Annotated in this window: 57 protein-coding genes (1 of these 57 running past the window's edge); 29 read left to right on the forward strand and 28 right to left on the reverse strand. The window is 40.9% G+C overall.

Going from position 1 to position 57,671, the window contains the following annotated elements; translation table 11 throughout:
• The first annotated feature begins 520 nt into the window (after positions 1 to 520).
• The 21 genes from flgB (at position 521) to N477_RS07745 (ending at position 22,648) form a co-directional block, all read left to right on the forward strand.
• A complete protein-coding gene (gene flgB / locus N477_RS07645) occupies positions 521 to 934 on the forward strand; it encodes a flagellar basal body rod protein FlgB (protein ID WP_063363463.1) in 414 nt (137 codons plus the stop codon).
• Positions 935 to 936: 2 nt separating this feature from the next.
• A complete protein-coding gene (flgC, locus tag N477_RS07650; protein WP_063363462.1) occupies positions 937 to 1,368 on the forward strand; it encodes a flagellar basal body rod protein FlgC in 432 nt (143 codons plus the stop codon).
• A gap of 15 nt (positions 1,369 to 1,383) precedes the next feature.
• Positions 1,384 to 2,061, forward strand: coding sequence for a flagellar hook assembly protein FlgD (locus tag N477_RS07655; RefSeq protein ID WP_063363461.1), 678 nt, complete (start codon positions 1,384 to 1,386; stop codon positions 2,059 to 2,061).
• Positions 2,062 to 2,099: 38 nt separating this feature from the next.
• Positions 2,100 to 3,452, forward strand: coding sequence for a flagellar hook protein FlgE (flgE, locus tag N477_RS07660; RefSeq protein ID WP_063363460.1), 1,353 nt, complete (start codon positions 2,100 to 2,102; stop codon positions 3,450 to 3,452).
• A 112-nt stretch (positions 3,453 to 3,564) separates the two neighbouring features.
• Entirely contained in the window at positions 3,565 to 4,329 is a 765-nt protein-coding gene (locus N477_RS07665) for a flagellar basal body rod protein FlgF (RefSeq protein WP_063363459.1), read from the forward strand.
• An 18-nt stretch (positions 4,330 to 4,347) separates the two neighbouring features.
• A complete protein-coding gene (gene flgG, locus N477_RS07670; protein ID WP_023401742.1) occupies positions 4,348 to 5,136 on the forward strand; it encodes a flagellar basal-body rod protein FlgG in 789 nt (262 codons plus the stop codon).
• Between the two features lie 17 nt (positions 5,137 to 5,153).
• The gene (gene flgH / locus N477_RS07675; RefSeq protein ID WP_063363458.1) at positions 5,154 to 5,834 is read left to right on the forward strand and encodes a flagellar basal body L-ring protein FlgH; all 681 of its coding nucleotides are present in this window, start codon (positions 5,154 to 5,156) and stop codon (positions 5,832 to 5,834) included.
• A gap of 11 nt (positions 5,835 to 5,845) precedes the next feature.
• Positions 5,846 to 6,940: a flagellar basal body P-ring protein FlgI gene (locus N477_RS07680; protein ID WP_063363457.1), complete on the forward strand. Its 1,095-nt coding sequence runs from the start codon at positions 5,846 to 5,848 to the stop codon at positions 6,938 to 6,940.
• A 104-nt stretch (positions 6,941 to 7,044) separates the two neighbouring features.
• Positions 7,045 to 8,037 carry a flagellar assembly peptidoglycan hydrolase FlgJ gene (flgJ, locus tag N477_RS07685; RefSeq protein WP_063363456.1) on the forward strand — a complete coding sequence of 331 codons (993 nt, stop codon included), beginning with the start codon at positions 7,045 to 7,047 and terminating at the stop codon, positions 8,035 to 8,037.
• Between the two features lies 1 nt (position 8,038).
• Positions 8,039 to 10,066, forward strand: coding sequence for a flagellar hook-associated protein FlgK (gene flgK, locus N477_RS07690; protein WP_063363455.1), 2,028 nt, complete (start codon positions 8,039 to 8,041; stop codon positions 10,064 to 10,066).
• A 2-nt stretch (positions 10,067 to 10,068) separates the two neighbouring features.
• Positions 10,069 to 11,313: a flagellar hook-associated protein FlgL gene (gene flgL / locus N477_RS07695; RefSeq protein WP_063363454.1), complete on the forward strand. Its 1,245-nt coding sequence runs from the start codon at positions 10,069 to 10,071 to the stop codon at positions 11,311 to 11,313.
• A 334-nt stretch (positions 11,314 to 11,647) separates the two neighbouring features.
• On the forward strand, positions 11,648 to 12,610 hold the full coding sequence (locus tag N477_RS07700) for a flagellin (protein ID WP_063363453.1): 963 nt from the start codon (positions 11,648 to 11,650) through the stop codon (positions 12,608 to 12,610).
• Positions 12,611 to 13,076: 466 nt separating this feature from the next.
• Complete coding sequence (locus N477_RS07705) at positions 13,077 to 14,042, forward strand: flagellin (RefSeq protein ID WP_063363452.1); 966 nt, start codon at positions 13,077 to 13,079, stop codon at positions 14,040 to 14,042.
• Between the two features lie 160 nt (positions 14,043 to 14,202).
• Positions 14,203 to 15,165, forward strand: coding sequence for a flagellin (locus N477_RS07710; RefSeq protein WP_063363451.1), 963 nt, complete (start codon positions 14,203 to 14,205; stop codon positions 15,163 to 15,165).
• An 84-nt stretch (positions 15,166 to 15,249) separates the two neighbouring features.
• Positions 15,250 to 15,660, forward strand: a complete 411-nt coding sequence (locus tag N477_RS07715) for a flagellar protein FlaG (protein ID WP_063363450.1) — start codon at positions 15,250 to 15,252, stop codon at positions 15,658 to 15,660.
• Between the two features lie 21 nt (positions 15,661 to 15,681).
• On the forward strand, positions 15,682 to 17,103 hold the full coding sequence (fliD, locus tag N477_RS07720; protein ID WP_063363449.1) for a flagellar filament capping protein FliD: 1,422 nt from the start codon (positions 15,682 to 15,684) through the stop codon (positions 17,101 to 17,103).
• Between the two features lie 17 nt (positions 17,104 to 17,120).
• Positions 17,121 to 17,549: a flagellar export chaperone FliS gene (fliS, locus tag N477_RS07725; RefSeq protein ID WP_063363448.1), complete on the forward strand. Its 429-nt coding sequence runs from the start codon at positions 17,121 to 17,123 to the stop codon at positions 17,547 to 17,549.
• On the forward strand, positions 17,539 to 17,835 hold the full coding sequence (locus N477_RS07730; protein WP_063363447.1) for a hypothetical protein: 297 nt from the start codon (positions 17,539 to 17,541) through the stop codon (positions 17,833 to 17,835). The genes fliS and N477_RS07730 overlap by 11 nt, the downstream gene beginning before the upstream one ends.
• Before the next feature lie 22 nt (positions 17,836 to 17,857).
• The gene (locus tag N477_RS07735; RefSeq protein WP_063363446.1) at positions 17,858 to 19,942 is read left to right on the forward strand and encodes a 6-hydroxymethylpterin diphosphokinase MptE-like protein; all 2,085 of its coding nucleotides are present in this window, start codon (positions 17,858 to 17,860) and stop codon (positions 19,940 to 19,942) included.
• 3 nt (positions 19,943 to 19,945) lie between these two features.
• Positions 19,946 to 21,262, forward strand: coding sequence for a DUF4910 domain-containing protein (locus N477_RS07740; protein ID WP_063363445.1), 1,317 nt, complete (start codon positions 19,946 to 19,948; stop codon positions 21,260 to 21,262).
• Positions 21,263 to 21,283: 21 nt separating this feature from the next.
• Positions 21,284 to 22,648 carry an NAD(P)-binding protein gene (locus tag N477_RS07745; protein ID WP_063363444.1) on the forward strand — a complete coding sequence of 455 codons (1,365 nt, stop codon included), beginning with the start codon at positions 21,284 to 21,286 and terminating at the stop codon, positions 22,646 to 22,648.
• Positions 22,649 to 22,690: 42 nt separating this feature from the next.
• On the opposite strand, the gene N477_RS07750 is transcribed toward N477_RS07745, so the two are convergent.
• The 24 genes from N477_RS07750 to N477_RS07865 form a co-directional block, all read right to left on the reverse strand.
• A complete protein-coding gene (locus tag N477_RS07750) occupies positions 22,691 to 23,668 on the reverse strand; it encodes a GNAT family N-acetyltransferase (RefSeq protein ID WP_063363443.1) in 978 nt (325 codons plus the stop codon).
• Positions 23,658 to 24,335, reverse strand: a complete 678-nt coding sequence (locus N477_RS07755) for a class I SAM-dependent methyltransferase (RefSeq protein WP_063363442.1) — start codon at positions 24,333 to 24,335, stop codon at positions 23,658 to 23,660. Before N477_RS07755 ends, N477_RS07750 begins: the two co-directional genes overlap by 11 nt.
• A 67-nt stretch (positions 24,336 to 24,402) precedes the next feature.
• Complete coding sequence (locus N477_RS07760; protein WP_063363441.1) at positions 24,403 to 25,107, reverse strand: nucleotidyltransferase family protein; 705 nt, start codon at positions 25,105 to 25,107, stop codon at positions 24,403 to 24,405.
• A 2-nt stretch (positions 25,108 to 25,109) separates the two neighbouring features.
• Positions 25,110 to 26,573 (reverse strand): PfkB family carbohydrate kinase, encoded by a 1,464-nt coding sequence (locus N477_RS07765; protein WP_063363440.1) that lies wholly within the window; start codon positions 26,571 to 26,573, stop codon positions 25,110 to 25,112.
• On the reverse strand, positions 26,561 to 27,448 hold the full coding sequence (locus N477_RS07770; protein WP_063363439.1) for an SDR family oxidoreductase: 888 nt from the start codon (positions 27,446 to 27,448) through the stop codon (positions 26,561 to 26,563). The genes N477_RS07765 and N477_RS07770 overlap by 13 nt, the downstream gene beginning before the upstream one ends.
• Positions 27,427 to 28,488, reverse strand: coding sequence for a Gfo/Idh/MocA family protein (locus tag N477_RS07775; RefSeq protein ID WP_063363438.1), 1,062 nt, complete (start codon positions 28,486 to 28,488; stop codon positions 27,427 to 27,429). The genes N477_RS07770 and N477_RS07775 overlap by 22 nt, the downstream gene beginning before the upstream one ends.
• Entirely contained in the window at positions 28,469 to 29,761 is a 1,293-nt protein-coding gene (locus tag N477_RS07780) for a class I SAM-dependent methyltransferase (protein WP_063363437.1), read from the reverse strand. Before N477_RS07780 ends, N477_RS07775 begins: the two co-directional genes overlap by 20 nt.
• Positions 29,762 to 29,777: 16 nt before the next feature.
• Positions 29,778 to 30,986, reverse strand: coding sequence for a DegT/DnrJ/EryC1/StrS family aminotransferase (locus N477_RS07785; protein WP_063363436.1), 1,209 nt, complete (start codon positions 30,984 to 30,986; stop codon positions 29,778 to 29,780).
• Positions 30,979 to 31,491, reverse strand: a complete 513-nt coding sequence (locus tag N477_RS07790) for a WbuC family cupin fold metalloprotein (protein WP_063363435.1) — start codon at positions 31,489 to 31,491, stop codon at positions 30,979 to 30,981. Before N477_RS07790 ends, N477_RS07785 begins: the two co-directional genes overlap by 8 nt.
• Positions 31,491 to 32,270: an AAC(3) family N-acetyltransferase gene (locus tag N477_RS07795; RefSeq protein ID WP_063363434.1), complete on the reverse strand. Its 780-nt coding sequence runs from the start codon at positions 32,268 to 32,270 to the stop codon at positions 31,491 to 31,493. Before N477_RS07795 ends, N477_RS07790 begins: the two co-directional genes overlap by 1 nt.
• Complete coding sequence (locus tag N477_RS07800; protein WP_063363433.1) at positions 32,260 to 33,543, reverse strand: hypothetical protein; 1,284 nt, start codon at positions 33,541 to 33,543, stop codon at positions 32,260 to 32,262. Before N477_RS07800 ends, N477_RS07795 begins: the two co-directional genes overlap by 11 nt.
• Before the next feature lie 2 nt (positions 33,544 to 33,545).
• Positions 33,546 to 34,706 carry an FkbM family methyltransferase gene (locus N477_RS07805; RefSeq protein WP_063363432.1) on the reverse strand — a complete coding sequence of 387 codons (1,161 nt, stop codon included), beginning with the start codon at positions 34,704 to 34,706 and terminating at the stop codon, positions 33,546 to 33,548.
• A 2-nt stretch (positions 34,707 to 34,708) separates the two neighbouring features.
• Complete coding sequence (locus N477_RS07810) at positions 34,709 to 35,677, reverse strand: radical SAM/SPASM domain-containing protein (protein ID WP_063363431.1); 969 nt, start codon at positions 35,675 to 35,677, stop codon at positions 34,709 to 34,711.
• A gap of 17 nt (positions 35,678 to 35,694) precedes the next feature.
• On the reverse strand, positions 35,695 to 36,732 hold the full coding sequence (locus N477_RS07815; protein ID WP_063363430.1) for a zinc-binding dehydrogenase: 1,038 nt from the start codon (positions 36,730 to 36,732) through the stop codon (positions 35,695 to 35,697).
• Positions 36,729 to 37,751, reverse strand: coding sequence for an aminoglycoside phosphotransferase family protein (locus N477_RS07820; RefSeq protein WP_081216574.1), 1,023 nt, complete (start codon positions 37,749 to 37,751; stop codon positions 36,729 to 36,731). The genes N477_RS07815 and N477_RS07820 overlap by 4 nt, the downstream gene beginning before the upstream one ends.
• Positions 37,745 to 38,338 (reverse strand): hypothetical protein, encoded by a 594-nt coding sequence (locus N477_RS07825; protein WP_063363429.1) that lies wholly within the window; start codon positions 38,336 to 38,338, stop codon positions 37,745 to 37,747. The genes N477_RS07820 and N477_RS07825 overlap by 7 nt, the downstream gene beginning before the upstream one ends.
• Positions 38,335 to 39,255 carry a transketolase family protein gene (locus tag N477_RS07830; RefSeq protein WP_063363428.1) on the reverse strand — a complete coding sequence of 307 codons (921 nt, stop codon included), beginning with the start codon at positions 39,253 to 39,255 and terminating at the stop codon, positions 38,335 to 38,337. Before N477_RS07830 ends, N477_RS07825 begins: the two co-directional genes overlap by 4 nt.
• Entirely contained in the window at positions 39,252 to 40,052 is an 801-nt protein-coding gene (locus N477_RS07835; RefSeq protein WP_063363427.1) for a transketolase, read from the reverse strand. Before N477_RS07835 ends, N477_RS07830 begins: the two co-directional genes overlap by 4 nt.
• An 8-nt stretch (positions 40,053 to 40,060) precedes the next feature.
• The gene (locus N477_RS07840) at positions 40,061 to 40,723 is read right to left on the reverse strand and encodes a class I SAM-dependent methyltransferase (RefSeq protein ID WP_063363426.1); all 663 of its coding nucleotides are present in this window, start codon (positions 40,721 to 40,723) and stop codon (positions 40,061 to 40,063) included.
• Between the two features lie 7 nt (positions 40,724 to 40,730).
• The gene (locus N477_RS07845) at positions 40,731 to 41,726 is read right to left on the reverse strand and encodes a GDP-mannose 4,6-dehydratase (protein ID WP_063363425.1); all 996 of its coding nucleotides are present in this window, start codon (positions 41,724 to 41,726) and stop codon (positions 40,731 to 40,733) included.
• Positions 41,719 to 42,330, reverse strand: a complete 612-nt coding sequence (locus N477_RS07850; protein WP_063363424.1) for an SIS domain-containing protein — start codon at positions 42,328 to 42,330, stop codon at positions 41,719 to 41,721. The genes N477_RS07845 and N477_RS07850 overlap by 8 nt, the downstream gene beginning before the upstream one ends.
• Entirely contained in the window at positions 42,327 to 43,274 is a 948-nt protein-coding gene (locus N477_RS07855; RefSeq protein ID WP_063363423.1) for an NAD-dependent epimerase/dehydratase family protein, read from the reverse strand. Before N477_RS07855 ends, N477_RS07850 begins: the two co-directional genes overlap by 4 nt.
• A 24-nt stretch (positions 43,275 to 43,298) precedes the next feature.
• The gene (locus N477_RS07860) at positions 43,299 to 44,363 is read right to left on the reverse strand and encodes an FkbM family methyltransferase (protein ID WP_063363422.1); all 1,065 of its coding nucleotides are present in this window, start codon (positions 44,361 to 44,363) and stop codon (positions 43,299 to 43,301) included.
• A gap of 8 nt (positions 44,364 to 44,371) precedes the next feature.
• Positions 44,372 to 45,115 (reverse strand): cytidylyltransferase domain-containing protein, encoded by a 744-nt coding sequence (locus tag N477_RS07865; protein ID WP_231098149.1) that lies wholly within the window; start codon positions 45,113 to 45,115, stop codon positions 44,372 to 44,374.
• A 167-nt stretch (positions 45,116 to 45,282) separates the two neighbouring features.
• On the opposite strand from N477_RS07865, the gene pseI reads away from it, so the two are divergent.
• From pseI to N477_RS07885, 4 genes are read left to right on the forward strand one after another with little or no spacing between them, the layout of a single operon-like run.
• Positions 45,283 to 46,323: a pseudaminic acid synthase gene (gene pseI, locus N477_RS07870; protein ID WP_063363420.1), complete on the forward strand. Its 1,041-nt coding sequence runs from the start codon at positions 45,283 to 45,285 to the stop codon at positions 46,321 to 46,323.
• Entirely contained in the window at positions 46,323 to 46,571 is a 249-nt protein-coding gene (locus tag N477_RS07875; protein WP_231098148.1) for a hypothetical protein, read from the forward strand. The genes pseI and N477_RS07875 overlap by 1 nt, the downstream gene beginning before the upstream one ends.
• Positions 46,568 to 48,160, forward strand: a complete 1,593-nt coding sequence (pseG, locus tag N477_RS07880) for a UDP-2,4-diacetamido-2,4,6-trideoxy-beta-L-altropyranose hydrolase (RefSeq protein WP_063363419.1) — start codon at positions 46,568 to 46,570, stop codon at positions 48,158 to 48,160. The genes N477_RS07875 and pseG overlap by 4 nt, the downstream gene beginning before the upstream one ends.
• Positions 48,129 to 49,673 (forward strand): class I adenylate-forming enzyme family protein, encoded by a 1,545-nt coding sequence (locus N477_RS07885; RefSeq protein ID WP_231098147.1) that lies wholly within the window; start codon positions 48,129 to 48,131, stop codon positions 49,671 to 49,673. Before pseG ends, N477_RS07885 begins: the two co-directional genes overlap by 32 nt.
• A gap of 32 nt (positions 49,674 to 49,705) precedes the next feature.
• On the opposite strand, the gene N477_RS07890 is transcribed toward N477_RS07885, so the two are convergent.
• Genes N477_RS07890 through pseB form a run of 3 tightly spaced genes read right to left on the reverse strand, consistent with a single transcriptional unit; the run spans position 49,706 to position 53,024 of the window.
• Complete coding sequence (locus N477_RS07890; RefSeq protein WP_063363418.1) at positions 49,706 to 50,839, reverse strand: Gfo/Idh/MocA family protein; 1,134 nt, start codon at positions 50,837 to 50,839, stop codon at positions 49,706 to 49,708.
• A gap of 8 nt (positions 50,840 to 50,847) precedes the next feature.
• Positions 50,848 to 52,026 (reverse strand): UDP-4-amino-4,6-dideoxy-N-acetyl-beta-L-altrosamine transaminase, encoded by a 1,179-nt coding sequence (pseC, locus tag N477_RS07895; protein WP_063363417.1) that lies wholly within the window; start codon positions 52,024 to 52,026, stop codon positions 50,848 to 50,850.
• Entirely contained in the window at positions 52,023 to 53,024 is a 1,002-nt protein-coding gene (pseB, locus tag N477_RS07900; RefSeq protein WP_063363416.1) for a UDP-N-acetylglucosamine 4,6-dehydratase (inverting), read from the reverse strand. Before pseB ends, pseC begins: the two co-directional genes overlap by 4 nt.
• A gap of 225 nt (positions 53,025 to 53,249) precedes the next feature.
• Between pseB and N477_RS07905 the strand changes: the two genes are divergently transcribed.
• A complete protein-coding gene (locus N477_RS07905; RefSeq protein WP_063363415.1) occupies positions 53,250 to 54,038 on the forward strand; it encodes a flagellin in 789 nt (262 codons plus the stop codon).
• A 152-nt stretch (positions 54,039 to 54,190) separates the two neighbouring features.
• Entirely contained in the window at positions 54,191 to 55,627 is a 1,437-nt protein-coding gene (locus tag N477_RS07910; protein WP_063363414.1) for a sigma-54 dependent transcriptional regulator, read from the forward strand.
• Between the two features lie 16 nt (positions 55,628 to 55,643).
• Here N477_RS07910 and N477_RS07915 read toward each other — a convergent pair whose 3' ends face one another.
• Positions 55,644 to 56,252 (reverse strand): DNA-3-methyladenine glycosylase I, encoded by a 609-nt coding sequence (locus N477_RS07915; RefSeq protein ID WP_063363413.1) that lies wholly within the window; start codon positions 56,250 to 56,252, stop codon positions 55,644 to 55,646.
• A 257-nt stretch (positions 56,253 to 56,509) separates the two neighbouring features.
• Here N477_RS07915 and N477_RS07920 point away from each other — a divergent pair, with 257 nt between their 5' ends.
• Both N477_RS07920 and N477_RS07925 read left to right on the forward strand, forming a co-directional pair.
• The gene (locus N477_RS07920) at positions 56,510 to 57,616 is read left to right on the forward strand and encodes a sensor histidine kinase (protein ID WP_063363412.1); all 1,107 of its coding nucleotides are present in this window, start codon (positions 56,510 to 56,512) and stop codon (positions 57,614 to 57,616) included.
• A protein-coding gene (locus N477_RS07925; protein ID WP_063363411.1) for a sigma-54-dependent transcriptional regulator crosses the window boundary here: on the forward strand, positions 57,613 to 57,671 show its start. The gene runs 1,351 nt beyond the window's last position; the window shows 59 of its 1,410 coding nt (coding positions 1-59); its start codon is at positions 57,613 to 57,615; its stop codon lies beyond the right edge, outside the window. Before N477_RS07920 ends, N477_RS07925 begins: the two co-directional genes overlap by 4 nt.

Below are 57,671 nucleotides of genomic sequence, written 5' to 3' on the forward strand. Positions count from 1 at the left end.
TGATTTAATCTTTATGCGGAACGGTATGAGTTGGAGTTTTACCCTACCGCCAAAGCCATATACACAGCCCTGCATACCACTTTCTATCGCTTGGCTTTCATGGCATCTAATTCGAGGGCTTTGCCTTTAAATTTCACTGTGGCTTGATTGGGAAACCTAAGAAAACGTAATAAAAATCTGCTTTTACAATACCGAAGTTTGACATTAATTTATTGATTTATTTACTAGGTTTTGTTTCGATGCTACACATTTTGGATAAGTTGTTTGCAGTAATCTGAATGCCAACTCAAGCAAAGTACCATTTTTGAATCGTTATTGTCACAGTGTTTACTTCTTCTGGAATAAAACCTGCCTAAACACAACTATATAAGGGTTAAAAACATATTATTGACAAAGGCAATTCGTTAATGTCTTTTTTAAGTTTATGATATATATAAATTAAATCCCACATAAAAATTAAATATAAAGTTGGTCCTACTTTTGCATTATCCTGCATATAGTCAAATTTTTGGAGTTGGTTATGGCAATTAGTTTTGATAAAGCGCTAGGAGTGCATCAACATACAATGTTGATCCGCTCTCAACGTGCAGAGATCTTAGCGAGTAATATCGCAAATGCTGATACTCCCGGTTACAAAGCGAAAGATATCGATTTTGGCCGAGCGTTGAACGCGGCAAAGTCGGCACAGCAAAGCGGCAATCAGATGACCCGTACCAACGAAAAACACATTAGTGGTGGGACAAGATTGACTAACAGTGAAGAATTATTTCGTAATCCAAATCAAACAGATACGGGTGATGGTAACTCAGTTGATATACAGGTGGAACGAAACTTGTATGTACAAAACGCATTAGAGTACCAAGCTAGTTTGAACTTTTTGGGTGGTAAATTTAAAAGCTTGAAAAAAGCGCTTGGTGGTGGTCAAGGAGCCTAATTATGAGTTTATATAACGTTTTTGATATCGCAGGCTCTGGCATGAGTGCACAAAATGTACGCTTGAATACCACTGCCAGTAATATATCCAATGCAAACAGCATCAGTTCTAGTCAGGATAAAGTGTATAGAGCTAGGCACCCCGTATTTGCAGCCGAATTGAATAAGGCTGCAGCGGCAAATCCTAATACATTGAGTTCGTCTGTGGGAGTTAAGGTCTTAGGTATTGTTGAAAGCGACAAGCCTCTGCAAGTTGAGTACAACCCTAATCACCCAAGTGCTGATAAAGATGGTTATATCTATAAACCGAATGTGAATGTGGTGGAAGAAATGACAAATATGATTTCCGCCTCACGGTCGTACCAAACGAATGTTCAAGTAGCAGACGCAGCAAAGCAGATGTTAAGTAAAACTCTGTTGCTTGGTCAGCGCTAATTGGGAGTATAGCTGATGAGTAATGATGTCAATTCCGCAACTTCGTCCTTTGTTGACTCGTTGCGTTGGCAAGATAAAAAAGTGCCAACTGAGAAAAATGATGAGCTAAAGCAGGAAGATTTCTTTGCGCTACTTACTCAGCAATTGTCTTTTCAAGACCCGAGTAAACCAGCTGATAATGATCAGATGATATCCCAGATGACCAACTTTACGATGGCAGAGGGTATTTCAAACTTAAATACGAAGTTTGAATCATTGGCGGCATCGATGACATCAAACTCAGCACTTCAAGCATCGACATTGATAGGTAAGAAAGCTTTGCTTGAGTCTGATACCGTTGAGCACGGGCCTGGCATGCAGGCGAGAGGCTCCATTATTGTTACAGAGCCTGTTGAAAAGCTTACTTTGAGTATCGTCAATGATAAGAATGAGCTTGTTAGAAAGATTGAATTAGGTAAGCAAAGCGTAGGTGCAACACGCTTTGAGTGGGATGGGTTGACTGATAATGATGAGCCAGCCCCGCCAGGTGAATACACAATTAAAGCTGAAGGGCAAACAAACGGCAAGTTTGAGTCATTGCCAACAGCAACATTTAGAAATATTGATAGTGTGAATGTAAATGGTTCTCAGGGCATTGTCATTAACACTAAAGCTGGTGCAGTTAGACTATCTGACGTTGCAGAGATAGCTTAATCAAAAGATTTAACCTTCATTTACAGAGGTATTAGAGTATGAGTTTTAATATTGCTTTAACAGGACTAGCTGCAGCCCAAAAAGATTTGGACACCACAGCTAATAACATTGCAAACGTAAATACCACGGGCTTTAAAGAATCCCGTGCGGAGTTTGCTTCTGTCTATGCATCGTCAGTGTTCAGTGCTGGTAAAACCAAAAATGGTGATGGTGTATCAACGACCATGGTTGCCCAGCAATTCCACCAAGGCTCTTTAAACTTTACACAAAACTCGCTTGACCTTGCAATAACAGGTGAGGGTTATTTTGCAACTAGTGAAGATTTAGGTAGCCAAGATTATACATTCACCCGCGCAGGTGCCTTTAAGCTCAATAAAGATAATTTTATTGTTGATGCTAATGGTAATTTTTTACAGGGTTTCCCTGTTGACCCAAGTACGGGTGATACAACATCAGTGAGCTTAAGTACGTCGTCACCATTGCAAATACCTGACGCGTCAGGTTCGCCTCGAGCAACGACAAATGTTTATTCATCATTTAACTTAGATTCGACAGCGACGGCACCAACCATTGCATTCGATCCAGATACAACAGCATCTTATAATAGCTCAACGTCGACGACAGTATATGACTCTTTGGGTGAGCCACATACCTTACAGTTATTTTTCCGTAAAGAAGACCCAACAACCGATCCAAATGAATGGCAGGTCTTTGCAACGTTAGGTGGAAAGCCTTTTGATGCAAATGGTAATGAGATTGTTGCTCCTGCTGTGATAACACCCATTACTGAATTTGGATTTAATGCGCAAGGTTTTCCAGAGCATACTGATGCTGCAGAAACCCCTAATACAGGTACAACCTTCAATCCACTTAATTTAACAGCAGCTAATGTATCTGGGTTACTAACTAATGGTGCCACCTTTCCGTCAGATATTCAGTTAAATTGGCGTGATGAAGCGAATACAACCAATAAGTTACCGACGCAGTTTGCAAGTCGTTTTGAAGTAAAGGCACTTGACCAAGATGGTGCGACAACAGGCCGACTTGCAGGGATTGACATTGGCTCTGATGGTAAGATTGTTGCGTCATACAGTAATGGTGATTCAACCTTCTTAGGGCAGGTTGCGATGGTGAGATTTTCAAACTCACAAGGTTTGACTGAAGCAGGTAATACTGGTTGGAAGAAAAGTTTAACCTCTGGTGAGCCAATTGCGGGTGAACCAGGTTCAGGTACTTTAGGTACAATTAATTCATCAGCATTAGAGCAATCGAATGTAAACTTAACAAATGAATTAGTTGATTTGATCAGTGCACAAAGAAACTTCCAGGCAAATTCACGGGCACTTGAAGTGAACTCAACACTACAACAGAATATCCTTCAGATCCGATAATATTTATCTCTTCTTAAAAAGCCGCTTTTGCGGCTTTTTTATTTTTTTGACACTCACCTTGGCACTAATATTGCTTTTATCACTATATATTGAACAGTTTTAGGTCGTTCTCATGGATAAAATGCTCTATATCGCCATGTCAGGTGCTAAGCAAAGCTTGCGAGGTGTGGCGCTCAAAGCGAACAATCTAGCAAATGCTAATACGACAGGGTTTAAAGCCGACTTTGCTCAAGCTCGATCTATGCAAGCTTTTGGTGAAGGCCTGCCAACACGGGTATTTGCCATGCAAGAACGCCCTGGCACTAATATGTTAAGCGGCGCGGTTGCTGAAACAGGCCGTGATTTAGACATCGCGGTTGATGAGAAGTCGTGGATCAGTGTCATGGATGCCAGTGGTGAAGAGGCGTATACAAAAGTAGGTACCTTGAACATTACTAGCGATGGGGCTTTGGTCACCAGCCATGGACGTCAATTAATTGGCGAAGGAGGCCCGATTATATTACCTTTACCTATCGACAAAGTGGTATTTAGTGATGATGGCTCTATTCAAGTTCGCCCTCAAGGTGCTCCTGCAAACTTCTTAGAAACTGTTGATCGGCTAAAAATAATTACCGCTGATAATAATCAGCTCGAAAAAGGTAATGATGGTTTATTTAGACCACAAGAAGACCAGCTTGATGATGGGCATTGTGGTTTTTGCGAAGTATCTCCAACTGCGAAAGTGATGAGTGGTTACTTGGAAATGTCTAACGTGAATCCCGTTCATGAGATGGTGGATTTGATAAACCATCAGAGACAGTTTGAGATGCAAATTAAATTAATGAAGTCAGCAGAAGAAATTGACGAGCGACACACTTCGCTCCTGCGCATAGTTTAAGAGAGTGAGGTATAGATTATGAATCCAGCGTTGTGGATAAGTAAAACAGGGCTTGATGCTCAGCAAACTGATATTTCAGTTATTTCAAATAACTTGGCGAATGCCAGCACGGTTGGTTATAAAAAGAGCCGAGCCATTTTTGAAGATTTACTTTATCAAAATATTAATCAGCCCGGTGGGCGTTCATCACAGGATACCGAGTTACCCTCAGGTTTAATGCTTGGTGCAGGCTCTAAAGTAGTGGCTAACCAAAAGAACTTTTCTCAGGGCAACATGATAAGCACTGAAAACTCGTTGGATTGGATGATCCAAGGCCCTGGTTTTTTTGAAATACAAATGCCAGATGGCACTATTGCGTATTCTCGAAATGGACAGTTCACGACGGATGAAACCGGGCGTGTTGTCACCTCTGGTGCAGGCTTCCCTGTACAGCCAGAAATGACAGTACCAGATAATGCGAACTCTATCACCATATCTCAAGACGGTGAAGTATCGGTAAGTATCAACGGTCAGGCGGAAAACACAGTTATTGGTCAATTAGTTATCAGTGATTTTATCAATCCATCAGGGTTAGAACCGATAGGCCAAAACTTGTATACAGAAACTGCTGTAAGTGGTGCCCCTGTGCAAGGTAACCCTGGTGTTGAAGGGTTGGGCTCTATGGTTCAAGGTGCGCTTGAAACGTCGAACGTAAACGTAACTGAAGAGCTGGTCAACCTGATTGAGACCCAGCGCGTCTATGAGATGAACTCTAAAGTCATTAAGTCGGTTGACGAAATGCTGAGTTACATCAATCAACAACTTTAATTAGGGTAGGGCAGATCATGCGTAAATGTATATTGGTAGTTGCGTTAGGTTTAGGCTTAAGCGGGTGCATGTCTACAGAAAACAGTGATGTTGTTAGAGATGATCCGTATTACGCACCTATGTATCCCGAAATGGAGGCTGAGCCAGTTGTTACAACGGGTTCACTGTTCAATTCATATTCAAATGATCTGTACTCAGATAAAAAAGCAGTGAGAGTCGGCGACATAATTACAGTTGTACTGAGAGAATCTACTCAAGCTTCTAAAGCGGCTAATTCTAAATTAGATAAGGACAGTGAAGTCAATGTGGACCCTTTCCTAGGCCTTGGTAATGCGCCTGTCAATATTGGCGGTGACGCTATTCAACTGGATATGGGTGCGAACTCTTCTTACCAAGGTGATGCACAAGCGAATCAATCAAATAGTTTGTTTGGTAACATCTCAGTAAATGTAATGAGGGTTTTACCCAATGGCAACTTGGTGATCCGCGGTGAGAAATGGCTAACGCTAAATACGGGTGAAGAGTTTATTCGTTTAGAAGGGTTAGTGCGGCCGCAAGATGTTTCCGCAGAAAATGAGGTTGAATCAAATCGAATTGCTAATGCACGCATTCAGTACTCAGGTAAAGGTCAGACGCAAGAAGTGCAGAGTGCAGGCTGGTTAACTAAATTCTTCATGAGCACATTAATGCCGTTTTAAGGAAGTAGATTATGCGTATTCTGCAAAGTTTTATTTTATCATTACTTCTTATCATATCGGTCAATGCACAAGCTGAGCGAATTAAAGACGTCAGCGTTGTTGAAGGGGTGAGAAGTAACCAACTTATAGGTTATGGTTTGGTGGTTGGTCTGCCGGGGACAGGGGAGCAAAGCCGATTTACGGAGCAAAGCTTTAAAGCGATGTTAAACAGTTTTGGAATTACGCTGCCGGGTAACTTAAAGCCGAAGATTAAGAATGTAGCGGCTGTTGCTGTACATGCCGATTTACCGCCATTTGTAAAACCAGGACAAAGTATTGATGTCACTGTTTCATCTATTGGTAGTGCAGGCAGTTTGAGAGGCGGTACATTGTTACAGACATTTTTAAAAGGTGTCGATGGCAATGTCTATGCAATAGCACAAGGCAGCATGATCGTAGGTGGTTTGGGCGCTGAAGGTTTAGATGGAAGTCGAGTGGTGATTAACACTCCTACAGTTGGCAGAATTCCCAACGGCGCTATGGTCGAGCGAGCAGTCAAAAGCCCGTTTACACAAGGGGATCACATTACTTTTAATTTGAATCGACCTGATTTTACAACAGCCAAGCGCTTAGCCGACAGAATAAATGAATTAGTGGGGCCTAATAGTGCCAGCGCACTGGATGCAGCCTCTGTGAGAGTCATCGCCCCGAGAGATCCATCACAACGTGTTGCATATTTGTCTACTCTTGAGAATCTAGAATTTAAACCAGCAGATACTTCGGCAAAAATTATCGTTAACTCAAGAACGGGTACGATTGTAATTGGCAAAGATGTGAAATTACAGCCAGCAGCGATAACACATGGCGGTTTGACGGTGACAATTGCAGAGCAAACAAATGTGTCACAGCCACAGCCCTTGACCGATGCCGATGCAGTTGTTACGCAACAAAGTATTGTGGATGTTGATCAAGATGACTCGAGAGCATTTGTATTTGACCCAGGTAGCAGTTTGGATGACTTAGTTCGTGCAATTAATGCGGTTGGTGCAGCCCCTGGTGATTTGATGGCGATATTAGAAGCACTAAAGGAAGCGGGTGCAATTCATGGTCAATTAGTCGTTATTTAGTTTGTTTTATAATCAGAAAGTTAGCCTCATATTTATGAGGCTTTTTTTTGGCCTAATATTTGCATTTGTATAAGTATTCATTTTTTAACGACGTGTTTTTGACCATGAATACTGACCCTACACACAATCAAAGCTTTTTTGATTTGAACAACCTGAACTCATTGAGACAGGATGCATTAAAGAGTGCAGGGGACGGTGATGCATCAAAGCAGGCGTTGAAAAAGGCTGCGGAGCAATTTGAATCAATTTTTACGCAAATGCTATTGAGCAGTATGCGTAAAGCCAATGAAGCATTTGAAGACAAAGATAGTCCTTTCAATTCGAGCAGTGTTAAATTTTACCGAGACATGCATGACCAACAGATGGCACTAGAGCTGTCAGGTAAAGGTAGTTTAGGCTTAGCTGATTTGATTGTTCAGCAACTTTCTCCGCAAAAAGATGGTTATATGCCTTCTTCAGTTATTCGCACAGGGGCGGAGATCCAAAGCGATAAAATAGCCAGTGGCCAAGCTCCACATACAAATACCCCAGACAGTACTGAGTTGACTACGTCAGCACCTAAAGAAGTCGCTCAGCAACAACAAACTGACCCCCAAGCTTTTGAAAGCCCTGAAGAGTTTATCAATACTTTGTGGGGTTACGCGAAATCAGCTGCTGAAAAAATAGGCTTAAACCCTGCTGTTATGGTAGCACAAGCCGCTTTAGAAACGGGTTGGGGCAAGCATGTGATAGCAAAACCTGACGGAAATAGTAGTTTTAATTTATTTAATATCAAAGCGGATAGCCGCTGGACAGGAGACAGTGCCAGTAAAATGACACTCGAATTTGAACAGGGCTTACCTGTTAAAAAACAAGCAAACTTTCGTGCTTACGAGTCGCTAAAAGATAGCTTCAGTGATTACGTAAACTTTTTACAGTCTAACCCCCGCTATGAAGACGCCCTCAAAAAAGCGGCTAAACCTAGTGAATATTTAGACGCTTTGCAACAAGCTGGGTATGCAACCGATCCTAATTATGCCAACAAGATAAAAAATGTATTAGGCGGCTCGCACTTTCAGTCCGCAGTGACATCGTTTATGCGTCAAGGAGTAAACTAATATGTCTTTTAACTTGATGAACATTGGTACTTCTGGCGTCAGAGCAAGTAGTGAGTTATTGCAAACGACCAGTAGAAATATTGCCAATCTAAATACAGTCGGGTATGTCCGTGAGCGAACAGAGCACTCAACTTTAGTTGGTAATCAGGTAGGGCGAGGTGAAACCGTTCGTCTAATAAATGAGTTTGCGCAAAAGCAATTATACAGAGACATCTCCAGCCAGTCTTACTATGAACAGTTTGTGACTGAATCTGCACGTGTAGATACATTATTTGGTGAAGAGTCGAATAACTTAAACACCAGTATTAACTCTTTATTTAATAATTTGCAAGAAGCAATGAATTTGCCTTCTTCAACGGTAACACGTTCTCTATTTTTGACCGACGCACAAAATATGATTGATCAAATGGATCGTCTATCAGGTATCGTTTTTGATCAAAGTAATATTGTTAATGAGCAGCTCGCAATATACTCGCAAGAAGCAAATAACTTAATTCAAAAAATTAGTGATCTTAACGGCCAAGTCGGCGCGCTTAACGCTAATCCTGATAGCAATAATGCTAATTCTGTACTGAATGAGCGCGACCAATCAATAAAAGAGCTATCTGAACTCGTTGATATAGAGGTACTTGATGGTTCAAATGGTGAAAAATTAGTTTTTCTTGGTACGGGTCAAGCTGTAGTGATGGAGAATGGCACATTTAATTTATTTTCTCTTGATGGGGATCCAGATCCAAATAGAAAAGAGTTAACGCTTGATGTTACACAGGGCAGTGCCATTGCATTAGAAGTCGATCAAACAAAGCTTCAAGGTAAAATTGGTGGACTGTTGGCATTTAGAGATGAAATTTTAGTCCCAGCACAAAATCAATTGGGGCAAATTGCACTATCTCTTGCTGATGCATTCAACCAACAGAATAGATTAGGCATGGATTTGGATGGTAACTTGGGAGGGGATTTATTTTCGATACCGACCACGTCTGGTTTTCCGCATCGGACGAACACCAGTGCAACTCAGTTATCCGCAACGCTAGAGCCAGGAAAAGGTGATCAGATCCCTGCAACAGATTTTAGAGTTACGTATAACGCAGGTAATGTAACCATTGCGGCAATCGATGCATATGGTAATACCATCGGCACTCCAACAAATGTGGCTTATACGGATCCATTAAATTCGACAACAGCACCAGCTGGAACTGAATTATATGGTTTGCAAATTAACTTCACTGATGTAAGCGGTGCTGCTGCGCTACCCAATGACGGAGATATTTTTGATATTAAGCTTAATTCAGCAGCCGCTGGGACATTGTCGTTAGCAACAGATAGACCAGAAAGCGTCGCCTTAGCTTCACCGATCAGAACTGAATCCTCAGCTGATAATGTAAGTAATGCGACAATTTCTGTTGGTTCAGTGACCAATACCGATCCTGCTACCAGTAATTTTGCGGCGACAAATCCACCGTCGCTTGCGCAAGGTACGATTACCATACAGAAAACTGGCAATCCAGATGAATACACTATTACGGATGGTAACGGTACGACAACATTTACAGCTGCGGCACCAAGAGAAAATATTTTGGCGTCCGCTGGTGGTGTGTATGCAAATTATGGGTTTGACTTCGATATAGATGGGGAGCCTGCTACTGGTGATACATACACGATTGAATTTAATGAAGGCGGCTTTGATGACAACCGCAATGGATTGATCCTCAGCCAATTACAGTCAGGACAGTTAGTACGTCAGAATGTGGTTACAACAACCGTGGCGGATAATCATAAGACGTTTAATGAAGCATATGCGGGCTTGGTCACAGAAATAGGCGTTGTTGCTAACCAAGCAAAAACTAATGGTGCTGCCTATGACGCACTTGCGGCGCAATCAGAAGCGTGGTTTGAATCAGTTGCTGGTGTAAATTTAGACGAAGAGGCGGCAAATTTACTCCGTTTTCAACAGTCATACACGGCATCTGCACAGATTTTGAGTGCAGCGCGAACTGTTTTTGATACATTAATTAATGCTGCGAGGTAATTATGCGTTTATCTCATAATATGATTTTTAAGAACAACTTGAATTCTATTTTAAATAGTCAGCAAGAAGTCAATAATTCAATGAAGCAGGTTAATACTCAGAAGCGGGTATTAACGGCATCAGATGATCCTTCAGCAATGGCGAGGTCGCTACTTTATTCAGATAAGATACAGACGAATGAGCAATATACGAAAAATTTAACGATGCTAAAAAGTCGTTTAGATACCCAGGAAGGTGTTCTTGAAAATATCAAGGAATCATTAGAGCGTTCAATTGAGCTGACAGTAAACGCAGGTAACGGTGCATTAACTGCACCAGATAAAGCGTCATTATCTGAAGAGTTAGAAGCCATTCAGACTGCTGTACTAGAACTCATGAATGCAAAAACGGAAGATGGTCGCTACTTATTTTCAGGTTATCAGGATAATACGAGAACTTATGACTTCGATAGCAATAATAATCGATATGCATACAGAGGAGACCAAGGCCAACACAAAATAAAGGTGGCAGAAGGCGTAGAAATAAAGTCAAGTGATAATGGCTATGATGTGTTTGAGAGTGTTGAACAGCGCTTAAATGTTGTGAGCAATACAGCAACACCGACAGGTGGTATTGTGAGTGCGGATGTTTATGTCACTCAACAAGGCCCTTTTGATTTGTTTCACAAATCTAACTTTAATCCAGATCCAACTGCACCGGCAGGTAGTAACGACTTTCAGTTGGAGCTAAATGGCACGACTGCACCGCCTAGTTATCGTTTGATGCAAGGCGCAACAGTTTTTGAAAGCGGTACCTATACAGAAAATAATATCAAGGTTGCTGGGATGGAGTTTAGTTTTACTGGCACTGCGGGGGCTGCTGATACGATTACGTTTGAGTTAGAAAAGCCTGAAAAAGACAATGTATTAAATACACTAGAGAATCTAATTAATGCTGTGCAAGATCCGACTTTGTCTGATAAGGATTATCGACAAGTTTTGGCTGACTCCATGATTGGTTTAGAGAATGCAAAAAACCGAGTATCTCAAGTGCAATCTGGCCTTGGAGGAAGAAAGAACACAGCTACCCGGATCACTGACGCCAATATTGACTTAGATATTAATAATAAAATTGCGCGAGCAGATTTGATAGAGTTAGACATGGCGGAAGCGATTACAGAGCTGACCAAACATGAAACGCAATTGCAAGCATCTCAAGCAACGTATGGACGCTTATCTAATCTATCTTTACTCGACTATATTCGCTAATACCTATTAGCCGCCAGTTGTTTGGCGGCTTTTTTAGTTAAACCCACCAAATATTCAATTTTCTACTCTAACTCACTAGTTTTATTTAAAAAATATATAGTAATAAACTTGTTTCCTCATGCGGAATGCATTTACCGTTTGCCATAAAAATCACGGGAAAAACAAAATAATCTCAATATTTTCAATGCCTTGAAAAAAAACTTAAAAAAAGTCTAAAGGAAACTTTTTGCCGTCCGATAACTTAATTAACCAAGCCGGACAGTTCATTTAGCTCGAAGGCGCAGAGAGTTACAAGTTTGAGAGTAAGTACTCAGTTTACAGTGGGAGAATTACCATGGCACTTTATGTAAATACTAACGTAAGTTCATTGAATGCTCAAAGACAGTTAAATAATTCAGGCAATGCATTAGACGTTTCATTTAAACGTTTATCATCAGGCTTCAGAATCAACAGCGCAGCTGATGATGCAGCAGGTCTACAAATTTCAGACCGATTAACTTCACAGATTAACGGTCTTAATCAAGGTAACCGTAACGCGAACGACGGTATTTCATTGGCGCAAACGGCAGAAGGGGCGATGGACGAAGTAACTTCAATGTTCCAACGTATTCGTACGCTAGCGCAACAAGCTTCGAATGGCTCAAATACGGATGAAGACCGTTTAGCAATCCAAGAGGAAATACGCTCGCTTTCATCAGAAGTGAACCGTGTTGCTGCTGACACCACATTCGGTGGTCAAAACCTACTTGATGGCTCATATTCTGCAAACTTCCAAGTCGGTGCGGATGCAGTACAAACCATCGGTTTTAGTATGCAAACAGTGGGTGGCTCTGATAATAGCTTGGTAGCTAACGCTGGTTTTACAATGTCAGGCATTGCGGGTGTAGCCAGTGGGGTAACTGGTGCAAACCTTTCAGCAACAGCCGGTACGATCAGTACGACAGTTGGTTCATCAGCAGATAACGCTACATTTGCTACAGTATTCACTGCAAGTGGTATTTCGGTGTCATCTCAAGCAAATGCACAAGCAGTACTAGCTGGGGTTGACTCATTAATCGCAGTTGTTGATAAAAAGCGTGCGGAGCTAGGTGCGGTACAAAACCGATTCCAATCGACTATTCGTAACCAATCAAACATCGCTGAAAACCTTTCAGCTGCAAAATCTCGTATCAAAGATACAGACTTCGCAACTGAAACAGCTAACCTAACTAAAATGCAGATCCTTCAGCAGGCATCACAAACAATTTTAAGTCAGGCAAATCAGCGTCCACAAGCAGCATTGAGTCTTCTAGGTTAATCTTAGGAGCTTGATAAAGCGGAGGAAAGTGGTGTCTGTGCTTGATGGGGTATTAACACAGACACCAGAATTGGATGATAAAGCGGAGGAGCTTAAAATCCAAAACAGTTCATGTATTCAATGAACACATTAATGTTAGCACTTTCCGTGCCAATATTTAGAATAAAATATTGACACTCACTCTCAAACTTTCAAAAAAGGAGGCGCCGCCTCCTTTTTTATTTTTAAATTCAAAGTCTTAAAATAAATCCCTCTTGCTTTTATTTATCTCATCTTTAAATTAAATAAGCGTCAAATATTAATTTTTATTTTTGGCACGCTGTTTGCTTTCTTATATTCAAACTTTAAAAAGTTGTGTTAAGTGGCAGTCCATTGCCCCATCGTTAAAAAACATTTAATGATTTGGATTGCCTCTTAGACGAATAAATAGCTCTTCATAAGAGCTTTTGAATAGAGAGAGTGAATCATGGCTTTATTTGTAAATACTAACGTCAGCTCGTTGAATGCACAGAGACAGCTGCAACAATCAGGCGTAGAACTTGATACGTCATTTAAGAGACTATCATCTGGCCTACGTATTAATAGTGCTGCTGATGATGCGGCAGGTTTACAGATTTCTGACCGCTTGCAGTCGCAAATACTTGGATTAAACCAAGGTAACCGAAATGCTAACGATGGTATATCTTTGGCTCAAACTGCCGAGGGTGCCATGGATGAAATCACAAGCATGTTCCAGCGTATACGTACGCTTTCACAACAGGCTGCAAACGGTTCAAATACTGATGAAGACCGTTTGGCAATACAAGAGGAAATAAGGCAGCTAGCGTCAGAGGTTAACCGTGTTGCTTCAGATACGACCTTTGGTGGTCAAAACTTGTTAGACGGTAGTTATTCAGCTAATTTCCAAGTGGGTGCTGATGCTGTTCAGACAATTGGCTTCAGTATGCAATATGTTGGTTCTACAGCTAATTCACTGGCTGACAACGGCGGCTTCACACTATCTGGTGTTGCAGGTGTTGCAAGTGGCGTTGGTGGTGCGGCATTAAGTGCTACAACAGCAACGATTAGTACCGCGATAGGAACGGTAGCAGATCAAAAGACTTTTGCTGCGGTTTATACTGCAAGTGGAATCAGTGTTTCGTCACAAGCAAATGCTCAGGCTGTTATGGCAGGTATGGATGCATTGATCGCCGTAGTTGACAAAAAGCGTGCAGAGCTTGGTGCAGTTCAAAACAGATTCCAGTCTACGATTCGAAACCAGTCCAATATTTCAGAAAACTTAGCGGCTGCAAAATCTAGGATCAGAGATGCTGACTTTGCTATGGAAACCGCTAAACTTACTAAAAACCAGATCTTACAGCAAGCTAGCCAAACAATTTTAGGTCAAGCAAACCAGCGACCTCAGGCTGCATTAAGTCTTTTACAAGGTTAATTAATAAATTTTTAAAAATATTTGCAAATTTAGCTAAAGCTTTCACTTTATTGGTCGATAGCAGAGTTAGAGAACTATAACTCTAGGACTCTAATACTTCGTAATGGCAGGGTAGGGGTATCCCGCTATTACGAGTTAAATCGATAAAGCGGAGGCTATTATGGCTTTGTATGTAAATACTAATGTGAGTTCATTGAACGCACAAAGACAGTTGAATAACTCGTCGAATTCTTTGGATACATCTTTCCAAAGACTATCGTCAGGTTTTCGTATTAATAGTGCGAAAGATGACGCGGCAGGTTTGCAAGTCTCGAACCGTTTGACAGGCCAAATTAACGGCTTAAATCAAGGTATTCGAAATGCAAACGATGGTATTTCTTTGGCGCAAACAGCTGAAGGTGCCTTAGATGAAACAACGCAAATGTTTCAGCGTATCAGAACACTTGCACAACAGGCTTCAAATGGCTCAAACACCGATGAAGACAGATTAGCGATCCAAGAGGAAATTCGCTCACTGTCTGAAGAGGCTAATAGGGTTGCAGCAGATACCACTTTTGGTGGTCAAAACTTACTTGATGGCTCTTATGATGCCAATTTCCAAGTAGGTGCAGACGCTGTGCAAACCATTGGCTTTAGTATGAAGAATATTGGTGGAACAGCCAATTCTATTGAAGCTAACAGTGGATTTACCTTATCGGGCATTGCAGGTGTAGCCAGTGCGGTAACAGGCGCTTCTTTAAGTGCTACAGCTGGTACAATCAGTAACACAGTTGGTTCGTCAGCGGATAATGCGACATTTGCTACCGTGTTCACAGCCAGCGGTATCTCAGTATCGTCACAGGCGAATGCACAAGCAGTACTAGCGGGTATGGACGCTTTGATTGCGGTTGTTGACAAAAAGCGTGCGGAGCTAGGTGCGGTTCAAAACCGATTCCAATCTACTATCCGTAACCAGTCGAATGTTTCTGAAAACTTATCAGCTGCACAATCGCGAATTCGTGACACTGACTTTGCACAAGAAACAGCGTCATTGACCAAAATGCAGATCCTACAGCAAGCGAGTAGTTCAATCTTAAGCCAGGCTAACCAAAGACCTCAGGTCGCACTCTCTCTACTTGGTTAATTTGGTATTATGGTACGTCAAGTTTGGGACTCATATCAAACTTGACGTATACTATAAACTAGGCTTGTTGCTTGGAGGTGTATTATGAAAGATGTTCAATCTGCATTAGGAATGGGATCGAACAACATGGTGCCAACCCCTGACATAGTGAAGCCCGAAAACGGAAATGAAATATTACGAGCTGTCGAAGATACGGTTAAGTCTGAGCAATCCCGAGAAAAAAAGGAAGATGAGGGACGGGTAAAACCGGAATTGTTTGAAGAGGTGAAGGCTAATCTAGATAGGCTTAACAATGTTTTACCTGTTACTTCCACTAATTTGTCTTTTGAGTTTGATGAAAATGGAGATCCTCCTTTCATTAGAGTGATTGATAGAGATAGTGAAGAAGTGATCAGGGAAATACCTTCAGAAGAGTTTCGAGAAGTTGCTAAGGCTTTGGATGAATTTGCCGATAAAGTATCAGGAAAGGGCTTGTTGTTTGATAGAACAGCTTGATTATTAGTTGGAGGTAGCGAAATGCCACTTATTACATCTGCTGGAGTAGGCTCCGGTTTGGATCTTGAAAGTATTATTAAAGCGTCGGTAGATGCTGAAAATAGACCCAAGATGCAACAGTTCGCAATTAAAGATGAACGCCTGAGTGTTGAGCTTTCAGCGATTGGCGAAGTAAAGTCTGCCTTGTCTACCTTAAATGATACCGTCGAAAAATTGGCGGACATTGATAACTTCAATAAACGTGTTGCAAATATAACGCAACCCACTAGCGGAGACATTATCAGTGTTACGCCAACTTCTGATATATCGGTAGGTAATTTTGATATTGCGGTACAACAGCTTGCACAAGGTAGTCGAGCGGTGAGTACAGATGGCGCTTTTGATAATGCGGATTCAGTCGTCAGCGCCTCAGGGGGAACGCTATCGTTTGCTGCGGGATCCAAATCTTTTGATTTATCTGTGACTGCCGGGATGACGCTCAACGAGCTCAGAGATGCAATCAATGCAGATGAAAACAACTTTGGGTTAACGGCAAACATTGTAAATACAGGTATAAGTGGCGTCGGCAGTAAGCTTGTTCTAACATCAAGTGTAACAGGGTCAAGTAATAATTTAGTGATCACCAGCGATACTGCAGAGATGGATGCACTGGAGACTTATGATGATACTTTGAATCCGACTGGTGGGATGATTATTAGTGCGGATGATGAGGCGAAAGACGCTATAATTAGTATCGATGGTTTACTTGTTAACAGCGAGACAAATACTTTTAAGGATGCCGTTCAAGATATGACCATCACGGCCAAAGCTAAGAGTGTGCAAGATAGCGGTGGCGAGTATGAGACAGCGAAACTGAATATTGACTACGATAGAGAATCCGTAAATACACTCATTGACGAGTTAATTACCAACTATAACGCGGTTATAGGGCAAATAGGGTTTAGAACTCGAATTGGTGAACCGTTAAATGGTGACTCGTCTATGCGTAGTCTAGATGACCAATTGATCAGTGCATTATCAACGTCATTGACGGATGCAGGTCCTTTTGAGTCTATATTTGACATCGGTTTGGGCGTTGATGACGAAGGGTATTTAGAGAAGTCTTCGTTAGTACGTAGTTTAAATGAAGCGATGGATTCTAATTTTGATGATATTGGCACAGCGTTTGCAGGAGAGAATGGGGTTGCCAAACAACTTGAATCGTTACTTGGTAACTATGTAGACTCAAGTGGAATACTTAAGCAGCGGGAAGATAGCTTAAATGGTCAGATTAAGGAATTAGAAGAAGATGTTTTGAACCATGAATATCGGATGGCATCTTTGGAAGACAGACTACGTAAGCAATATGCTGGCTTAGATGTTTTGATTGCGCAAATGCAGCAAACACAAAATTATTTAGGTGCTCAGCTTGCCAATTTACCTGGGTTTACTTCTAAGAAATAACAAATTAAGGAGCCGTTATGTATAACGCAAGAGTCAAAAATTATCAGCGTGAGGCACTTAAAACTCGAGTTGCAGGTGCCGATAGATACGAAGTGATCCAAATGCTAATGGCAGGCGCAATCGAGAAAATGGTGTTGGCTAAAGTTGCGATTGAGAAAAAGCATCTAGAGGCTAAAGCTGAGCATATTTCTAAATCATCTGCAATTATTGCAGCGTTGAGAGATTGCCTTGATTTTGAAGTGGGAGGCGAGGTGACTGAAAATTTGTACGCCTTATACTCATACATGCTAGATAGGCTACTTGATGCAAGCTTACAAAATGATCCTTCAATTATTGATGAAGTAACAGGTTTATTGAAAGAGATCAAGTCAGCTTGGGACGCTATTCCTTACGATGTGAGAGAAAAGACATTGTCTCAAAATGGCGCAGATGCCAATGTCGGCTAGTTTATCTAATGTAGAAGATAACCTGACGCGACTAGAGTCTTTATGTAAGGCTGGTGAACTTGATGATGCAGAAACACTGATGGTCAATGTTGACATAGGTGTTAAGCAGTTTTTTTCTGATTGTAACGGGGAGGTCTCTGAGTCTCAATTGAGCCTTCTTAATCAGTTTAATGAGCGTTTGAGCCAGCTGAATCAATATTTGACTAAGCAAAAAGTAAAAGTTTCTCAGCAGTTGATAACACAGCAAGGAAACAAGAAAAAAATTAACGCGTACAAAAGCGTGTGACCCACCACAAAACTCTACCTATATGAAAGATAAATCATTAGAACAACAAATCGAATCTTTGAGCGAACAGCTTAATGTGTCAATCGAGCAGCAGCAAAGAGAAGCTCAATTTGCTACTGAGGCAAATGAACGTTTTTCAAAAAATATTGCCTGTTTTGAAGAGTATTTCCCTGATATTGCCGAAACCTTTAAAAATTATTCCGTCCGTGAGGACTTCTGTATCCATGTAACAAAAACCGGGCATGGAAACTTTGTACCAAAAGGTTATAGCGCACCGATCTACAGCGAGGACCCAATCGAGCAAACTAGGGTTCAGGTGATGAATAGCATTGAAAGTGCAGTGTTCTGCTCTACAGATTATAGCTCTTATCCTTCAGCTGGCGATGATGAACGGATACATGTTCGTTATATGGCTGCATTGTCTGAAGTCATGCAAGAGGTTCAAAAAAATGAACCTGAGCGGATCAGTAAATTACCAGAGAATTTTCCTACAGGACTTATTTTTGGCGTAGGACTTGGTTACCACGTGCCTCTTTTGCTAGAGCAGACAACATTTGATTATTTATTTTTTGTTGAGCCAGACTTAGAGATATTTTTTGCAAGCTTATTTTGTACAGATTGGTTTGATATTATTAAAACGATTGATGAGCAAGGTGGAAACTTGTTCTTTCAGTTGGGAGCTGACACAAAAACATTCATAAAAGATTTAGAGATTGTCGCCAACAATATTGGTGCTTTTTCAATAGTACGAAGTTTTTGTTATCAACACACTCCTCAGCCAGAAATCGTGGCGTTAATCCAGCAGTGGTCAAGTGAATACTTCCGTTTTCAATTTGGTCATGGATTTTTTAATGATGCAATAACAGGTTTGGCACATAGTATTCATTTGATGGAAAAAAATGTAGCTGTTTTGGCTGGTAAAGAATCTACAAATGTTGACTATTCTACACCTGTATTTATTGTAGGAAATGGCCCATCACTGGATGAAGCAGAAGAATTCATTAAACAAAATCATGAAAATGCAATAGTGATGGCTGCGGGTACTTCTATTGCGACATTATATAACAAAGGTATACCAGTTGATTTTCATATCTTAGTAGAAAGGCCATACTCTAATTACAAGATATTTGGTGATATTCTGCCTGCAGAGATATATAAGCAAACCAATTTAATAGGTTTGAATACTTTATATCCTGATAACGTAGAGCGTTATAAGTGGGCTGGTATAGCAGCAAAAGATAATGAAGCCGGCACTTTCTTAATGGGAATGCTTGATCATTTTCATGGTGGTAATGGCTTGCCTTTCATCCCGTTTTGTAACCCTGTTGTTGCAAATGCGGCTTTGTCATTTGCTATGTATGCAGGTTTTAAAAATATTTACTTATTTGGTATCGATAACGGTAACTTGCTGACAGGCGAGCACCATAGTAAAGACAGTATATACAAAGTAGATCAAAAAAATGATGAAGAAGAAGGGATGTTATGTTTGGCAATGGATGGCAAATATTTACCTGCAAATTTTGGTGGGCAGGTGGAGACCAACCAACTCTTTGCTGTAGCACATAGTCAATTAGAAAAGTTGATTGACTATTACCCTAAAAGAGCTGTTTATAATGTGGGTAATGGTGCAAAAATAACAGGTGCGCATGCTGTTCCTGCAGAGGAGTTGTTACCAATTCCAGAAAAGCCTAATAAACAGGTGCAAATTGAAGCAATTAAGTCTGACTTCTTTCAGCAACTTAATATACAGGCTGTAGATGAGCAATATATAGGGATTTCTGCGTTTAATGAAATGTGCGATCATTTAATCGAATTAGCGAGTGAAGATGTTAAAAATAGAAAAGCAGCATCTGATTGCTTAATGCGTCAAGCTCGTTTTGTATATTCTTATAAAAATACGCCATTGTCGCATTTATTTCATATGGTTAAAGGCGCTTTATTATATTACCACTGCCCATTGTTGACGTTACTTTATACCTATAAAGACGAGCACTATACTTTACAAAGTTACACCAAATTAAATACGCTATGGATAAGCTACATATCTGAAATGAAAGACTTTTATGAACTTAATTATCGTGCCAAGTGTGACTTGGGCAAGGAGTAAGCAGTGAGTTCGCAGTATCAAGAGTCAGTGGATTTCTATAGCCAATTATTTGACGAGCTTTTTCCTATTTTACGATCTATAACTGGACCCGGTCTGCGCCAAAGTTACGATATATTCAATCGTTATATTCCCTTGGAAATAAACTCCATTAAAACTGGTGAAAAAATCTTTGATTGGCAAGTCCCCCAGGAGTGGCATTGTACGGAAGCATATTTAGAAGCACCTGATGGGGAGCGGGTTGCTGATATGCACCGCTTGAATCTTGAGGTAGTAAATTATTCAGAGACGGTGGATAAAACGCTTAATTTGGATGAATTGCAAAACCATTTGTATAGTTTGCCCGAGCAGCCTACAGCTATTCCTTATGTCACCAGTTATTACAAACGTCGCTGGGGATTTTGCATAGCACAAGCTGAACGAGACAAGCTATCTCAAGGCAGCTACAAAGCAGTAATCAAAAGTAAATTTGTTGACGGTCAGTTAGATATAGCGCAATCGGTATTACAAGGTGAAAGTAAACAAGAGGTTTTATTAAGTTCATATTTATGCCATCCATCTATGGCGAACAATGAGCTCAGCGGTCCACTTGTATTACTCGGGTTATATCATCGTATTAAAAAGTGGAAAAATAGGCGTTATACCTATCGATTTGCACTACATCCAGAAACCATTGGCAGTCTTGGCCTGTTACATTTAGAGCACAAGAACTTTGCAAAGAATATGGTCGCAGGCTTGGTGATTAACTGTGTAGGAGGCAAACAGGAAGAATTAACCTTCAAACACAGCCGTAATGATAGTGGTCTATTAGACAAACTATTGTATCACCTCAATGATCATGGACATGATCATCGCAATATTGCTTTTTCACCTTTGTCTGGCTCAGATGAAAGGCAGTACAACTCACCGGGTTTCCAGTTACCAGTTTGCTGTGTAAGCCGCAGTTTTCATGATGGTTACTCTCAATATCATACGTCTTTGGACGATAAAGAATATATGGGTATTGAACCGCTGCTAGATAGCATTGATAAACTAGAGCGAATTTTCCTTGAGATGGAACAAACCGCTGTGTTTGAAAACCAGTATCCTTATGGTGAGCCACAACTTGGTGATCGTGGGCTATATCCAACACTTAGCTTTTTTAGTGAAGAAAGAAAAAAGCAGGTGGATGAGCTAAATCAAATAAAGATGCTGCTTAGTTACGGTGATGGTGAACATGACACCATTGATATTGCGAAAAAACTGGGGGTATCTGTTGGTGATATGGCTACGGCTATTGAAAAGTTGGAAGAACAAGGGCTCTTGAAGATGGTTGAGTCGTAAAAAAGCAGTGTAGGAGTTGTCATGGTAAATCAAAACGCAGTAATAGTAGGCGGTGGAGTCTGTGGTTTGGTGTCCTCTTTGTTGTTAAAAAAGAGAGGATATAATGTTGTTTTGATTGAACAAGCAGAGCGTATAGGTGGGTTGTTTTGCTCAATAAAGGATAGTAAAGGTGCTGCGTATGATATGGGGTCACACATACCTAACGCAACAGGCATCGAAGAGCTTGATCAAATTTTATTTGGCCATGTAGATGATAAGTCACAGTGGAATACGATTGATAAACTCGAGTCGGGTAATTATTTTTCCGGAAGCTGGGATTTAACAAGCCCTTTTCCAAACGCTCAAAAATTAGAACCTGCAGTTTACTCTCAGGGGTGTGGTGAGTTGATTAATTTAACTCACCAGCCATCAGAGCAATTTATTTATGACCATAGCATTAATTCTTTGGGGGTAGTGTTTACACACAGCATTGTAGTGCCTATCTTGCAAAAGCTTTATGGTAAGTTAACGGATATTCGCGGACTGACTATGGAAGCTGGTCTTTTTGGTTTCACGCGTATCTTGGCATTACCTGCTGATGTTGCTGCTCAACTTAAAGAGCTCCCAGCGTTTGACAGTAAATTGGGATATCAAACTGAGCAGGACTTTTTGGCGAGGAAAGAACGTGACAAATTATCTGATGTGAAATATTTTTATCCGAATAATGGGGAAGGCATTGGTCATTGGGTTCAAGAGTTGCTTGCTCACGTTGAAAAAGCTGGTGTCGAAGTAATTACATCAGAGCGAGTTAAAAAGATAGTTCGTTCAGGTACGCAAATCACCCATATTGAACTGGCTTCGGACAGAGTACTGTCAAGCGATCTGCTATTTTGGAGTGCGCCGCCGTTTATAGCGCTGAATGCGTTAGGTATAGAGCCGCAACGAGGTCAAATGGAATTAAGAACAGCGGTTATATTTCACTTAAACTTTGATAAACCTCTGACTAATCAAAAGTCTCATTATCTTTGGGTTTGGGACAGTAGCACTGATATTTTTAGACTGACTTTATACCCTAATTTGGATAAAAGTGTATCTCACCACCATTTGTCAGCAGAGATACTGTGCTCACCTGACGAAGTGTCCTCTTATTTACTTGAAGATGTAGTTGCGCAGCTCAAAGCAATGTGCGTTATTGATGAAGATGCACAGGTGATAAGTTCTCAAACACAGGTTATTAATAATACTTTTCCGGTTCCGACGAAAGAATTCAAAGATGTCAATTTACATAATTTTGAGTTATTGGATAAAAGTGTAGATAATTTGATTGTGTCGGGACGATATAGTGGTAAATGTTGGCGTCAGGCAGATGTTTTGATTGATGCGTATAACTCTATTAAAGAGCTTTAATGTGTGTAAAGCCAGAATTACGGCAGTGATTCTGGCGTGTTGCTAGCTTAGCTTCAAATGAAAGTATGGTGAAATGTCTCCACCAAAGCTTAGCTTAAACCAGCCCCTTTGAGGGCTATTAATCCCTTCTAAATCGATCTTTTTTATACCTAACCCAGCTAAAACCGGCATGGCTTGCCAAATCACGGCAGTACCTGTGTGTGAATCTCTCATGTCTGGTTTATTTGCGCCATAATAATAATAAGCTGTATCTTTATGGAGTAAAAATGTTGCAAAGCTTCCCGTTTCACCTGATTGGGTTTTTGCCTCAAACATGATTAGCCTACCACACTGCGCAAGGTTTTTTATTTGCAAGGCAAGTTGCTCAATTGCAGGCTGGTCAATGTGGATATTTTGCCTTGCCATCGTGAGAGAGTAGTATTGCGCAAACGTGTCGAATTGACTTGATTGTGTTGCAACGACGCCTTTTTTAATACCGTATCTGATTTCCTGACGTCTTGATACTGAGCTATTCAAGTAGTTTTGGCTGTTTTCTAAGGAGATAAATTCATCTGCGAATTCAGAGATATTTATGCATGTTGTGTAACGCGGAATAGCTGTATAAGTTGGTCCAGCATTATGATAATTGACCCAAAGGAAAGAGCGGATATCTAAAATGCTAGGGTGTAGTTTTAAATACACCGAATTATAGCTATGGGCGAGAAATTCAGCGATGGTTTCTTGCACGGAAAACTGTTCTGAGTGGCTTTGAGCGGTGTTCAAATGTTTGGTATCTCGATGCACGATACCATCGTATATTACATCATGATGCCCAACAATCGCGTTGCCTTCTGAATTGGTGATCAGCAGTATAGCAGCGAATTTCTCATTGCCTTTACAGCAATAGTAGGCATGGTAGGGGACGCCAAGATTGTGTACAAAGTCACTTTGAAAAAATGCAGCGCCATTTGGTGATTGATTTATAAAATTATCCCAATCACCATCTAGTTCACATTGTACTAATTTGAATTTACTTTTCATGTTGTGGCTTTCTTAAAATCATATTCCAACATGCATGTTTATGCCCTGATGCGATATCTTCGTCGCAACCGTGTGTTAGTGAAATAATTTCAAATGCACTAACAAGGTTTCGAATCAGTGGTTCATCAAAAAAGTTTACATTACCAACTTCGGCAAACGAACCGCTGGTATAGCCTGTTTTAGTGTACTTATCAATAGAAACTGGTGCCTTGTCGTAATCAGAGTGAGTTGTACTAAACCAATCTGTAACTAATAAAATACCACCTGGCTTGAGCCTTTCAAAAGCTTGCTTTAAATACTTCTCAATACTTGCTGTTGGGTTATGCACGGATGCACCACGGTCCACAATTAAGTCAAAGTCATTTTCAAATGGCCATGGTTGGGTAAAATCTCCAGTGAATAGCGTATCAGCGATGTCAGGGAAGCGAGACTTTAATTGGTTAATGATGAATTCGCTTCCGTCTATACCGTACACATTTTTGCAGTAAGACAAGAAAAATGGGAAGTTAGCACCTGCACCACATCCTACTTCTAATACTCTGAAGTTTTCATCGGCGTTTCGAAGCTGTGTGTGACGCAATGAAGCTGCAACTACTACGCTCCATGGCCAAATAGACATGTGCTGGCTGGCACGATATAAATTATCCCAATTTTGACAAAATGACATGTTAATTACCTTTATCTGTGTTTAGGTTTTATAGCAAGATATATGCTAGTTATTCCTTTAAGTCTGTTTATGTTTTGCTTATTTTCAGCGCTTGGACATAGCTTTCTGGCGTGCCTATATCTAGGTAATGGCCATCTACTTGCCAGCCTTGGATCCGATTGACCATTTTAGGAACAATGTCTGTGCTTAATTCGTATTGTTCCCCTTCCTTTAACGTTGAGAAGTAGTTATCAAATACACATGAGGAAAATAGAAATAAGGCGCCGCTGGCGAGATTGCCTGGAGGGTTTGCAACTTTCTCATGAAATTCAGTGACAACTTGATGCTCGTTTAATTTTACAATACCACAGCTATGTGGTGTCGGAGTTTCAAATAGTAGCAGTGTCAAATCAGTATTTTTATCACGATTTTGATGTGCCCTTAGCATACTTTGCAAATTGCTTTGGCAGTAGTTGTCGGCATGTATAACTAAACATTCATCACCTTGCCAAAACGTTCTATTTTGAATCAAGGTGCCCGCTGTCCCCAACAGTTTCGGCTCGTAGACTCGTTTTATAAAAGCTTTGTGGGGGTGTGAATCAATATACTGCTCCACCTGCTCATTAAAGTAATGAGTGTTGATTAAGATTTCTCGTACCCCTAAGGATACGAGCTTGTCAATCCATAATCCGAGCAGCGGTTGGTGATGAATTGGTACTAAGCACTTGGGAAGTGAATCTGTAATTGGTTTTAGGCGGGTTCCAAGACCCGCTGCAAGTAGAATAGCTTTCATATCTAGTGGAATGACTCTGAAATTGCTTTTTCGAATACGTCGATTGAAAGTGGCACATTTCCTAATGAAGAAACTTGGCAAGCAGCTGCCAAACTGCCTAAATAAAAGGCTTCCCATGAACTGGCACCAGCAACAAGAGCCAATGAACTTGCTGCTAAAAAGCAATCACCAGCACCTGCGGGATCAGTCGCATTGGTATTAATTGCTGGCAATCTATCATTTTCCCAGTGTTCAAATGTAAGGGTTGGTTTATGAATAAAGATACCGTCCTCTCCTAAAGTGATCACTAGGTTCTTTGGTTTTGCTTTGTTGGTTAGCTTTTGTGCAAGCACCACTAGGCCATCGTCAGGGTTGCTCAATGCAACTCGAGTTTCTCGTTCTGTTGGAGTAATTAAATCCATATCTGTGTAACGAGATATATCACCAACTTGAGATGAGGTCTGGCTGTCAGCAACTACCTTTACAGAGTGTGTTTTGCAAAGTTGTGAAATTGTGTTTACTAAACTCTGTGGTAAGAGCCCGTAGTTGAAATCTGAGAAAACTAATAAATCAAGTTTTGCTATCTCTTGTTCTATTGCACCAATAATATCTTTTTGTAACTCAATTGGGATTTTATGTTGCCTAACCTGATTCACTCGAAGTAATGTTTTGCTGGACGCCCTATATCTTGTTTTCAAAGGTGTTGGACGGGTAGAATCAGTAAAAAGGTAAGGGGTGACGTGGTAGTTATTAATATGTTCACTCACAAAACTGCCAGCGGCGTCATGCCCGATGACCGAGACGAGAGATACCGAGTTTGCTCCTAATGCTTTAATGTGTCCAGCAGTAATGGCTGCTCCACCTAAATATTTATCCGTTTTATTTGGTGTCATCACAATTGTTGGGTCTTCTTGTGACATACCCACGGCTGTGCCTTGTATATATTCATCTACGATGGCTTCACCTATCACCAAAACGTTGAGAGATTTTACTTTATTCAATGTGTCACTGAGTTTTGAGGCTTTAATATTGTGACGGCTCGCATAATTGCGCATTTCAGCAAAGTCGAAGCTACTAGCTGGACGGCTAGTTTTTTTAATGTATTGCTCTGCATTACTTTCAAATTCACCAGAACCAAAAATGAGTTTTCCCCCATACTCATTCAGTATGTCCAGCTCAGGATTTGCTCTGCATTCAAATTCTTTTCCTTTCACAACTGCATAAGGACGTAAGATGTTAACTACATCTTGTGGTAGGTCGTCGGTCAGAAATGCATGATCAACGCACTCAAGTGAATTAACCATTTCTAGACGGTGCTTTTCACTGACACGACTTTTAACAGGCATCGTTTTGTCTTTATTAACGGCAACAATTAGCTCCTGACCACAAGAGCGTGCGAAGCTGAGCAGTCTAATATGTCCTGGGTGTAGTACGTCAAAATTACCTTGAACTAGAATGCATTTACCAGAGGTACTTACTTTCGCCATGCTTCCAACCCTAACTGAACACAGGTTTCCAGGTCAGTAAACTGAAAATTTTCAAAAATAGATGAATTGATCATGGTTGTATTAAGCGGTCTTTTCCCAGTGCTATCGAGCTCAGCAAACTTAATATCTCGGATACATTGTGTGTCTAGGTTTAGTGCATTCGCTAGATATGTGGTTAAGTCAAAACGGCTAAATACTTGTGGATTACAAAAGTTAAAAATACCTGTCTTACGTTCTTGGATCAGCAGCTCTATGGCTCTAACAATATCTGTTACGGCGGTTGGGTTGAATATTAAATCTGAAGCAGCCTTCACTTCGTTGCCTGATGCTAACTGATTTACAATGTCATTCAAAATTGTACCGTCTTGGCCTGCGACCCCAACAATTTTAGCTAACCTGACGACACATGCATTATTACCTGTAATTTTCATTAGGCGAGATTCTATTTCTCGCTTTTGCACACCATATTCTGATACTGGAGTTTCAGAATTATCATCTCTGTAGGCGCCAGAAGAGCCCGGAAACACGTTATCAGAAGAAATAAAGACGATAGGTATTTGTTTGCTAGTCAATTGCTTTATGAGCTTCTCGGTAGCACGAACGTTAACATCAAAACTTTCAAGTGGGTTGGCATTAATGTAACCAATATTGGTCAAAGATGCGCATATAACAGCAACATACTTATTTTCAGGTTGAATTTTTAATGAATCCAAATCATTTTTTGCTAAGTCGAATTGAATCAGATCTGGCTTGTAATTTTGACCATACGTACCAATTGTTTGAGAGTTCTTAGTACCGAAGTATTTGAATAGGTGCCCGCCAAGTAAACCACTGGCACCAAAAATAATTGGGGTTATTTGCTGAGTTTTTTCCATATATCCTCTGCTAATTCAATATCAACTAGTGCTTCTTTAGCGCTGATTACATTGTCAGTTTTCTTTTTTTGAACACTTTCTATAAATGTAGCTGCCTGACTTTTAAATGCCCAGGACCATTCAACTTGTAGTTGGGTACTTTGAGATATTTCACCACTTTGCTGCAACTCAATAGTCGCTGGTACATTACGTAATAAAGCTGGTGGCAAAGTGACAACTAATTGACCTCTTTCGAAAATGAATGTGCACTTTTCTTGCCAATGTTTTTGTTCTACTTCCCCTGTTTCTAGCATGATAAGCTGATCCTGTACACGCATAACACAAATATGCGCTAGTGGTGAGACTGTATTAAAGTACTCAACAGAAGGCTTTTCGCCGACAAAATATCGAATGAAATTGAGTAAATGGGAGTGGACATTCACATATCTTGCAAAAAGAGGTTTGTCACTTTGGCATAAAAAGCTGGGTGCAAATTCCGCTTCATTTACCATGGTAGGCCTTGCTTCTTCACCATGAATGTAACCCGCAGCTTTGCAGTAGCTATCGCCCATATAGCACTGCGCACTAATTTGTAGCAGCTTTCCTATGGAATTTTTAGCGATAAGATCGTCATAAATTTTTTTCGCTTGGATAACACCAGCATCGCAACGCTTCATATAGCCGACACAATAAACAAGGCTATTTCTTTCAGCTAGTTGGACAAGTGAACTAGCAATATCACTGTTGCCAGCCATTGGCTTTTCACTAAATACGTGTTTACCAGCTAATAGACAATCTTTGACAATATCAACGGTGTGAGAGCGTGCCGTGACGACAACCACAGCATCTATTTGTGTATCCGCCAGTAGTTCCGTGTGAGTACTATAGCGATGAGTAATCCCAAATTTATTGGCTACTTGATTTAATAAGTTCGGTCGAAGATCGGCAATTGCATATAATTCACAATTGTTCAATTGCGCATAGTTTTCAATATGCGCAATTTGACCAATAAAGCCTGCACCGATAAAACCTAAACGAATTTTACGCGATGAAGTCTGCATAGTTATCTTTATTTATCAGTTGTACTGTTGGAGTTAGAGTTAAAAACTGCCCGCCGTTTTGCAGATATGCTTCGTGCTTACGAACAATCGCTTTTGCGTGTATCCAAGCTAGGATAACAGTCAACGCCGGTTTGGTTTCATTGATAGTTTGTGTCGGTTTAACTTCAATGAGATCACCTGGTGTAAACAGGCCAACTTTTTGCTTGTGGTCGTCATAGACTTCACTTACTTTATTGCCAATCTCATATTGAGTAAGTAACATTGGTCCACTGCGAGCTGCGCCATAGCCAGCAATGATGCCTCCGTTGTCTATCGTTAATTGTACAATTTCCGCGACTTCTTTTTTCATAGCATCAAATCGTGATACAAATTGTTGCATTGTACTGAGTTCATGTAGTTTTGCGCTTTCTTCAGATTCCAGCATTGCAGCCACAGTAGGTTGGATTTCTCTGGGTCCTTGCTTGTGCTGTGCAAAGCCAATAATAGAACCGCCTTGGATAGAAACATGCTCTACATCAAAAACTTCAAGACCTTGGGATGATAAAAAGTCGATCATTGGGCGCAGTGAGTGATTGCACAAATGCTCGTGGAATATTGTCCCAATTAGCATTTTGTCTATGATATCTTTGAGGTAAGAGACTTCGAAAACAAATAGTCCGTCACGGTCTAATACGTTCGCTATGCCTTTTAATAGATCTATCATTTGGTCAGCGTGCGCAAAGACATTAAAAGCAGTGACAAGATCTGCTTTTCCATATTTTTTCTGGATTTCTAAGCCTTTGGCATCTGTCATTAAATCAGCGAGAGTCTCTATACCTTCGCTTGTTGCTTTAGCTGCAATTTCGGTTGCTGGGTCAATCCCCAGTACTTTAAAGCCTCGCTCTTTGAAGCACTTTAAAAATGTTCCATCGTTACTACCTACATCAATAACAAACTTTTTATCGAAGGGTCCATACTTTGTCATTACCTGCTGAGAAACTTCATTGAAATGGTCAATAATTCCCTGAGTTTGTCCTGAGTGATAAGTGTAGTCAGACCATAAGTACTCTGGGTCAATCACATCTAATATTTGTACATGCCCGCATTGTTTGCACATGTAAAGATCGACAGGGAACAGAGGGGTTGTTACCCCTTCAGGATCAGAGACATATTTTTCGGCAATAGGGGTCGGCGCAAAAGGAATTGCCAAAGGTACATCCGTGCTTAAACACAAACGACAGTTGCTTCTATGCTGGTAATGACTCTTAGTTTCTTGTTCAAGATTCTGATTCATATATATTCTCTTACAATTAATCGCTAACGCTATTGATATAGTAATTTTCTACTTTGCTAATTGCAGCGAAAATAGCGTTAGCAGTATCTGCTGTGTAATTTTCATTCAAGTATATGTTGAATGACTTATCTCTTGCTGCTTGGGCGTTTGGTGTGTATTTGTGTTCAGTTAAATATGGGTGAGCCCAAGCCCATTGAGCGATAACAAAGCGATAATGAGGGTTAAGCTCCACTCCTTCAGCAAGCAAAGCATTACAGAATGTTTCTTTGTCTACCGATGTATCTTTCATATATACGGTCAAAAAGAAAGGGGATGTACCTTGGATAAATGGCGGTACATGACACAATTTAGAATTTTGCAGTAAACTGGTCATTTCCTTACAAAATGCTGAACGTTTCCTGATGGTATCATCTAGCCGTTGCAAAGAAGCGATACCAATCGCGCAGGAGAGTTCATTTGTATTCCAGTTGAGGGCGGGAAATAAATAAGCTTCTGCATTACGTTCTTGATAGTCAGGGTTTTCAAAATCCTTACCTCGGTCTCCATAAGACAAAGCCTTATAGTATAACTGTTCATTAGTGGTAAAAATTAAACCGCCGCTTCCACCAGAAGCGAGACTTTTTCGATACATTGTAGAAAGGGCACATATATCTCCAAATGAGCCTAATTTTCGACCATTAAATTCGGCTCCAGGTGATTGAGAACAATCTTCAATTAATTTAATATTTCTCGCCTTTGCTTTTTTTGCAATGTTTTCTATGTCTGCATTAATGCCGGCGCAGTGAACTAGCAGAATTGCGCTGGTCTCTGGTGTGATAACCTTTTCAATTTGTTCCCAGCTGGTGTTAAGGCTATCGCTGTGAGTATCTGCTAAAGATACTTTGAAGCCTTGTAACACTGCTGCATTAAATGAGCCTGGATCCGTGATGGGCGACATGACAATATGGCTATTTTCAGGCAGTTCTAATGCTGCGATGGCTACATATAGGGCGGCAGTGCCGGTTGCAACAGCAACTGTATACCCGTCGCCCATATAGCGACTGAATTGCTCACAATACTGTTTTTCATATGGGCCATAGTATCCAGGGTCTAGATCTTGAGTACTATAATGACTAATCGCGGCATTAAGAGCGGCTATCTCCTGCTTACCAAATGCTACTCGTTTTGGCATTGGTGTGTTTATCTGTTTCTCTCCACCATGAATGGCTAAAGTTACTTTATTCATACTCATTGTTCTTTTCTAAACTCTTTTTTAGCTTGCTATAAAGGTGCTCAAGCGCAGTGAGGTCTGTGTTTGCAGAAGACCATTTTGGTAGAATAACATCGGCTTCTTTGTTGTATGGGCCGACCAAGGTTTCATGGTAGACAACATAGTCACTCATGCAAATAGGTAGGTGCCAAATCCCCCCCTCAATTCTTTGCATTAAATCCTGACCTTTACCGAGTTTTATTACTTGTTGAACAGCACCGTTGTCATCAAAGATAAATGTAGCCAATGACCCATTAATTAAGTGTATTGATTCACTTTTCCCTACAGGGTGTTTATGTGGGGGAAAGCGAGCCTCAGCTAATACAACGATAATCATTTCTTGAATGTGTGCCGCATTATCTTGATGCAAGCAAAGACGATAGTGTCCATGCTCAGACTTTTTAGCTTTAGCAATTAAGGTCTCTATATCTGTCTGACAAATTTTGGATATAGGATGTTGGTTAAATTCAGCCGCTGACATTATGAAAGCTCAGTTTGATACGCTGCGTGTGCCAACGTGGCCATCGGGCTTATTGCAAAAGATGTCCGTATTAACTTTGACAAAGCTTTTGCCCTGACTAAAGTAATGTCACAGTTTCCATACTGCGCTAATAGCAGGTCTTTATTTTGAAATAGAGGCAATCCAAACTGATGAAAATCTCGCACTCGTTTCGTATGTCTCTGTGCTAAGTACTCAACGTTGTGTGCATTGTGGTCAATGAGTGTATATGCCTCCTTAGTATCTTCAAGGTAAATATCAGGAGCAAATAATTCTTCAAAGTGATGAATATAAGTGCAAGATTCCAGCGCCACTCCCAAACAAAGGATATAGGTATTTGATAACAAATCTGAGTTTTCAATGATGCCATAGGGACTATTTTCGGAACAAGGTCCTGATGCTAAGTGATGGCTGGCAGTTAATACTTGGGCTGCTTTACCCCATGCTGACACAGAATGGGTAGGGTGCAAACTTCTATGAGTAGCAAATTGTGTTCTAAATATTTCTGATAAAACACCTGTATGGGATGGGGTGGTACGCAAGTCGAATGTATTCTTTTCTGGTGTAACTGTTCGCCATGTCATTGTTGGCATTATTACGTTACCTTCGAAAAAGTAACGCTGTAAAAATTGACAAAATGACTCAATCTGAACATCTTGCTTACTTAACTGTTTAAAGGCACTGTGAACCATGATTGTACTTTGGTTATTTACATTCATAGGGCGAAACAAAGTATCCTCTAACCACTTATCAAACGTCATCTGACTGTTGCTCCAAAATTACACATTGCTGTTTGAAGTAAGCGCAAATAGACTCCGTGGTTTCTACATCATACGGTATTTGGTGAGTACCATTTTTCGCGAAAAATTGCTCTTGACCTATTTTAAAGCCTGCTCTTTCTAGCGTAGCCTTTGAAGTTGCAAAATGCCGTTCGTCAATCGGTGAATACCGTATGGAAGAGCAACCTTTCAGAAAGTAATAGGCAAAGCTTGGGCCGCCTGATGAGCTCAAATTAATATATGCTGAATTGTAGAGCGCAATTCTTAAGTGGAAATTAACAGAGGCTGCTGGTAGCTCTAAGGCAATGTTTGAGAGTGCACTTGGACTCAAGCACTCAGATGTATCCCTGATTACAATTGGGAAAAACTGCTCTTTATCGAGTGATTCAATAAACTCCAACCAAGGGGTAATAGGGGAGTTTCTCTCAGGGTGGGTCATCGTATTACGCAGCGTTAGTGTAACTAGTTTTTTACCAGCAACTTCTTCACTCTGTAGCAGCTTGTCAACCATGATTTGTGCTGAGTCAGGCACAGTTAACTCGGGTAATGGTATTCCATCATCAATGTATGTTTCTAATTTTAATAAACCATAAGCTTTACCTGTACCTTCAGACAAAATTGAAGCAGGGAACACATGTTTTTTTGAGCCTATGAAATGGCTCAGCTCTTCTCTATGAGTGATATTTGTAGTACCAATATATGAGGAAAAGCTTTCGAAAATAGGCCTGACTATATTGGCTATGCGCCAATTTCTTTCACTCTCAGAATAGTGAGCAGAGAAGGAAAACTTGTCATTATTGATTTCAGGAGATAATACATAAAAATGAATGTGTTTTAGGCCTAGCTTAATTCTGTGTGCTTCAGCAACGGCTGCAAAGCTTAATGCATCGAAGCATGGAAGGTTCACACTTAGGTCATAAACGACATGTAATATTTGTTCTGGTTGATTACCTTGTTTGACCGTATCAACGCAGCGCATAACTTGACTGTACGTAATATTATAAAACTCAATTTTGTCTAGTTCAAAACCCGTCTCAATCAATGAATTGGCAATATCGTCGACAAACATTGAGCAAATAATGATTTTCTCAATACTTTGTTTATCTTTAAGTGCCAGTTCATCAAGGCTGTAAACACGCCTCTCTTTATAGTTTTCACCGCCAGTAGTTGTCGCTAATAATGCGTTTGGATATTGCTTGAGTAGCAGATCTGTTACGCTATTGATGCCATATAGCACGATGTATGATGTATTCATGCTTAGATATGACCTTGTGATACTTTTGGCACAGCGTAGAGTACGGTCTCAACAAGGCCGCCATCATGCTGCCTTAAATAAAAGTCATATTTGTTAGGCGCAATATTCTCTATCTGAAATTGTAAAGAGTATAGATGTTCAGGCTGGTGGTAAGCTGATATAGCTAATAAAGGAGTATTTTTACTTATAATACCTTGTGCGCCATCAATTGCCTGTGGTTCGAACGCCTCAATATTCATTTTAATAAATGAAGGTGTTGTATTTTTTAACTCTGCATCCAATGAGGTAGTATCAATGCTTAGTTCACCCGACTCTGAAAATAGTGAGGCTCGCTCATTATTGGCTGAAAAGTTTAGCTTAGTGACTTTATCTCCGACGCCCTTGTTTATGCATTGTACTTGCTGGTAAGCGGACATGTTAACTTTCAACCGCTCAAATGTATTTGGATCTGGCTCAAACGCATAAACATGTTTGACTGCAGATTTATAACGGTTTAAGTGTATAGAGACACTATCTCCATCAAAAGAGCCACAATCTACATAACTATGTGCGAAAGGCGTTAAATCAATATCGGTTGGTAGGTACAAATCCCAATCTATAAAGTTCCCCATAACGGTAGGGTCGCCATGTAAGCGATAATCTAAACATGAGGCAAGTACGCCAACAGATATGTCATCTGCAAGGCTAGATCTTAGCTGTTTCAAAGCAGATACACTGTTTGACATGGTTTCTAGCATATCTTTATGAAAAAAGTGCGGTTCAAAGCTTTCAGGGTATAAAGCTTGAAGGTGCATAAATGTAGTCACAGAAGCAGCTTTGAGTTCTTTGCACTTGATGTATACATGGTACGTTCGGTGCGTAGCAAGAATAATGTGACGCTCAGTGATATTTTCAGCACAAAAAGGCATTATGCTTTTGCCATTGAGTACTTGAGTTCCTACCTTTTCTTTATTCATGTCAACAATGCGTACATCCGACGCTTGCAGAGAATCACAGATAGTGAGGAGTCTAATCCCTTCATCAGCAGCACCGACGATTGTGATGGGCTGGTTTATTAATGTATTTAAATCAAGATGGTTATTACGCTGTGCTTCACGAAGCTCCTCAACGCTATTTTCTTCGATTACTTTAATTAATTTATCTAGATAAGAAGTGTTGTCCATATCTACCTACATTTTTTCCAAGAGTTTAATCTGTCCAATCTATTGTAAAAAGTGAATTCAGCTGAGGTTCTAATAAGCAGATTTCCCTCTTGTTTCTCTTCGAATATATTTGACGCCCAGCGGTCACAATTTTTACAAAATGGTACTTTTTCCCACTCGCCATTTTCATGGTGCTCGCGTATTTTGGTCATCGCTTCACCTTGCCAGACTTCCTTAACACTGGTTTCAACAGCATTGCCAACGACGACATCTTTAAAACCGTCAAGGCAGCAAATAGAAACATCCCCATTGGTATGGATAGTCATCGTTTCGTAGAGCTCAGCGCAGGGTTTCCTTTGTTCGTGGTTTATATCTATATGTGGGAATTTTCCATCTTCAAATATTTCACCAATACGTACAAAATCAGTAATTTCTACCCATTTGTCTATAAAATCTTGAACCTCATGAACATTCTCTGGTTGTTTAGTGAAAGAAACGCCAATACGAGGGCTTGGGCTATCGCCTCTGATAGCAAGTAGATGTTTCACATGAGCTTCTATTTTCTCAATCTTTTCAACGCCACGAATTTTGCTTAATGTTTCATTCGTGGTTGCATCGATACTGACTGTAATGCTGTCAACATCAATTTCTACAAGAGAGGCTGCCATTTTTTTATTCATCAATAAGCCGTTAGAGTTCATTGAAATGGTGAACCCTCTGCGTTTCATACTGCGCAAATGCATTAGAATGTCACGGCCCATCAAGGGTTCGCTCCACAGGCCTGGCCCTATGGTCTTGGTGTGACCTTCAATTTCATCTAATATTTGCTTTGCATCGGTGACCTTCATGTGTTTCTTGATAATTGCATTGACTTTAGGATCGTCCGTGCTGCCATGTACGACACACATAGGGCATTTCAGGTTACAGTCTGAGCTTAAATCCATCAGAACCCTACTTGGGTATGGTTCTAGTGGCAATTTGTACGTACTCATATGCTTCTCCTAAGTTGCTATTGCGCAATCTTAATCAGAGCTCTCACAATTTTTTTATTATGTAAGTCTTGTAGTGCTTGATTTATATCTTCTAATTCATAGTTATGGGTTAGCAATGCTTCCAAGTTTAATTGGCCTTGCTGATATAATTCTACGAATTTTGGAATGTCTTTATCAGGGTTACTACCACCGCCCCAACTACCACGAATCGACTTACCACGATGGAAAGCATGTGGCTCTAAAGATATTTTTAGCTCGTTACTTGGATGTGAGGCGAATACACATTGTCCGCCACCATCTTTGACTGATTCAAATGCTTGCTCGATAGTTTGTACCGTTCCGCCAGCCTCTAAGCTGTAATCAACGCCAATACCATTAGTTAAAGTGTATATTTCTTTGACCGCATCTACTTTGCTTGCATCAATAGTGTGCGTAGCGCCAAGCTCTTTTGCTAGAGATAACTTGTCTTCATTCACATCTACGGCGATTAATTTTGTGGGCTCACTGAGCTTTGCTGCAAGCAATGCACTCATACCAATACCGCCAAGACCAAAAATGGCGATTGTTCTCTCTTTTTCAGGCTTTAGTTCATTAAATACTAACCCTAGACCAGTTGGAAGTGCGCAGCCTAACAGTACGGCAAGTTTGTCAGGAAAGGTGGGAGGTAATTTTACAAGCCTGTTTTCAGCAACAATGGACTTTTCACATAAAGTGGTGGCACTGCCTGAGTTAATTAAATACCCCTTATGTGGGTATTTTCCGCCTGGCGCATTTAGACCTTCTCCTTGGATCCAGCCAATCACAACCTTATCACCGGGTTTTATTTTGGTTACACCATCACCAATACCTTCTACAATACCCACGCCTTCGTGACCTAGTAGGTGGGGTAGGTATTTATCTTCTCCCCTACCTCCTTGCACTTCCATAAGTTGTGAATGGCACAGTCCACTGTACAAAATATTCACTTGAACTTGTCCGGCAGAGAGTGGTGGCATCTGGATATCGTCAATAATTTGGAGTGGTTCACCAGTTTTAAATAATACGGCTGCTTTCATGCTGTCTCTCTTAGTACTTTATTTAAGCCTATGACTTTTATTGATATTTTATCAAAATAGGCATCGCATTTATGTAGTTGAGCAAACTGGACTTGCTTCAATTTCTCTTTCTGTTCTTCAATGCAAGATATATTCCATGAGAATAGTCTACGTTTTTGAACTTCTGGTAAAAATTCATTTAGCATGATCAGGCACCACTTTAATAAAGTGAGTTCGTAAACTTTTAATGTGTCACAAGGATTATCTTTTAAATCTTTAAATAGTTTTATAGACAAAAATTGCGAGGCATGTTTGATATCAACTGGCACGGCAGGTTGTGAGAAAAAATCAGCAAATAGCTTCCAAGGTGTATCCAAGCCTGCATACTCAAAGTCGATGAAGTAGAGAGCTTTATTTTGCTTCAATACGTTGTGAAAGCCAAAGTCAGAAGGGGAAACAATATTTCGCTCAATTGTTTTATGCCAATGAGCTGGTAGCGAACTCCTAATCTTATTATGTCGTTGAGCTATTTTCTTTAACATGGCAGAAAATTGTTCGGCTATACTCTCGTTGTCTGGTTGCACCGCCTCAAACCTGGTAAGTCGTTCGCTTACAATATCGCAAAAACCGTCCAAAGAATTGGGGCTTTCACTCGCTACGGTGAGAGGGGTAGCTAGCTGACAAGCATTGATCTCTTGAATAAATAAGGCGGCCTTTAGTACCGCTTCAGAGTTGGCATTTGTTACTTTTTCGCCATCAATATATTCAAATAGACTCACGCCAAGTGACGTATTGATTGCAATGGGCTTTGGAATAGTGAAAATACCGGCTTCGCTCAGAGCTTGGCTAAACAAAAATTCGTTTTGCTGTTTTTTCTGAGCTATTGCTTGTGATAACTCAAAGCATTTTAAAAACCATGAGGATTGCCCCGCAGAGACTTGTATACCAAGGTTATTTGCACCTCCACTTAACTGACGGAATTGCAAATTTGGCTGCTTCAAAATTTGCTTGAGCCATGTATTCACAGCATCAGTTAACATAATTGCGCATTTACCTCATGCCAGTGCGTAATGTGGTTTGATTGATCGTTAGATAAATTTGGTTGAAACAACAATGCTTGGCAACTTGTTGGAAAGTCTGAATGAGTTAGAACTTTTTCTAAATCATCAATGAAAACATCACACTTTAATTCTTTGATTTTATTTACTTTTGTATCAAGTGTCTCATTAAAAAACAGTGTGTCTTCCTCGAAAGGAGCGTTAATTTGACCGATGAAGTTATTGGTCGCTAACCAGTTTTTAGCTGCTAAGTGAAAATCTACTTTGCTACCAATAATGGGATATCGCGTCTTGTGAGACACTAAATATAATGTATGGCCTTGCTCTTTTAGAGACTGCAAACATTTTAGTGCGCCATCATATGGCACTGCTTGACCAATTTCTTTGCCATAAACAATGCCTTGTAATTCAGTCCACTTTGGTTCTCTATTTTGTTGTATAAAATAGTCTTTAACTTCAGTTTTACTTTGGCCAATATCGGCACTAATCCAACCGAGTTGCAAAGCAACTCGGTAAAATACGCCTGTGTAGTCCGCAATAGTATTATCAAAGTCAATGCCAATGATCATACGATACCTCTCTTTGAAAGTATCGTAATGATGTTTTCAACAGTTAGCCCTGCTTGTGCACGTGCATCACCAGGTGAATGTACTTGGTCGATAAACTTATCTGGGATACCAAACCTATGGATACGTGGTGATGAATTCAACTCAGAGCAAAATTCCAGTACTGCGCTACCAAAACCGCCATTAACATTGTGCTCTTCGAGAGTAACAATGTGATCAAAGCGAGCTGAAGCTGAAGTTAGGTAGTCTTCATCTAGAGGCTTCACAGTATGAAAACTTACTAATTCAGCGTTAATTCCTTTTGTTGATAATTCATAATGCAGCGCTTGCGCGAGTGGCGTAATCGTTCCAGTCGCTAAGATAGTTACCTTTTCACCAGCGACCATTGTATGTGCCTGACCAAATTTTAAAGCCGGTTCAGCGTCATGGACACTTGGTTCGTTTTTCTTACCGATCCTAAAGTAGCATGGTTGATTGAGCTCGATAAGCTGAGGCATTAAAATTTCCAGCTCTTGTGCATCCGCTGGGCAAACAATATTCATGTTTGGTAGGGAGCGCATCAATGCGATATCTTCAAATGAATGATGGGTTGGGCCCAAATTTGCGTACGATAGTCCAGAGCCTGTCCCAACGATAATCACAGGCTGGTTCTGATAGGCAATATCAATCTTTATTTGCTCGAAGTTACGTGCAGTGGTAAACGGCGTGATGGTATATATAAAAGGTTTGTGTCCCATCATGGCACTACCTGCTGCCATAGATGCCATATTTGCTTCTGCGATACCTGCATTAATGGCACGATCTGATGCAAATTCTTTTAATGGGTTAAAAAGCCGGTTACCGATATCAGCATAAAAAAGCAGTAAACGTTGGTCTTCTTTTGCCAGTTCAGTCAAGACCCTTGCAAAGGCATTTCTCATAGTCCGAGCTCCTTTTTCGCCATGTCTACTTCATCAGCTTTTGGAATTCGGTAGTGCCAGTTGTTATCATTTTCCATAAAGGATACGCCTTTACCTTTAATCGTATCTGCCACAATACAGACTGGCTGAGATTGTTGCTTTGCCTGTTCAAAAGCATTTTGCAAGCTATTTAAGTCGTGACCATTAATACGAATGGTGTGCCAGCCAAAAGCGCGCCACTTTTCTTCCAGTGGCTCTAAGTGCATGATATCGCAGCTTTCCCCAGTACCTTGAAGCTTATTGAAGTCTACAATTGCGACCAAGTTATCAAGCTTTTTCCCAGCTGCAAACATAGCGGCTTCCCACACAGTGCCTTCATTGAGCTCGCCATCTCCCATCAAAACATAAAAACGATTCTCTTTTTGCTGAAGCTTTGTGCTCAATGCCATACCTGCTGCGAGGGAAAGTGCGTGTCCTAACGATCCTGAGACTGTTTCAACACCAGACGGGGCATTGATCCCCGGGTGCTCTTCAAATTGGCTGCCTGTTTGCCCATGCTCGTATAGAGCCTGAATGTCAAAAAAACCACGGTAGGCAAGTGCCGTGTAAAGGGCACTGGCTGCGTGACCTTTCCCTAATAAAAAGTAATCTCGATCACTTGCGTTTGGCATGTTAGGGTCAATATTTAACACGCGCCAGTAGAGCGTGGCTAAAATATCTACGCAGGATAAACAGCTGCCGAGATGGGGGGTTTTAGTCTGGCTAGAGACATCACATAATGTATGTCTCATTTTTGCCGCTATAGTTTCAAGATTCATAATTTACTTTACGGAATAAACCAATAGAAATCGCCAGTGTAGCCGTTATCTTGGAAAAATTGTTTCCAATCATCTACATGCATGATGGTTTTGGCTGTTAATGCCCACTCGAGCATGCGTTCTTTTTCTTCATCGTTGCGGTAAGCATCTACAGTAATAAATGATTTACCGCGACTTACTCGTTCGATTTCCTTCAGTGCTAATGCACACTCTTGCTCATCTAAGTTATGGATAGTATTAATCGACATCACTACATCGAAGCTATTGTCTTCGAAGGGTAGTGATTTTGCGTTGCCCTGAGTCAATATGTCTTTAACTTCTTCTTTTGCATGCTCAAGAGCATACTCAGATATATCTAAGCCTTGTAGCTGTATGCCAGGGATTAATTGCTGTAAATCGTAGAGCATGAATCCTTTAGCACAGCCAACGTCTAGCAAGCTGCTTTGGGCAGACAAACCAAAATGAGCTTGTAAATCTGGTACAACCGGTTGCCAAAAGCGTGAGAAGTAACTGAATCCGCCATAACCATAAGTGCGGTCACCGTCGAAAAAGTCTTTACCATATTGCCTTGCAATCTCTCTGTCGGCTTCGGTAATGACGTTGGCTCGGCCTTTAGTGTCTCGCTTAGACTTAGGGTAATTTTTTAATAGGTCTATTTCTTGTCCTAGCATATCTTTCTCACGGTTTATGAATATATGAATCAGGTAGATTTTTTAAATCATCAAGGTGTGTTTTAACCCATTCAATGGTGCGCTCAAGTCCATTTTCGAGTGATACTTGGTCTTGCCAATTAAGTTGCTCACGCAACTTGGTTGCATCTAATAAGTATGCTGCATCTTTTCCTAGGCGATCTTCAGTTACTTGGCATACTTGCTCAAATGGGACTTGTAGCATGTCACAAATCAACTCAACGAGTGCACGGATAGAAATGGTGCGCTCGGTTGAAATATGATAGATATCACCGAGCTGCCCTTGCTGAGCAATTGAGTGAGTCGCTGCTGATACATCGTCGATGTGAATAAATGAGCGGGTAGAATGGCCACCACCATGCAATGGTAATGTTTTGCCCAGTAGCGCAAATAAAATGGTGCGAGGAATAATGCGATATAGTTGCTGTCCTTCACCATACACATTCGCTGCTCGTGTGTATAACACCGGGAATTTATGCACATCAAAGAAGGTATGTAAGCTCATATCTGCAGCTGCTCTGGAGACAGCATAAGGTGTACTGGGATTGTAATTGCGATGCTCTGGAACTAACCCTTCGCAACTACCGTATACCTCAGGTGTTGAGATATGAATGTACTTGTCTAGATGATCAATATGTCTCAGGCGGTTGTGTAATTGTACGGTGGACACACAGTTAGTCATAAACCAGTGCTCTGGGTAATCCCAGCTTTGTCCAACCATGCTTTGTGCAGCAAAGTTGTAAACGTGTTTTACCTTGTGTTTTTCAACCAAAGCAATGATTTCATCGAGGTGATGATTTAAATCAAGCTGATGAAAATCAAGGTTATTTTTTTGTTCAACCCAACGGTAAGGGAGCAGGGCATTATGTGGCTCTTTTGAGCGACTGGCAGCAATGACAGGCTGCTCTTTTTTAAGCATATGTGCACAAAAAGAAGCGCCTGAAAAAGAATTGCTACCAAGTACTAAAATAGGAGAATCAGACATCTTTAAGTTCCTGATAAAGTGCTTTCATAAGTATGTGCCCGATGATCACTTGGGTATCTTCAGATATTTGCATATCTTGTACATCAAAATGAAAAGCCTGATCGAGCATGGGCTTGGCTGTACCGCCTTTAAAGCCTAATATCCCGACCGTGGTCATACCGAGTGCTTGTGCTTGGGCAATGGCGTTTATGATGTTTTCCGAATTACCACTGCCAGATAACACTAACAGTACATCGTGCTTGTTTGCTTTGACTTTGAGCTGGTGGCTAAAAATATTTTGATAGCCAATGTCATTGCCCAGACAAGTTAAAATTGAACTGTTTGCAGCGAGCGCTTCTACTTTTAGAGCGTTGCCTTTTGGGTGGATACCAAAAGTAAAGTCATTAGCAAGGTGAATGGCGTTTGCAGCTGAACCGCCATTTCCGCAGATAAATAAGGTGCCGTTGTGCGCTTTCATATCGAGCAAGGTGTCTACGAGCTGAGCGACTTGTTTGCCGTCCAGTTGAGTGAGTACCTGACTTAATGTCGTTGTATAGTCCGCTGTAATGGACTCTGCTGGATGTGCTATTTGCAGCTCAGAAACTGCACCTTGTTTGTTGCTCATAATACTTCTCGTTGCATCCACTTTAGGTTGTAGAAACGGTCTTGATCTTCAAGTTGGCCATTTTCAAATGCATCTATTATCTCGCTAATAGCGGTACTGACATTTTTCTTTGGCGCAAAGCCAGTCGCCAATAACTTATCTGAATTTATTCTATAGCAGCGCGGGTCGTTAGACGGTGTGACTTCAATCTCACAATCAACTTTGCTTTGTACCATTTTTGCTATATCCATGATCGAGATATTCTCAAATCCAGCATTAAATATGCCAGAAGTCTTTTCTGGATTTTCAAGCATATAGATGTAAAGATCGGTAATATCATCGATATGAATATTTGGGCGTACTTGCGCACCACCAAACACAGTGATTTTTTTATTTTTAAGCGCTTGCATCGTCAACATATTGACAGAAACGTCTAAACGCATACGATCTGATAGACCACATACGGTTGCAGGTCTGACAATTTGCACGGCCATGTCATCTGCGTAGCTCAGTAATACACGCTCAGCAACCATTTTAGTTTTGTTGTATTCAGAGATTGGTTCTAATGAGAGCTCTTCAGTGACATGCTCTTCATCTTTAACACCGTATACACTGCCTGATGACGCATAGATAAATTGCTTAATTCCAGACTTTTTAGCTTTGTCTGCTAGTTGCATTGTAGCTAATGCACTGACTTCCCATGTGAGTTTAGGGTTGAGATCTCCACAGGGGTCATTAGCAATAGAAGCCAAATGAATAATGCTATCAATACCGTTTAAATCAATACTGTCTGTGTCCCTTACATCCCCTTTTATCACGGAAAGGTTTTGGTGTGCAGGTAAAAAATTGCCAAACCATTGCGTGTCTAAAGCGACTACTTTATAGCCCTTATCTAGAAGCTTAGGTACGAGTACGGTGCCTTTGTAACCTGTTGCACCGGTGACTAAAATTGTTTTGTCTGTCATATTTCCTCTACTTTAAATTACGGTCTATTCGGCAATTGCATAGAGGACGATTTCATTGCAAAAATCGCCGTGTGAATGTAAGTAAAATTGATAATCACTGTGGAGTTGTTCAATTAACTCCGCAATCTGCCATAGATGTTCAGGTTCGTGATAGACTGAAATTGCTAAATTGGGCTTATACTGCCTAATGATGTCACTAGCACCTTTAAGTGCTTCTATTTCAGCCCCTTCTACATCCATCTTGATGTAATTTGGGGCAAGTCCAAAACAGATATCGTCTATTTTTGCAACTTGCAAGCTATTACATTCTGATGTGGTGTCTTCGATAATTTTGCTTTGGTCGCCACATGAACTAAAGCCTAACCGGGTGTTTTTAGACCATACGCCCGCAGGTTGTGTGAACACGCGTGGGTATTGAGTATCTGTACCTCTTAAGCGGCTTTGCAGTTTGTCATAGTTCTTTGGATCTGGTTCAAAGCAGACAATACTATCAAATTCTATATTGTATTTTTTTGTAATATTTACAGCAAGTTGCAGTGTGTCACCATTAAACGCGCCACAATCAATCATTTTAAGAGGAGATTTAATTAAGCCTTTACTCATTAATTCTTTAGGGAAATATTGTGTTTCCCAGTCATTCTTGAGATAGGTTGTGTGGCTTGGCTTTTGTCTAAAAGCTCTAATTCTCGCAAGGCAGTCTTTGCTCTGAGCATTGGCGAGCTTGGCATTTAATGCGTTTAATTGTTCGGCGTACTGAATTTCGCTTTGCTGCAGTATTTGCTTATGAGCTTCATCATAAAAGTGGTTGAAAATATGACTGAACTCGGACATGACCTCATTAAGGTCGTAACAGTTTTGAAAGCCCTTTTCAATCATTTGTGCTTTTACAACATGGCTTAAGCACGAAAGCGAAATAAGCACAGGGTGCTCGCTTGGTGAGACTTCATCAGGCTTAAAAATAGGGACCCCTTTGTAATCTTTTTCATTTGAGTACAAATCAATGAAAAATAAAACTTTATCTCCCTGTTTAGACATAGCGTCGAAAACAGCTTTACCATTTCCTCCGGCGCCATAAATAATGTATTCCATTGGTTCCCCTAAACAGATTTCTGATTTACATGTTTATTTATATCGGTAAGCGCAGGCTTTTCCTTTAATTGTTTTTTTAGCTCAGGGTAGGAAAAGTCGAGGCTATTACCAAAATGTGCATAAATTGCTTTGATTGCGCTGTAATCATCAGGTTCATCTAAAGTCAGTCGCCAATGCTCCAATGATTCACCTTCCGCGAATGAGAAAGTGGCAATCGAGCTAAACTTAGCCATGCCCAGTGTGACATGTTCTCTGTCCGCTTTGCTTGTTGCAAGCTGGTGGGTCTTTTTTAAAAGTTGATATGAAAACGCTGTGCAATCTAGGCCTCTAGGGTAGCCACTGTGCGGTCCTAAATTGACGACATCAAATTGAGAACGCTGATGCTTTTCAATGACTTGCCTCGTTAAAAGAGGATCAATTAGCGGGCAGTCACTGGTAAGGCGTACGATAGTAGTATCATCTATCGCACCATATTGTGCCGCAGCTTCGTAATATCGAGACAACACATCTTCAGTACTACCTTGGTAATATTTTATTTTTTGCTCTTTACATAGCTCAACAATGGGCGCTTCAGAACCATCATTGGTGGTTGCAATAATGATATGCTCTTTAAATTCTGCAAGTCTGTCTAACATGACCTGTAGTACAGTAGAATTACACAGAGGGAGCAATACTTTGCCCGGTAATCGAGTTGAGGTCATTCTAGCTTGAATGATGATCTGAACGTTTTCCATCGAAGTCGTTGTTATCATTATAATTGCGTTCAATATAGCAAATCATTACACTCAAATACAGAATAAAAAATTGATTGTGTGCGTTGAGTTTATTGGCGTTGGGCGCTTTTTGTACCATTGTTAATTGTCGGCGTGATATTTGCTACGCAATTTGTATTATATGCCTAAAAAAAGAAGAGAGCATTGTGAATTTTAAATCTCAATTTAAGATATCAGGCAGGGAAGTTGGTCATGACTCACCTTGCTACATCATTGCTGAAATGTCGGCTAATCACGGCCAGTCACTAAGTAAAGCAAAGGAATTAGTACACGCTGCTAAAGAGGCGGGAGCAGATGCTATAAAGTTGCAAACTTATACTGCAGACACCCTAACTATGGATTGTAAGCTTCCGCATTTTGAAGCTACCGGGCCCTGGAAAGGACAGTATCTCCATGACTTGTATAAAGGCGCTTATATGCCTTGGGATTTCCACGCGGAGCTGTTCGAGCTTTCAGCCAAGATAGGGTTGACGTGCTTTTCATCGCCATTTGATAAATCGGCTGTGGATTTATTGCAGCAGTTTGATGCACCAGCTTATAAAATAGCATCTCCAGAGCTAATAGATCATCAACTGATCAAAGATGTAGCCGCCACAAAAAAACCTATGATCATGTCAACGGGCGGCGCTACGCTTAACGAGATTGCACAAGCTGTCAAAGTTGCTGAGGATGCAGGTGTACAAGCGCTTGCATTGATGAAGTGCACAAGCACTTACCCAGCACCGGCTGAATCAATAAATTTGAGAACTATTCCACATATGCGTGACGCATTTGGATGTCCAGTAGGGTTGTCCGATCATACCTTAGGCAATGATGTGCCTTTGGCGTCTGTGGCGGTCGGTGCCTGCATGATTGAAAAGCATTTTGTTTTGGATAAATCAGATAATACTGCAGATAGCTTTTTTTCAATGACGCCGGATGAGTTAAAAGCGCTAGTGCATGGTGTGCGTCAAATTGAAAAGGCGATGGGCACGGTGCACTATCCAAGTGAAGCGTCAAAAGCTCGTCGTTGTGTTTATATTATTAAAGATATTAAGGCAAATGAAGTCCTGACCGCAGCGCATTTAAGGCAAATGCGTCCCGGAGGTGGTGAGATCATGCCCCAAGAGTTACCTAGGCTTATTGGTCGCCGTGTTAATAAAACGCTTGTTTGCGGCACGCAGTTAAGCTGGGAGGACTTACAATAATGATTTCTAAAGAGACGTTACTTGAATATATTCAGCAATTTTTGGAAGAGCGCGGGGTATTACTCGATGCATCTTCACTTGAGAGTTATAACTTCATTGCTGAAGGTGAGTTGGATTCATTTGAAATTTTAACACTGACGATGGGAATTGAGGCGCACTTTTCTGTCGCTGTCGCCCCTGAATTACTGTTAGATGAAAAAAATGCCATAGTGGGCAATCTTGTGAATGCTCTGATGGAAAGTATATGATTGCATTTCGTGTAGATACACAATGTGGAATGGGCCATTTTATGCGAATGAAATGGCTTGCAGTCGAGTTAGAAAAGCGCAACGAACCCACCATTTTTTTTATCGATCAAAGTGATGCATTAGCGCACTTTACAAACGAACTAGATGCTGAGCTTGTTATTGTCCCTCAAACTGGCCGCTGCCAAGATGATGCAAGTTTTTGTTTAACCTATCTAAAGTCACATAAGTACGAGATTAAATGGTTTGTTGTTGATGGTTATACGTTTGATGAGAGCTGGGAAGCAGAAATAAAAGCGCATGGCATAAAGCTGCTGGCTGTGGATGACTTGGCTCGACAACATATATCTGATGCGGTGCTTGATATGAAGTGGGTCGGTAGCGTGACATCAGAGCGGTATGATGGCTTAGTGTCCGCTGAGACAGATAAGCTACTTGGGCCAGAGTTTGCCATATTATCTCCAGAGTATCATTTAGCTGCGACGACTTCGCTGTCACGTACAAATCGTATTACTTTCTCCCTCGGCGGCGGTGGTAGTTGGCGTGCTTTGACACCCGTTATAGAGCAGCTATGCATGCAAGCCCCGGCAATTAGTGAGCTTGTTGCTATTATAGGCCCTAAAGCAACGGATATTGAAGCGCTTGAGGCCCTTTGTGAACAGTACGAGCAGTTAACACTGGCTTATGCACCAAGTAGCTTATCTGAGTACTACAGAAAAACAGGGCTGTTTGTAGGGGCTTTAGGCACGTCATTGTATGAACTGGCTGTGACAAAAACACCTGCACTGACTTTTTCACTCGCAGCTAACCAGAGCAACAACATTGAAGACTTAGAGCAACTGGGGCATTTTTATCATATTGAGGATTTGCTTAATTTTTCTGCTGATAAAATAGCCAGACTGATCCAATCGTTATTCGAGCATAGAGCAGCCATTGAGAAACAGCGCTTAAGCCCTTTGGTATCGGTCGGTGGTCAAGGTGCAAAGCGCATTGCTGATTACTTGACGAGTGGTCAGTTGTTGAGTGGTTTACCTTTGTATCAAGCGCCGCCTACACTTAAGGGCCTAGTGTCTCAATTAACAGACTCTTTGGGCGTTCGAGAAATTCAATTGTCTGATGTTAATCGCTATTTATCAGCGCGCAATCGATCAGAAAATATGTGGCGGATGACAATCACCGACTCTATCAAGTCCATTGATCATTACACTTGGTGGTTTAACAATCAACGACGCTCATTTGTATTGGAAGACAATGGATTGCCTTTAATTTATGTGTGGCATCAAGTATACCGCCACAAAGATACAGAGTACCTGTATGGAGGGTGGTTTGCGGCAAGTGATAAGGTAAACTTTGTTCATGCTCAAATGGTTTTAAAATGGCAATTAGCCTATTGTGAAGCGTTACATCCCAACGCGACTTGGGTCGCTGTGATTAATAAAGAGAATAAATTCGTTAATTTACTCAATCAAAAAGAAGGATTTATCCAGGCAGATAAGGCTTCAGATGAGTTTTTAGTTACACAAATTATATTCCCCCAAGCATCAGAGGAAGAGTTTAATTATGTCGCAAAGTTTCCAGCAAGCCGAGGCTAAGATGGGTGGGATTTACGCTATTTTTAAAGGCCATGTGAAATCGTCACCTGATAAAACAGCGGTCATTTTCAAGCATACCAGCTTAAGTTACCAAGAGTTGGACCATAAAGTATGTCTGTTAGCTTCATATTTTACTAAGATAGGCCTCAAAGCAGGACATAGGATCGCGCTATTTGCACCAAACGGAATAGAGTATCCCGTGGTATTAATGACGGCTGCGAAAATGGGGTTGGCTGTTGTGCCATTGCCAATGAGTTTGAAAGGTGCTGCCCTTGAAGTTGCTTTGAAAAAAACGCCTGTTGCAGCCGTTTTGGCTTGGCCAACCATTAGCAAAGTATTGCTTGAGAAAGACTTAATTGAGCAAGACAAGTTAATTAGCTTTGAAAAGTCAGTTGCAGACGAAGTGACATGGCAGCAAGTTTTTGACGAACAAGATAACGAGATTTTGGACCTTGCTGAAACCTCTGTAGATGGGCATGCGCCTTTTATTTTGACCATGACTTCTGGTTCTACAGGTGCACCCAAACCGATTGTATTGAGTCAGCATTGTAAAGTGCAGCGTGCGATTGAAGCGACTAAAAATTATTATGGTTTGGTTGAAAGTGACAAGGTTTTAGTGGCCACACCTTTGTACCATTCACTGGCCCAGCGAGGCGTTTTAATGCCGTTGATGTTAGGCGCAACCACTGTGATCATGGCCAAGTTTGTCCTGCAAAGCTGGCTGGATGCCATAGAAACTCACAAAATAAGCTTTTTATTTGCAGTATCTGCTCAGTTAGAAAGTTTTTTGGCTTATGAAGGCCCAAATTTTGACTTGAGCTCTTTGCGTTGTCTTGTTTCGTCTTCAGCGGTTTTAAATGCGGAGTCAAAAAAGGCGCTATTAAGTAGGTTGAACTGTGCCTTTCACGAATGCTATGGCGCATCTGAGGTCGGCGTTGTAACCGATTTTTGTGTGTCGGCTGAGCCTGATAAAAACGGCAGTGTAGGGCGGGCGCTTCCTTTTGTGGATTTGAAAATCTGTAACGATGAGCGTCAACAAGTAGCTGTTGGCGAAGTGGGCGAGATTGCTTGTAAAACACTCACTGGGTTTAGTGGTTATCACAAGATGCCTGATGCAACAGCAGCGGCTTATGACTCTGAGGGTTTTTTCTACACGGGTGATTTGGGTTATCTCGATACACATGGGTATTTATATTATGTGGGAAGAAAAAAAGAAGTGATCTCTAGCGGTGGCATTAATATTTTTCCACAAGACATTGAAGCTGTGATTAAACGTCACCCTGACATTATTGAATGTGTTGCATTTGGCGTCGCAGAACCTCAGTTAGGGGAAGTGATCCGAGTGGCTTATGAGCAGCGAGGAGATGCACTTTTAGATAAGGCGCTGAGACTAATGTGTTTGCAGGAATTAACTGATTATCAGCAACCAAGACAGTTTGTACGTTTGTATGAGATGCCAAGAAATCAAATGGGCAAAGTGCTGCGAAATGACGTTAAGTTACAAAACCAATAAATGAGTGAAGGCATCGCCTTCACTCATAGGTATTATTTGATATTTTCCCAAGTACCAGATTGATTGGAGCGTGTTGCCGCTTCAAACAATGCTAAGCCATCGCGGGCTTGTTCAAAACCAAATACGTATTCATTGGCATTGCCTTGTGCAGCTAGGTAGCTCTCTAAAGCGAGATGTATATCAGTGTAAAGATTAGCGAATGCCTCTACGAAGCCCGTCGGATGCCCTGGCTTCATTCGATTGTATCTAAATTGATTCGCGTACTGACATTGGCCTGCTCTATCAAGTATTTCTCTGCGCCCATCATTGAAGTTGAGCTCTAGCTCATCAGGGTTGAGCTGATACCAAAGTGCGCTTCCCTCGGTGCCATACACACGTACTTTTAAGCCATTTCTATGACCGATCGCTGTTTTAGACATCCACATACTACCTGTGATGTTGTTCGGGTACTTTAACAGCATTTGAACATCATCCACTAAATCAGTGTATTCAGAATGGGTAGCGAATAGGGCACTTGTTTTTTCTGGTTCTAGCTCAAGTAAATAGCTAGATAGATGATGCAAATGTACACCTAAATCAAGGCAGATTGTCGGCACTGCGTAGTCTTGTAAACGCCAAGCCTGAGGTGGAGATGCCTTTCCCGCGATTTCAGGTGGTCTTTTAAACCCTTCTTGTGGCATTTCTAAATGTATTTTTTGGATTGTGCCGAGCTTACCATGCTGTATGAGGCTTTTAAGCTCCCTAACCATGGCGTAGCCAGAGTAGTTGAATGTGACCGCAAGAAAGTGTTTTTGTGCGTCATACTTTTGAGCTAACTGCTGAATTTCATCACTGCCACAGACAAGCGACTTTTCACAAATGGTGGGAATGTTGAGCTTAAACAGTGTTTCAAGGGCTTCTATGTGATGTGGAGTGGGCGTTAACACAACTACAGCATCAATGTTATGACGTTCAGCTTTGAGCATATCTTGCCAATCATCATAAACGCGATTAGGGTCAATACCCCATTGTTGTGCCGTAAGTTCATTTTGCTTTTTATCTCGGCTAAACGCGCCAGTGACGACTTGGAATCTGTTATCTAGTTGAGCAGCAGAAAAGTGTACATATCCTACAGCTGAGTTGGCGCCGCCCCCAATAAATGCAAGTTTTAAACAGCGTTTTGACATGATTTTCCCTATTTTTCCACGTTTCTCAATTCTGTTAGTGTTTCAACAAGTGTTGCAACAATATAATCTTGCTCTTGTTGTGTCAGCTCAGGAAAGAGAGGCAATGTAACTGCGCTGTGATAATACGCTTCTGCATTTGGGCAATGCCCTTGTTCAAACCCTTGTTGTCTGTAGTATGGCTGCAAGTAAATCGGGATATAGTGAACATGACAGAAGATATTTTTAGCTCTCAACTTTGTCACAATTTGCCTATGTAATTGTGGGGATGAATTGGCGACTCGCACGACATACAAATGATACGCACTGTAAACGTCATCGCTTTGTGTGAGCGGGTTGATCTCATCATATTTGGTGAACAGTGCATCGTAGTATGATGCAAGTTCATTTCGTTTGTTGACAAACTGATTTAACTGGTCAAGTTGTGACATACCAAGTGCGGCATGTATATCTGTCATTCGGTAATTAAATCCCAGTGCTTGCTGCTCGTAATACCAAGGACCATCTGAGTCTTGCTCTAATAGTTCAGGCGCAGCTGTGATACCATGGCTTCTATAAAGTTTCAATTTTTCATCTAGTTCTTTGCAGTTGGTTAGTGCCATACCGCCTTCAGCTGAGGTGACAATTTTGACTGGATGAAAACTAAAAATACAAATGTCTGAGTATTGGCAATTACCTATTGGGTCGCTTTTGTATTGCCCGCCAATAGCATGAGAAGCATCTTCAATGATCTTAAAATTATATTCGATACTGAGTTTGTGCAATGCGTCCATGTCACAGGGTTGGCCTGCAAAATGCACCGGAATGACGACTTTAGGGAGGGCGTTATTTTCTCTTGCGGTGATTAATTTGGACTCAAGTGCATGAACGCACATATTGCCCGTGTTTGAGTCAATGTCGACAAAGTCAATTTTGGCACCGCAATATAGCGCGCAGTTTGCTGAGGCTACAAAAGAATTGGGCGATGTCCATACAATATCATTATGCCCAACATTTAGAGCAAGGCAGGCGATATGCAGTGCCGAAGTGGCACTATTAACCGCAGTGGCATAATATGCATGGCAGTATCGGCTAACAGATGATTCGAATTCGGGCACTTTGGGCCCTTGAGTCAACCAGGGGGAATTTAACACCTCTATGACAGCATCAATGTCAGACTGAGAGATTGCTTGTTTACCGTATGGGATCATAACAGAGCCTGTTTGTTGAACTCAGCTATTTCTTCAACGGATAGATAGTCAGTATTTGAAAGTGAGTTGTATTCAAACCCCGGCTGAACGGCTTTCCCTTTTTCATCAAGTGCATTAACGTCAAAATTATTTGTACGGCTACTAAACTTGATACCAGGCGCGATGACAAAATGGTCATCAAATTCAAACGTGTCAAAAGATAAGTCTTCAGGACACATTACTTCGTGAAGCTTTTCACCTGGCCTAATCCCTATAACTTTTTGTTTTAGACCCGGGGCCATGGCAGTCGCTAAGTCAGTAATTTTGATTGATGGTATTTTAGGAACAAAGATTTCACCGCCCAACATGCGCTCAAAGTTTGTAAGAACAAAATCAACGCCCTGTTGTAAACTTATCCAAAATCGCGTCATGTCTGGGTGAGTAATAGGGATGTGGTCTTGTTGTTCATCAATAAACTTTTGAAATACCGGTACAACAGAGCCCCTTGAGCAAACCACATTTCCGTACCTTACGACAGAAAACATGGTTTTGTGGCCGCCTGCGATATTATTTGCTGCAACGAAGAGTTTGTCAGAGGCAAGTTTAGTTGCGCCATACAAATTGATTGGGTTGGCTGCTTTGTCAGTTGACAGTGCAATGACTTTACTGACATTACAGTCTAGCGCAGCTTCAATAACGTTTTCTGCGCCATTGATGTTTGTTTTAATACACTCCATGGGATTATATTCAGCAGCAGGTACTTGTTTAAGTGCGGCAGCATGGATCACGTAATCGACCCCCTGCATCGCTCTGCGTAGTCTATCCCTATCACGCACATCGCCAATAAAATATCGCATGCATGGCGCATTAAATGTTTGTTGCATCTCAAACTGTTTTAGCTCGTCCCGTGAAAAAACGATAATCTTTTTAGGGCGATACCTTTCAAGCAGAGTTTTAACGTATTTCTTGCCGAAGGAGCCAGTTCCGCCAGTAATCAAGATTGTTTTGTTATTAAACATATTTTACCCATCTAAAGGTGCAATCATTTCTTTACACTGTAGAAGAAAGTATTAGGTAAAGATTGTGCCCCTGCATCCTAAAAAAAGTGATTACTCAATACTTTATATCACTTCTTCGAATTTTGCAGTATTTAACACGAGCAGGATTGTGATTTTTAAACGATAGATGACTTTTTGCACTAATAGGCGTAAGATTATAGTGTCAGTATTGCGGAGGAAGGTGGCATGTTACAGATCAATTCACCGAGTAACTCTTTCTTTAACAGAACAGAGCAAACGAATAATAAATTAAATCAACAGTTAGCGACGGGTAAAAAAGTAAACTCGGCGGCAGATGATGCTGCAGCACTGCAAATAATTAATCGTTTAACTTCTCAGCAAGAAGGATATGGGCAATCTATTCGTAATGCTTATGATGGTATCTCTTATTCTCAAACTGCTGACTCAGCTTTATCTGGTGTTAATGATGCCGTAAGCCGAATTAGAGAGCTATCTATTCAGGCTGGCAGTGGGGCTTTAACGGATAGTGACAGACAAGCTTTACAAGATGAGGTATCACAGCTGCAAACCCAGATCACAGAGACATTTGAAAATACCACTTTTGGCGGTGACCCTCTCTTTGATGGTGAGCAGGCAAGCTTCCAAGTTGGACCGGATGCAAATACCACGCAAAGCTTTACGCCAACAGACGGTACTGTTGCTGCGGGTATTTTAAGTGTAGATATTTCTACTCAAGCAGGGGCTCAAGCTGCAATAACTGCTGCAGATCAAGTTGCAAAAGATGTCAACTCGCAACGCTCTCAACTAGGTGCATTTGAAAATACTTTGGATAGTACAATACGCGGTTTAGGTAATCAGAGTGACCGTATTGCAGAGAGCCAAAGCAGAATAGCTGATACTGACTTTGCACAAGCATCAGCTGAAAGAGCTGCAAACGATATTCTATCTCAAACATCGATTGCGTTGAGAGGACAAGCTAATCAATCTGCATCTTCGGTACTTAACTTACTTTAGTAACAATTAATACTATTGTATTGATTCAAAACATACTCAGTGGCATTTATTTGGCGTTTACGTCAATAATTTGCCACTTAGGTATTGCATCCCTTAGATACTCCCTTACAATCATACTCATAGACTTATAAAAATTTTTGGATCCAGTCCAAATGATACTGATCATCGATAAAAACAATAATCGCGCTTCTGGACTTGCAGCTGCGTTGTCATTTTGCGGACAACCAGCAATTGTAGTTACTGAGTCGGAATTTAGTCCAGAGCTGGTAAAAAAGTATCAAGAATGTAAGGTTGTCCTTGGCGCACTCGATGGATTGGATCATGAACGCCACATAAAGAGCCTTCCTGCTCACCCTTTTATTTTAGTTGGCGAAACACTTAGACCTTTATTATCTCTGGCTAACGTGATTGGGTTAATTACTGAACCATTTAGTCATGATGTGACTATGCAGCTATTACACGACTGCCAACAGTACTTGAGTCTGCTACCGGGGCAAATCGAACAAGGGCGTGATGCTAAGTCATTTGATGGACTTGTTGGTGATACTGAAGCGGTAAAAGAAGTGAGATTTTTAATCTCTCAAGTTGCACAAACTGATGCCAATGTCTTGATCTTAGGTGAATCTGGAACCGGTAAGGAAGTTGTAGCTAGAAATGTACACTTACTTTCTAACCGTTCTGATGGTCCTTTTGTGCCTGTAAACTGTGGTGCTATTCCCGGAGAGTTACTGGAAAGTGAACTATTTGGCCATGAGAAAGGGGCGTTTACTGGTGCCATTTCTGCTCGTAAAGGGCGCTTCGAATTAGCTCAAAATGGTACGTTATTCCTAGATGAAATTGGCGATATGCCACTGCAAATGCAAGTCAAGTTACTGCGCGTTTTGCAAGAACGAAGCTATGAAAGAGTAGGCGGTACTAAGCCAATTCAAGCCAATGTTCGCGTCATAGCTGCGACACACCGAAACCTCGAAGACATGATAGAAGAGGGTAAATTCAGAGAAGACTTGTTTTATCGTCTAAATGTTTTCCCTATTGAGAACCCTTCTCTTAGCCAGCGTGTTGATGATATTCCGCTGCTATTGAAGGAGCTTCTTCGTCGAGTAACTGAGCAAGGCAATAAAGGGGTTAAGTTCACCGATAGAGCCATTGAAAGCTTAAAGTCTCATGCCTGGCCAGGTAACATTCGAGAGTTGGCTAATTTGGTGGAGCGTATGGCGATTATGTTTCCTGACAAATTGGTTGATGTCACTGATCTACCAATTAAGTATCGTTATATTGAAGTGGAAGCCTTTGAGCCCGAATACCCAGAAGAGCTTATGGAAAGAGATGCATTCAATGATTTATTTAGTGAAGGCTTTAGTGATTTTGAAGAGGAAGAAGATATTGTGACGCCAGAGCAGTCTATGCTCGGTTTACTGCCAGATGAAGGGATCGAATTAAAAGACTACTTAGCTGATTTGGAGGTTAGTCTTATCACTCAAGCTTTAGAGCGATATGATTATGTCGTGGCTCGTGCTGCTGAAATACTCGGTGTAAGACGAACGACACTTGTCGAAAAAATGAAAAAGTACAATCTCAATCGAGATTAAGGCTGTACTAAATAGGCTATTTTCTTAGCTGTTTAGCTAAGTCTAAAGTTTCAATTAGGCTGATTAACGGCTGCTTCCTATGGCAGTCGTTATCATGGTCATTGACCATACCACAAGCTTGCATATGTGCGTAGACTGTCGTGGGTCCCAAAAATTTAAACCCTCTTTTTTTTAAATCCTTGGCAAATTTTTCGCTTATTTCACTTGTAGTGGGGTAGTCATCTTTGCTTTTAATATCATTGATGATTGGGGTAAAGTCCACAAATGCCCATTGGTATTTAGCAAAGCTGCCAAAAGCTGACTGAACTTCGATAAAACGTTGCGCATTGTTTATGGTGGCCAATATCTTGGCTTTATTACGAACAATTCCTTTATTGTCCATAAGTATATCTACATCTTGATCTGACATGCTTGCGACTTTCTGAACATCAAACTCTTTAAAGGCGGCTCTGTAATTTTCACGTTTTTTTAAGATGGTATACCAGCTTAGTCCAGCTTGTGCTGACTCCAGGGTAATAAACTCAAATAATTTGCGATCATCCCAAATAGGTACTCCCCATTCTTGATCATGATAAGTAACATAATCTGGTTTGCTCTCATCAAGCCATAAGCATCTTTTACACATTTCAGTTCTCTGGTGAGGGTGTAATATAAGTATTTATCTTACATTAAGTACTTTTAATCAAGATATAGTGAGATTGATTTGAACGTGAAGTGAGCACTTTGAAAGTATCTCAAAAAGTGTGCTCTGGGTGCGCTAGCAATGATAGTGTCAAAGTTTTGTCCTGCCCATTTTTCATTTAACTACTTGTTATTTATATCAAATAAATTTGGCACGCGATTTGCTTTTATCATGTCAGGAAGATTCATGAGAGTAGTGTCATGGCGTTAGCGAAAGTGATAAATCCACAATTTGTGCCAGAAAATCAATATAACCCTTGCTTGTTGCAAGAAGCATATATTGGTGAGCTGAGCGACTTGCGGCAACAAGCAAGCTGGTTGGGCCATTTGGTCGATACTATGCCAGCCGGCGTTGTTGTATTGGATGGTCAAGGTATGATTGCCAAAGCAAACCAAATTGCCAAAGATATGTTAGGTGAGCCACTAGAAGGTGAGAAATGGTTTAACATCATTCAACGCTCTTTTAGTCCACAGCAGGATGATGGGCATGAAGTCTCATTGCGTGATGGCCGCTTAATTAAGCTAGAGATATCAGCACTGACACCAGAGCCTGGTCAATTGATCTTAATGACAGATCTGACAGAAACTCGCCGCCTTCAAGCTAGAGTGGCCCATATGCAGCGTTTGAGTGCGCTTGGTAAAATGGTGGCATCGCTTGCGCATCAAGTCCGTACACCACTTTCTGCTGCGATGTTATATGGCGCAAACTTGGTAAGTGAAAACTTACCGACCAAGTCACGTGAAAAATTCCATAATAAGCTCATGTCTAGATTGAAAGACCTTGAAAATCAGGTCAATGATATGCTGTTGTTTGCTAAAAGTGGTGAGCAGCAGGTTATCGAACAAGTATCGATGCAGCAGTTACTCAATGAGGTTAAGGCGGGCTCTGATGCAATGTTGTCATTACATCATGCCAAATTAGACGTCATATTACCTGATCCAGATATTGAGATTATTGGTAATAAAACTGCATTGGCAAGTGCTATCCAAAATCTGATCCATAACAGTGTTCAAGTCATTGGCTCGGGCGCCGAAATTACGGTCAGTGCTGTGAAAGATCAAGATGAGCATGTTCGTATAGCTGTGTGTGACAATGGGCCAGGTGTTGATATGAGTTTGGCAGATAAACTCTTTGAACCATTTTTTACTACGAAATCACAAGGTACTGGGCTGGGGTTAGCTGTTGTTAGTTCAGTTGCCAATTCGCATAAGGGGCGCGTTGAAGTAAACAACGAGCCAAACGGAGGAGCATGCTTCAGTATGCTATTACCCATATCTCAACATACTCAACTTCAGGAGGTTGTATGAGCAATAAAATTCTAGTCGTTGAAGATGACGCAGGTTTACGAGAAGCATTATTGGA

This window comes from Pseudoalteromonas luteoviolacea H33-S, from assembly GCF_001625695.1.
Taxonomy (GTDB): domain Bacteria; phylum Pseudomonadota; class Gammaproteobacteria; order Enterobacterales; family Alteromonadaceae; genus Pseudoalteromonas; species Pseudoalteromonas luteoviolacea_B.

Bases quoted from the DNA above. Each gene is read 5' to 3' on its own strand.
- flgB (WP_063363463.1), top strand. From the start codon at position 521: ATGGCAATTAGTTTTGATAAAGCGCTAGGAGTGCATCAACATACAATG.
- flgC (WP_063363462.1), top strand. From the start codon at position 937: ATGAGTTTATATAACGTTTTTGATATCGCAGGCTCTGGCATGAGTGCA.
- N477_RS07655 (WP_063363461.1), top strand. From the start codon at position 1,384: ATGAGTAATGATGTCAATTCCGCAACTTCGTCCTTTGTTGACTCGTTG.
- flgE (WP_063363460.1), top strand. From the start codon at position 2,100: ATGAGTTTTAATATTGCTTTAACAGGACTAGCTGCAGCCCAAAAAGAT.
- N477_RS07665 (WP_063363459.1), top strand. From the start codon at position 3,565: ATGGATAAAATGCTCTATATCGCCATGTCAGGTGCTAAGCAAAGCTTG.
- flgG (WP_023401742.1), top strand. From the start codon at position 4,348: ATGAATCCAGCGTTGTGGATAAGTAAAACAGGGCTTGATGCTCAGCAA.
- flgH (WP_063363458.1), top strand. From the start codon at position 5,154: ATGCGTAAATGTATATTGGTAGTTGCGTTAGGTTTAGGCTTAAGCGGG.
- N477_RS07680 (WP_063363457.1), top strand. From the start codon at position 5,846: ATGCGTATTCTGCAAAGTTTTATTTTATCATTACTTCTTATCATATCG.
- flgJ (WP_063363456.1), top strand. From the start codon at position 7,045: ATGAATACTGACCCTACACACAATCAAAGCTTTTTTGATTTGAACAAC.
- flgK (WP_063363455.1), top strand. From the start codon at position 8,039: ATGTCTTTTAACTTGATGAACATTGGTACTTCTGGCGTCAGAGCAAGT.
- flgL (WP_063363454.1), top strand. From the start codon at position 10,069: ATGCGTTTATCTCATAATATGATTTTTAAGAACAACTTGAATTCTATT.
- N477_RS07700 (WP_063363453.1), top strand. From the start codon at position 11,648: ATGGCACTTTATGTAAATACTAACGTAAGTTCATTGAATGCTCAAAGA.
- N477_RS07705 (WP_063363452.1), top strand. From the start codon at position 13,077: ATGGCTTTATTTGTAAATACTAACGTCAGCTCGTTGAATGCACAGAGA.
- N477_RS07710 (WP_063363451.1), top strand. From the start codon at position 14,203: ATGGCTTTGTATGTAAATACTAATGTGAGTTCATTGAACGCACAAAGA.
- N477_RS07715 (WP_063363450.1), top strand. From the start codon at position 15,250: ATGAAAGATGTTCAATCTGCATTAGGAATGGGATCGAACAACATGGTG.
- fliD (WP_063363449.1), top strand. From the start codon at position 15,682: ATGCCACTTATTACATCTGCTGGAGTAGGCTCCGGTTTGGATCTTGAA.
- fliS (WP_063363448.1), top strand. From the start codon at position 17,121: ATGTATAACGCAAGAGTCAAAAATTATCAGCGTGAGGCACTTAAAACT.
- N477_RS07730 (WP_063363447.1), top strand. From the start codon at position 17,539: ATGTCGGCTAGTTTATCTAATGTAGAAGATAACCTGACGCGACTAGAG.
- N477_RS07735 (WP_063363446.1), top strand. From the start codon at position 17,858: ATGAAAGATAAATCATTAGAACAACAAATCGAATCTTTGAGCGAACAG.
- N477_RS07745 (WP_063363444.1), top strand. From the start codon at position 21,284: ATGGTAAATCAAAACGCAGTAATAGTAGGCGGTGGAGTCTGTGGTTTG.
- N477_RS07750 (WP_063363443.1), bottom strand. From the start codon at position 23,668: ATGAAAAGTAAATTCAAATTAGTACAATGTGAACTAGATGGTGATTGG.
- N477_RS07755 (WP_063363442.1), bottom strand. From the start codon at position 24,335: ATGTCATTTTGTCAAAATTGGGATAATTTATATCGTGCCAGCCAGCAC.
- N477_RS07760 (WP_063363441.1), bottom strand. From the start codon at position 25,107: ATGAAAGCTATTCTACTTGCAGCGGGTCTTGGAACCCGCCTAAAACCA.
- N477_RS07765 (WP_063363440.1), bottom strand. From the start codon at position 26,573: ATGGCGAAAGTAAGTACCTCTGGTAAATGCATTCTAGTTCAAGGTAAT.
- N477_RS07770 (WP_063363439.1), bottom strand. From the start codon at position 27,448: ATGGAAAAAACTCAGCAAATAACCCCAATTATTTTTGGTGCCAGTGGT.
- N477_RS07775 (WP_063363438.1), bottom strand. From the start codon at position 28,488: ATGCAGACTTCATCGCGTAAAATTCGTTTAGGTTTTATCGGTGCAGGC.
- N477_RS07780 (WP_063363437.1), bottom strand. From the start codon at position 29,761: ATGAATCAGAATCTTGAACAAGAAACTAAGAGTCATTACCAGCATAGA.
- N477_RS07785 (WP_063363436.1), bottom strand. From the start codon at position 30,986: ATGAATAAAGTAACTTTAGCCATTCATGGTGGAGAGAAACAGATAAAC.
- N477_RS07790 (WP_063363435.1), bottom strand. From the start codon at position 31,491: ATGTCAGCGGCTGAATTTAACCAACATCCTATATCCAAAATTTGTCAG.
- N477_RS07795 (WP_063363434.1), bottom strand. From the start codon at position 32,270: ATGACGTTTGATAAGTGGTTAGAGGATACTTTGTTTCGCCCTATGAAT.
- N477_RS07800 (WP_063363433.1), bottom strand. From the start codon at position 33,543: ATGAATACATCATACATCGTGCTATATGGCATCAATAGCGTAACAGAT.
- N477_RS07805 (WP_063363432.1), bottom strand. From the start codon at position 34,706: ATGGACAACACTTCTTATCTAGATAAATTAATTAAAGTAATCGAAGAA.
- N477_RS07810 (WP_063363431.1), bottom strand. From the start codon at position 35,677: ATGAGTACGTACAAATTGCCACTAGAACCATACCCAAGTAGGGTTCTG.
- N477_RS07815 (WP_063363430.1), bottom strand. From the start codon at position 36,732: ATGAAAGCAGCCGTATTATTTAAAACTGGTGAACCACTCCAAATTATT.
- N477_RS07820 (WP_081216574.1), bottom strand. From the start codon at position 37,751: ATGTTAACTGATGCTGTGAATACATGGCTCAAGCAAATTTTGAAGCAG.
- N477_RS07825 (WP_063363429.1), bottom strand. From the start codon at position 38,338: ATGATCATTGGCATTGACTTTGATAATACTATTGCGGACTACACAGGC.
- N477_RS07830 (WP_063363428.1), bottom strand. From the start codon at position 39,255: ATGAGAAATGCCTTTGCAAGGGTCTTGACTGAACTGGCAAAAGAAGAC.
- N477_RS07835 (WP_063363427.1), bottom strand. From the start codon at position 40,052: ATGAATCTTGAAACTATAGCGGCAAAAATGAGACATACATTATGTGAT.
- N477_RS07840 (WP_063363426.1), bottom strand. From the start codon at position 40,723: ATGCTAGGACAAGAAATAGACCTATTAAAAAATTACCCTAAGTCTAAG.
- N477_RS07845 (WP_063363425.1), bottom strand. From the start codon at position 41,726: ATGTCTGATTCTCCTATTTTAGTACTTGGTAGCAATTCTTTTTCAGGC.
- N477_RS07850 (WP_063363424.1), bottom strand. From the start codon at position 42,330: ATGAGCAACAAACAAGGTGCAGTTTCTGAGCTGCAAATAGCACATCCA.
- N477_RS07855 (WP_063363423.1), bottom strand. From the start codon at position 43,274: ATGACAGACAAAACAATTTTAGTCACCGGTGCAACAGGTTACAAAGGC.
- N477_RS07860 (WP_063363422.1), bottom strand. From the start codon at position 44,363: ATGGAATACATTATTTATGGCGCCGGAGGAAATGGTAAAGCTGTTTTC.
- N477_RS07865 (WP_231098149.1), bottom strand. From the start codon at position 45,115: ATGATAACAACGACTTCGATGGAAAACGTTCAGATCATCATTCAAGCT.
- N477_RS07875 (WP_231098148.1), top strand. From the start codon at position 46,323: ATGATTTCTAAAGAGACGTTACTTGAATATATTCAGCAATTTTTGGAA.
- pseG (WP_063363419.1), top strand. From the start codon at position 46,568: ATGATTGCATTTCGTGTAGATACACAATGTGGAATGGGCCATTTTATG.
- N477_RS07885 (WP_231098147.1), top strand. From the start codon at position 48,129: ATGTCGCAAAGTTTCCAGCAAGCCGAGGCTAAGATGGGTGGGATTTAC.
- N477_RS07890 (WP_063363418.1), bottom strand. From the start codon at position 50,839: ATGTCAAAACGCTGTTTAAAACTTGCATTTATTGGGGGCGGCGCCAAC.
- pseC (WP_063363417.1), bottom strand. From the start codon at position 52,026: ATGATCCCATACGGTAAACAAGCAATCTCTCAGTCTGACATTGATGCT.
- pseB (WP_063363416.1), bottom strand. From the start codon at position 53,024: ATGTTTAATAACAAAACAATCTTGATTACTGGCGGAACTGGCTCCTTC.
- N477_RS07905 (WP_063363415.1), top strand. From the start codon at position 53,250: ATGTTACAGATCAATTCACCGAGTAACTCTTTCTTTAACAGAACAGAG.
- N477_RS07910 (WP_063363414.1), top strand. From the start codon at position 54,191: ATGATACTGATCATCGATAAAAACAATAATCGCGCTTCTGGACTTGCA.
- N477_RS07915 (WP_063363413.1), bottom strand. From the start codon at position 56,252: ATGTGTAAAAGATGCTTATGGCTTGATGAGAGCAAACCAGATTATGTT.
- N477_RS07920 (WP_063363412.1), top strand. From the start codon at position 56,510: ATGGCGTTAGCGAAAGTGATAAATCCACAATTTGTGCCAGAAAATCAA.